General features: G+C 47.0%; 48 protein-coding genes, 1 other RNA gene and 4 pseudogenes (2 of these 53 running past the window's edge). 20 read left to right on the top strand and 33 right to left on the bottom strand.

Going from position 1 to position 57,671, the window contains the following annotated elements:
* Together obgE and NDI48_11810 are read right to left on the bottom strand one after the other, a co-directional pair.
* Positions 1 to 965 carry the 5' portion of a GTPase ObgE gene (obgE, locus tag NDI48_11815; GenBank protein MEP0831891.1) on the bottom strand. Its footprint begins 55 nt before the window's first position, so 965 of the gene's 1,020 nt are visible here — the first part of the coding sequence; its start codon is at positions 963 to 965; its stop codon lies beyond the left edge, outside the window.
* 102 nt (positions 966 to 1,067) lie between these two features.
* Positions 1,068 to 1,772, bottom strand: coding sequence for a TerB family tellurite resistance protein (locus NDI48_11810; protein ID MEP0831890.1), 705 nt, complete (start codon positions 1,770 to 1,772; stop codon positions 1,068 to 1,070).
* 106 nt (positions 1,773 to 1,878) lie between these two features.
* Here NDI48_11810 and NDI48_11805 point away from each other — a divergent pair, with 106 nt between their 5' ends.
* The gene (locus tag NDI48_11805; protein ID MEP0831889.1) at positions 1,879 to 2,247 is read left to right on the top strand and encodes an EamA family transporter; all 369 of its coding nucleotides are present in this window, start codon (positions 1,879 to 1,881) and stop codon (positions 2,245 to 2,247) included.
* Positions 2,248 to 2,316: 69 nt separating this feature from the next.
* Complete coding sequence (locus tag NDI48_11800; GenBank protein ID MEP0831888.1) at positions 2,317 to 3,939, top strand: glycosyltransferase family 39 protein; 1,623 nt, start codon at positions 2,317 to 2,319, stop codon at positions 3,937 to 3,939.
* A gap of 36 nt (positions 3,940 to 3,975) precedes the next feature.
* On the opposite strand, the gene NDI48_11795 is transcribed toward NDI48_11800, so the two are convergent.
* A complete protein-coding gene (locus tag NDI48_11795) occupies positions 3,976 to 4,212 on the bottom strand; it encodes a hypothetical protein (GenBank protein MEP0831887.1) in 237 nt (78 codons plus the stop codon).
* Positions 4,203 to 5,249 carry a M28 family peptidase gene (locus tag NDI48_11790; GenBank protein MEP0831886.1) on the bottom strand — a complete coding sequence of 349 codons (1,047 nt, stop codon included), beginning with the start codon at positions 5,247 to 5,249 and terminating at the stop codon, positions 4,203 to 4,205. Before NDI48_11790 ends, NDI48_11795 begins: the two co-directional genes overlap by 10 nt.
* 168 nt (positions 5,250 to 5,417) lie before the next feature.
* Here NDI48_11790 and NDI48_11785 point away from each other — a divergent pair, with 168 nt between their 5' ends.
* The 3 genes from NDI48_11785 (at position 5,418) to NDI48_11775 (ending at position 8,256) form a co-directional block, all read left to right on the top strand.
* Positions 5,418 to 6,338, top strand: coding sequence for a CPBP family intramembrane metalloprotease (locus NDI48_11785; protein MEP0831885.1), 921 nt, complete (start codon positions 5,418 to 5,420; stop codon positions 6,336 to 6,338).
* A gap of 21 nt (positions 6,339 to 6,359) precedes the next feature.
* A complete protein-coding gene (locus tag NDI48_11780; protein ID MEP0831884.1) occupies positions 6,360 to 6,818 on the top strand; it encodes a hypothetical protein in 459 nt (152 codons plus the stop codon).
* Positions 6,819 to 7,026: 208 nt separating this feature from the next.
* A complete protein-coding gene (locus tag NDI48_11775; GenBank protein MEP0831883.1) occupies positions 7,027 to 8,256 on the top strand; it encodes a DUF4336 domain-containing protein in 1,230 nt (409 codons plus the stop codon).
* 135 nt (positions 8,257 to 8,391) lie between these two features.
* Here the strand turns inward: NDI48_11775 and NDI48_11770 are convergent, their stop codons facing one another.
* From NDI48_11770 to NDI48_11760, 3 genes are all read right to left on the bottom strand, one after another.
* A complete protein-coding gene (locus tag NDI48_11770) occupies positions 8,392 to 10,029 on the bottom strand; it encodes a tetratricopeptide repeat protein (GenBank protein ID MEP0831882.1) in 1,638 nt (545 codons plus the stop codon).
* Between the two features lie 303 nt (positions 10,030 to 10,332).
* Positions 10,333 to 11,022 carry a ComF family protein gene (locus NDI48_11765; GenBank protein MEP0831881.1) on the bottom strand — a complete coding sequence of 230 codons (690 nt, stop codon included), beginning with the start codon at positions 11,020 to 11,022 and terminating at the stop codon, positions 10,333 to 10,335.
* Between the two features lie 280 nt (positions 11,023 to 11,302).
* A complete protein-coding gene (locus NDI48_11760) occupies positions 11,303 to 12,319 on the bottom strand; it encodes a helix-turn-helix domain-containing protein (protein ID MEP0831880.1) in 1,017 nt (338 codons plus the stop codon).
* A 592-nt stretch (positions 12,320 to 12,911) separates the two neighbouring features.
* Between NDI48_11760 and NDI48_11755 the strand changes: the two genes are divergently transcribed.
* Complete coding sequence (locus tag NDI48_11755; GenBank protein MEP0831879.1) at positions 12,912 to 13,073, top strand: DUF3105 domain-containing protein; 162 nt, start codon at positions 12,912 to 12,914, stop codon at positions 13,071 to 13,073.
* A 205-nt stretch (positions 13,074 to 13,278) separates the two neighbouring features.
* Here the strand turns inward: NDI48_11755 and ssrA are convergent.
* Together ssrA and NDI48_11745 are read right to left on the bottom strand one after the other, a co-directional pair.
* Positions 13,279 to 13,665: a transfer-messenger RNA gene (gene ssrA / locus NDI48_11750) on the bottom strand.
* 331 nt (positions 13,666 to 13,996) lie between these two features.
* Positions 13,997 to 14,230, bottom strand: a pseudogene (locus tag NDI48_11745) (hypothetical protein).
* Between the two features lie 90 nt (positions 14,231 to 14,320).
* On the opposite strand from NDI48_11745, the pseudogene NDI48_11740 reads away from it, so the two are divergent.
* A pseudogene (locus NDI48_11740) lies at positions 14,321 to 14,605 on the top strand (ISAzo13 family transposase).
* A 543-nt stretch (positions 14,606 to 15,148) separates the two neighbouring features.
* On the opposite strand, the gene NDI48_11735 reads toward NDI48_11740, so the two are convergent.
* Positions 15,149 to 16,387: a CHAT domain-containing protein gene (locus NDI48_11735; protein MEP0831878.1), complete on the bottom strand. Its 1,239-nt coding sequence runs from the start codon at positions 16,385 to 16,387 to the stop codon at positions 15,149 to 15,151.
* A 418-nt stretch (positions 16,388 to 16,805) separates the two neighbouring features.
* On the opposite strand from NDI48_11735, the gene NDI48_11730 reads away from it, so the two are divergent.
* On the top strand, positions 16,806 to 17,168 hold the full coding sequence (locus NDI48_11730; GenBank protein ID MEP0831877.1) for a cupin domain-containing protein: 363 nt from the start codon (positions 16,806 to 16,808) through the stop codon (positions 17,166 to 17,168).
* A 32-nt stretch (positions 17,169 to 17,200) separates the two neighbouring features.
* On the opposite strand, the gene NDI48_11725 is transcribed toward NDI48_11730, so the two are convergent.
* The 6 genes from NDI48_11725 to NDI48_11700 form a co-directional block, all read right to left on the bottom strand.
* Positions 17,201 to 20,080: an MASE1 domain-containing protein gene (locus tag NDI48_11725; protein MEP0831876.1), complete on the bottom strand. Its 2,880-nt coding sequence runs from the start codon at positions 20,078 to 20,080 to the stop codon at positions 17,201 to 17,203.
* A 734-nt stretch (positions 20,081 to 20,814) separates the two neighbouring features.
* Positions 20,815 to 21,498 carry a response regulator transcription factor gene (locus tag NDI48_11720; protein MEP0831875.1) on the bottom strand — a complete coding sequence of 228 codons (684 nt, stop codon included), beginning with the start codon at positions 21,496 to 21,498 and terminating at the stop codon, positions 20,815 to 20,817.
* Positions 21,499 to 21,829: 331 nt separating this feature from the next.
* Complete coding sequence (locus NDI48_11715) at positions 21,830 to 23,416, bottom strand: glucose-6-phosphate isomerase (protein ID MEP0831874.1); 1,587 nt, start codon at positions 23,414 to 23,416, stop codon at positions 21,830 to 21,832.
* Positions 23,417 to 23,468: 52 nt separating this feature from the next.
* Complete coding sequence (locus tag NDI48_11710; GenBank protein MEP0831873.1) at positions 23,469 to 23,726, bottom strand: cytotoxic translational repressor of toxin-antitoxin stability system; 258 nt, start codon at positions 23,724 to 23,726, stop codon at positions 23,469 to 23,471.
* A 57-nt stretch (positions 23,727 to 23,783) separates the two neighbouring features.
* Positions 23,784 to 24,068, bottom strand: a complete 285-nt coding sequence (locus NDI48_11705) for a hypothetical protein (GenBank protein ID MEP0831872.1) — start codon at positions 24,066 to 24,068, stop codon at positions 23,784 to 23,786.
* A 66-nt stretch (positions 24,069 to 24,134) separates the two neighbouring features.
* A complete protein-coding gene (locus NDI48_11700) occupies positions 24,135 to 24,608 on the bottom strand; it encodes a TspO/MBR family protein (GenBank protein ID MEP0831871.1) in 474 nt (157 codons plus the stop codon).
* Between the two features lie 156 nt (positions 24,609 to 24,764).
* On the opposite strand from NDI48_11700, the gene NDI48_11695 reads away from it, so the two are divergent.
* The gene (locus tag NDI48_11695) at positions 24,765 to 27,014 is read left to right on the top strand and encodes a hypothetical protein (GenBank protein MEP0831870.1); all 2,250 of its coding nucleotides are present in this window, start codon (positions 24,765 to 24,767) and stop codon (positions 27,012 to 27,014) included.
* A gap of 58 nt (positions 27,015 to 27,072) precedes the next feature.
* Here NDI48_11695 and NDI48_11690 read toward each other — a convergent pair whose 3' ends face one another.
* The 3 genes from NDI48_11690 to NDI48_11680 all read right to left on the bottom strand — a co-directional run bounded on the left by NDI48_11690 (position 27,073) and on the right by NDI48_11680 (position 31,519).
* Positions 27,073 to 27,999: a tetratricopeptide repeat protein gene (locus NDI48_11690; GenBank protein MEP0831869.1), complete on the bottom strand. Its 927-nt coding sequence runs from the start codon at positions 27,997 to 27,999 to the stop codon at positions 27,073 to 27,075.
* A gap of 180 nt (positions 28,000 to 28,179) precedes the next feature.
* Positions 28,180 to 29,922, bottom strand: coding sequence for a pentapeptide repeat-containing protein (locus tag NDI48_11685; GenBank protein ID MEP0831868.1), 1,743 nt, complete (start codon positions 29,920 to 29,922; stop codon positions 28,180 to 28,182).
* Between the two features lie 88 nt (positions 29,923 to 30,010).
* Entirely contained in the window at positions 30,011 to 31,519 is a 1,509-nt protein-coding gene (locus NDI48_11680; GenBank protein ID MEP0831867.1) for an Ig-like domain-containing protein, read from the bottom strand.
* A gap of 462 nt (positions 31,520 to 31,981) precedes the next feature.
* Between NDI48_11680 and NDI48_11675 the strand changes: the two genes are divergently transcribed.
* Positions 31,982 to 34,762 carry a PAS domain S-box protein gene (locus NDI48_11675; GenBank protein ID MEP0831866.1) on the top strand — a complete coding sequence of 927 codons (2,781 nt, stop codon included), beginning with the start codon at positions 31,982 to 31,984 and terminating at the stop codon, positions 34,760 to 34,762.
* 8 nt (positions 34,763 to 34,770) lie between these two features.
* On the opposite strand, the pseudogene NDI48_11670 reads toward NDI48_11675, so the two are convergent.
* Positions 34,771 to 35,034 (bottom strand): annotated as a pseudogene (locus NDI48_11670) (ThiF family adenylyltransferase).
* Between the two features lie 93 nt (positions 35,035 to 35,127).
* Positions 35,128 to 35,823: a globin domain-containing protein gene (locus NDI48_11665; protein MEP0831865.1), complete on the bottom strand. Its 696-nt coding sequence runs from the start codon at positions 35,821 to 35,823 to the stop codon at positions 35,128 to 35,130.
* Between NDI48_11665 and NDI48_11660 the strand changes: the two genes are divergently transcribed.
* Together NDI48_11660 and NDI48_11655 are read left to right on the top strand one after the other, a co-directional pair.
* Complete coding sequence (locus NDI48_11660; GenBank protein ID MEP0831864.1) at positions 35,822 to 36,022, top strand: hypothetical protein; 201 nt, start codon at positions 35,822 to 35,824, stop codon at positions 36,020 to 36,022. The two genes, NDI48_11665 and NDI48_11660, sit on opposite strands and share 2 nt — an antisense overlap.
* Positions 36,023 to 36,860: 838 nt before the next feature.
* Positions 36,861 to 37,757, top strand: a complete 897-nt coding sequence (locus NDI48_11655) for a DUF3050 domain-containing protein (protein ID MEP0831863.1) — start codon at positions 36,861 to 36,863, stop codon at positions 37,755 to 37,757.
* A gap of 39 nt (positions 37,758 to 37,796) precedes the next feature.
* Here NDI48_11655 and NDI48_11650 read toward each other — a convergent pair.
* From NDI48_11650 to NDI48_11640, 3 genes and pseudogenes are all read right to left on the bottom strand, one after another.
* Positions 37,797 to 38,003: pseudogene (locus NDI48_11650) on the bottom strand (transposase).
* Between the two features lie 123 nt (positions 38,004 to 38,126).
* The gene (locus tag NDI48_11645; GenBank protein ID MEP0831862.1) at positions 38,127 to 38,288 is read right to left on the bottom strand and encodes a hypothetical protein; all 162 of its coding nucleotides are present in this window, start codon (positions 38,286 to 38,288) and stop codon (positions 38,127 to 38,129) included.
* Positions 38,275 to 38,568 carry a hypothetical protein gene (locus NDI48_11640; GenBank protein MEP0831861.1) on the bottom strand — a complete coding sequence of 98 codons (294 nt, stop codon included), beginning with the start codon at positions 38,566 to 38,568 and terminating at the stop codon, positions 38,275 to 38,277. Before NDI48_11640 ends, NDI48_11645 begins: the two co-directional genes overlap by 14 nt.
* Before the next feature lie 368 nt (positions 38,569 to 38,936).
* Between NDI48_11640 and NDI48_11635 the strand changes: the two genes are divergently transcribed.
* From NDI48_11635 to NDI48_11625, 3 genes are read left to right on the top strand one after another with little or no spacing between them, the layout of a single operon-like run.
* Positions 38,937 to 39,974 (top strand): NACHT domain-containing protein, encoded by a 1,038-nt coding sequence (locus NDI48_11635; GenBank protein ID MEP0831860.1) that lies wholly within the window; start codon positions 38,937 to 38,939, stop codon positions 39,972 to 39,974.
* Positions 39,961 to 40,680, top strand: coding sequence for a hypothetical protein (locus NDI48_11630; protein ID MEP0831859.1), 720 nt, complete (start codon positions 39,961 to 39,963; stop codon positions 40,678 to 40,680). Before NDI48_11635 ends, NDI48_11630 begins: the two co-directional genes overlap by 14 nt.
* A complete protein-coding gene (locus NDI48_11625; protein ID MEP0831858.1) occupies positions 40,667 to 41,398 on the top strand; it encodes a hypothetical protein in 732 nt (243 codons plus the stop codon). Before NDI48_11630 ends, NDI48_11625 begins: the two co-directional genes overlap by 14 nt.
* 170 nt (positions 41,399 to 41,568) lie before the next feature.
* Here NDI48_11625 and NDI48_11620 read toward each other — a convergent pair whose 3' ends face one another.
* The 3 genes from NDI48_11620 to NDI48_11610 all read right to left on the bottom strand — a co-directional run bounded on the left by NDI48_11620 (position 41,569) and on the right by NDI48_11610 (position 43,865).
* A complete protein-coding gene (locus NDI48_11620) occupies positions 41,569 to 42,774 on the bottom strand; it encodes an ATP-binding protein (protein MEP0831857.1) in 1,206 nt (401 codons plus the stop codon).
* A gap of 76 nt (positions 42,775 to 42,850) precedes the next feature.
* Positions 42,851 to 43,288 carry an NUDIX domain-containing protein gene (locus NDI48_11615; GenBank protein ID MEP0831856.1) on the bottom strand — a complete coding sequence of 146 codons (438 nt, stop codon included), beginning with the start codon at positions 43,286 to 43,288 and terminating at the stop codon, positions 42,851 to 42,853.
* A gap of 31 nt (positions 43,289 to 43,319) precedes the next feature.
* A complete protein-coding gene (locus NDI48_11610) occupies positions 43,320 to 43,865 on the bottom strand; it encodes an RNA 2'-phosphotransferase (GenBank protein MEP0831855.1) in 546 nt (181 codons plus the stop codon).
* A gap of 99 nt (positions 43,866 to 43,964) precedes the next feature.
* Here NDI48_11610 and NDI48_11605 point away from each other — a divergent pair, with 99 nt between their 5' ends.
* The 4 genes from NDI48_11605 (at position 43,965) to NDI48_11590 (ending at position 50,745) form a co-directional block, all read left to right on the top strand.
* Entirely contained in the window at positions 43,965 to 44,132 is a 168-nt protein-coding gene (locus NDI48_11605) for a hypothetical protein (protein MEP0831854.1), read from the top strand.
* A gap of 388 nt (positions 44,133 to 44,520) precedes the next feature.
* The gene (locus NDI48_11600) at positions 44,521 to 46,581 is read left to right on the top strand and encodes an iron uptake porin (GenBank protein MEP0831853.1); all 2,061 of its coding nucleotides are present in this window, start codon (positions 44,521 to 44,523) and stop codon (positions 46,579 to 46,581) included.
* Between the two features lie 336 nt (positions 46,582 to 46,917).
* Positions 46,918 to 50,028 carry a hypothetical protein gene (locus NDI48_11595; GenBank protein ID MEP0831852.1) on the top strand — a complete coding sequence of 1,037 codons (3,111 nt, stop codon included), beginning with the start codon at positions 46,918 to 46,920 and terminating at the stop codon, positions 50,026 to 50,028.
* 144 nt (positions 50,029 to 50,172) lie between these two features.
* Positions 50,173 to 50,745 carry a hypothetical protein gene (locus tag NDI48_11590; GenBank protein ID MEP0831851.1) on the top strand — a complete coding sequence of 191 codons (573 nt, stop codon included), beginning with the start codon at positions 50,173 to 50,175 and terminating at the stop codon, positions 50,743 to 50,745.
* Positions 50,746 to 50,760: 15 nt separating this feature from the next.
* Here the strand turns inward: NDI48_11590 and NDI48_11585 are convergent, their stop codons facing one another.
* The 3 genes from NDI48_11585 to NDI48_11575 form a co-directional block, all read right to left on the bottom strand.
* On the bottom strand, positions 50,761 to 51,984 hold the full coding sequence (locus NDI48_11585; protein ID MEP0831850.1) for an extracellular solute-binding protein: 1,224 nt from the start codon (positions 51,982 to 51,984) through the stop codon (positions 50,761 to 50,763).
* Positions 51,985 to 52,042: 58 nt separating this feature from the next.
* Entirely contained in the window at positions 52,043 to 53,245 is a 1,203-nt protein-coding gene (locus NDI48_11580; protein ID MEP0831849.1) for a transposase, read from the bottom strand.
* A 144-nt stretch (positions 53,246 to 53,389) separates the two neighbouring features.
* On the bottom strand, positions 53,390 to 54,034 hold the full coding sequence (locus tag NDI48_11575; GenBank protein ID MEP0831848.1) for a phycobiliprotein lyase: 645 nt from the start codon (positions 54,032 to 54,034) through the stop codon (positions 53,390 to 53,392).
* 676 nt (positions 54,035 to 54,710) lie between these two features.
* Here NDI48_11575 and NDI48_11570 point away from each other — a divergent pair.
* Positions 54,711 to 54,890, top strand: a complete 180-nt coding sequence (locus NDI48_11570) for a hypothetical protein (protein MEP0831847.1) — start codon at positions 54,711 to 54,713, stop codon at positions 54,888 to 54,890.
* A 286-nt stretch (positions 54,891 to 55,176) separates the two neighbouring features.
* Here the strand turns inward: NDI48_11570 and NDI48_11565 are convergent, their stop codons facing one another.
* The 3 genes from NDI48_11565 to NDI48_11555 all read right to left on the bottom strand — a co-directional run.
* Complete coding sequence (locus NDI48_11565; GenBank protein ID MEP0831846.1) at positions 55,177 to 56,565, bottom strand: TIGR00303 family protein; 1,389 nt, start codon at positions 56,563 to 56,565, stop codon at positions 55,177 to 55,179.
* Positions 56,566 to 56,668: 103 nt separating this feature from the next.
* Complete coding sequence (locus NDI48_11560) at positions 56,669 to 57,571, bottom strand: DUF2232 domain-containing protein (protein ID MEP0831845.1); 903 nt, start codon at positions 57,569 to 57,571, stop codon at positions 56,669 to 56,671.
* Positions 57,572 to 57,586: 15 nt separating this feature from the next.
* Positions 57,587 to 57,671 carry the end of a universal stress protein gene (locus tag NDI48_11555; GenBank protein MEP0831844.1) on the bottom strand. The gene runs 464 nt beyond the window's last position, so 85 of the gene's 549 nt are visible here — the last part of the coding sequence; the start codon falls outside the window, past its right edge; it ends in the stop codon at positions 57,587 to 57,589.

The following is a 57,671-nucleotide window of genomic DNA, read 5'->3' as shown; positions in this document are numbered from 1 at the left end:
TTAGGCAACAGAGCATCTAAACCCATTTGAGCCACCGCTGAAATCTGAAAAACAGGCACCTGAGTCAACTGATTCAACTGAATCGCCAAAGCCTCAGCCGTCTCTGCATCAACCGCATCAACCTTATTGAGAGCCAGAATTTGAGGACGGTCTGCTAACCCTCTACCATAAGCATGTAACTCCTGCTGAATCGTGTGATAATTGCCAATTGGGTCCTCCGCCGTCGCATCAATTAAATGCAGCAACAAACGAGTACGCTCAATGTGACGCAAGAAATCGTGCCCCAATCCCGTCCCCAGATGTGCCCCCTCAATTAACCCAGGAATATCCGCAAAAACAGTGCCATCCCCATTCGGTTTACGCACAACACCCAAATTCGGTACCAGGGTAGTAAAAGGGTAATCCGCAATCTTCGGTCGTGCGGCGGAAAGTGACGCAATCAAGGTAGACTTTCCGGCATTAGGCAGGCCAATAATACCCACCTCCGCCAACAGCTTCAACTCCATACGCAAGCGGCGATGTTCTCCCGGAAGCCCAGGTAAAGCATACTCCGGTGCTCGGTTGCGATTGCTTAAGAAATGCTGGTTCCCCAAGCCTCCCTTACCGCCTTTTGCCACACAAAACGTTTGTCCCGGTTCCACCAAATCTACCAGGACTTCATCCGTATCGGCATCATAGACCATCGTGCCGCAGGGAACTTGAATTGTGCGATCATTGCCATCTGCGCCAGTGCGATTATTGGGGCCTCCACGTCCGCCATTTTCGGCTTCAAATCGATGAGCATACCGAAAATCCAGCAGCGTTTGCAGGTTCTCTACCGCCCTTAAAAGGACATCACCACCGCGCCCGCCATTGCCGCCAGACGGCCCCCCCGCAGGCACATACTTCTCCCGCCGAAACGCAACGATTCCATCGCCGCCCTTCCCGGCTTCCACTTCCACTTCGGCTTGATCAATAAATTGCATAGTTCGTTCGTTGTGAAGGGTTACAGCTTGGCAGGCTAGCCAGTTGAAAGTTAAGGTTTGAACCTTAAACGTTCCATCTTCAACTGTTTAACTCCTGACTCTTTAACAATACGGCGAAATATCTTCACCGATGTCATCCGCCAGATAGGATAACGCCCGGAAGCGCAAACCGACTAATTGCTCATAGAGGGGATTAAGCTTGCACATCGGCGGAATGTGGACAATTTTGCGACCAAATAGCTTCACATCCCGTTCAAACGGACACTGCGGCGGAATCATTTTGCAGATAAATCGTGCCACTCGTGGGTCGTGCATTTCCATGCCATCTAACCACTTCCGTACCGGTTGCAGAACATCCGAATGGGGGTGAGGTGACATTCCCGGTTGCTGAGCCTTGTCATGCGCCAAGTCAGCCGACCGACTTACCAAACGGTCGTCGAACAGTGTAATCTCTAAGGCATCTAGTACGTCTACCTTCAACTCCAACGCCTGACAAAACTCTTGAAGCACACTCGCTTCCGTAGCGGAATATACGCCATCCGCCAACGCCACCATCACAGCCGTTCTTAAAAAATTCTCTGCCGTTGCCGTATTTTTACCCAAAGCCGCTACGAGTTCCTCAGATTTAATCGGCTCATCCAACGACGGCCAATCTGTACTCGGAGCGAGTTCCGCTTGAGCGATTTGTGTCAATATCTCTTGCTCTTCGGGGTCAAAATGACCATCTGCCCAAGCAACCGTGAATAAACCTCGTAACCAAGCGGTGATTTGCTCTTGTGTGTAAGGAGAGTGAGTAATACTCGTCATAACCATCTCAATTAAGGCTACGGAGGTTATTGTATTAGCAAATCTGGGGAACGTCTCTAACCAATGTAAACTAAGAGACTGAAAAACTCCTACTCCTGCTACTTTCGTGACCTTAAAAGAATTCGGACTTTTTTTATTGGCCATTTTTACGAGCGCCGCCGGACAATTGTGCCTGAAATTCGGGGCAATGCGACTAGGGAAAGTAAATGCGACCAATTGGCTGGGTCATCTTTTGGGTGTGTTCACAACGCCAGAACTATTGCTTGGTTTATGCTTCTACGCGATCGGAGCGTTGGCTTATATTTTACTGCTCACACGGGTTAATCTCAGCGTTGCTGGGCCATCTGCGGCTTTGATTTACGTCTTTTCGGTCATGATGGGCTACTTTATCTTTCGAGAAGCGATTCCCTTGAGTCGGTCTATCGGCTTAGGTTTGATTATCTGTGGCGTCCTGTTGGTGATTTGGCAGAAATGATCACAATGTTCAGCCTAAAGACGGAGTTTTTTGGGATGTCATTTCTGATAATGGCAAGGACAAGACGCCATGGAGAATAAACCGAATCATGTGATTGAAAGTCGCCCACGATACATTCCTGGGTTTCGGTATTTCATCGTGGTCTTATTGCTGCTGGGAATATGTTTTCGATTTTACAATTTAGACCGAAAAAACTACTGGAATGACGAGGTTTACACCTCATTACGGATTTCTGGCTACACCAAAGCGGAGTTGCTAAAGCAAGTTACAAATCGTGCGATTGCCAGTCCAGAGTGGCAGAAGTATCAGCAATTCACGCCGGAAAAAAACTGGGGTAATGTACTCGATTCGCTGATTGAAGACGTTCATCCGCCGCTTTATATCCCGCTTGTCCGCCTTTGGGCGATGACGTTTGGTAGTTCCGTCTGGGTCATCCGCAGCTTATCAGCCGTCTTTAGTATTTTGGCATTTCCTTGTCTGTATTGGCTGTGTTTGGAACTGTTTGAGTCGCCACAAGTGGGATGGGTTGCGATCGCTCTCATGGCTATCTCCCCGTTTCACCTCCTGTATGCACAAGAAGCACGCCAATATAGCATGTGGACTTTCACTATTCTACTTTCTAGTGCCTCACTGTTGTGGGCGATGCGACACAAAAGCAAGTTAGGTTGGGTAATTTATGGAGCAACAGTAGCGCTAGGATTCTACACCCATTATTTCGCTCTATTCGTGCAGATTGCCCACGGCATTTATATCGCCGCCATTGAAGGCATTCGTCGCGGGAAAACCTTCATGGCTTACTTACTAGCCTGCTTTGGCGGTATACTGATCGGCCTGCCGTGGTTGCTCGTTGCCGAGAAGTTTGGGGGGGCAGAGTACACGGCTAGAAAAGTGCCTTTTTTTACGATTCCCCAACGCTGGGCACTCAATATTAGCTCCCTGTTTTTCGATGCTCAAATTGATTACCGCCAGCAACTTTTTGATGTTTGTTTTAATGATGGATTTCAGCTGCGTTGCAATGATGTGCAGCCTCAGTGGACAAGTTTATCCACCTACCTTGTTTTGCTGATTGTAATTTTAGTGGGATATTCTCTTTACTTTTTGTATCGCAAAGCCCCAAAGCGAGTCTGGATATTTGTCTTTTCTTTGATGGGTTCAGAAGTCCTATTTTTATTACTGCCCGACTTATTTTTTCGGGGGCAACGTTCGACTGTTGGTCGATACTTAATTCCGTGCTATATAGGAATTCAGATTGCTGTGGCTTACTTTTTTACAGTTAAAATCGCCTACCAATCTATTCAAGAATGGCAACAAAAATTATGGCGATTTATTTTAATTTTCTTAATTTCATTGGGAATTTTATCTTGTGCCATAAGTTCTCAAGCCGAGACATGGTGGATTAAATATAGTAGCTACTATGAACCTCAAGTCGGTAAAATTATCAATCGCTCAGTTGCTCCAGTTGTCGTTGTTGAAGACCCAATTCGTTTAATGGGTTTAAGCTATTTAGTCGCGCCTCAAGTCAAGTTTCAGCGAATAGATGCGAATAGCCCTGAAATTCCTAGCGGTTTCAGCGATACGTTTTTGTATCGACCGTCTCAACAATTACGACAAGAACTTGAGCAGAAGCAGCACTACAAACTACAACCGATTTACGAACAGGGGCATCTCTGGCGCATAGAAAATAGCCCATAGTCATTGCAGTTGATTGCATTTGAAAACCGTGATTAACTAACTGCGATCGCTCTCTATTGTTTGATTATCCGGCGGTAGCGCTCGCTTAAAAAACGCGACGAGTTCGCTTGAATCATTCACCACTGAAATTAATTCCCAACCCAAGTCACCCAGGTGATTCATGTTTCGCCAAATACCAGCGGATGTTTGATACTCCCCCTTGGGGTTAGCATAGACGGTTAGATACTCAAAGCGCTGCATCGTTTGTAGGTTCACGGCTGGGGTTAACTCCATCCTGATAAATCTGCGATCGCACGTTCCAATCCTGCAACCACCCGTGCCAAGCAATCATAGACCACTTTATCAGGGGTATCATCTAAAGTGTGATAATAGGGATAACGAAACGGAGCTGTATCCGTAATCATCAAACCTGGATAGCCCTGCTGCCAAAACGACCACTGGTCTGACCACCCCACGCCTGTAACAAAGCCCGGAAGCGCAGCACCCTCTGAGGGAAATTGGGTATGGCGGCGGAAAGAAGCAATCACCTCTCTCACCAATCTCCCAGAAGCCATATTGCCAATAAAGGCGATAAAGTTTCCCTGTAGTGGATAAAACGCCGAGAGGGGAGCAGGATAATTCTGGCTACCAATCTTGTCAGAGTAGTAACCCATTGTTTCCAGACTGAGCATGGCAACCACTTTTTCTTTGCGCTGTTTGCAGCGTTTGGCATAAACTAAACTACCCATATTTTCTGTCCAGAAAAAGGGAGGTTCTTCATTGACAAACTCGACAAACCGTAAGGTACGGGAAGGTTTTTTACCCGCAAACAGACGCGCCCACTCCAATGTCGCGACAGCACCCGTACCATTATCGTTTGCCCCAGGACTACCAAACACCGAGTCATAGTGACCACCCACAATCACAATTTCATTGGCTCGGTCAGTACCCGGAATTTCGACTTCAAGATTGTAGTAAGTTTGGTTGTCAACAGTATATCCCTGCTGTTGCACTGGATATCCCGTCGTAGCCAAGGAGGATTTGAGGAAATCCGCCGCCGCTGTCAAACTTTTGTAGGTTAGGTAATTCCGTTGTCCAATTTCACCAGCCAGCTTCTCCAAATCTTGTCTCAAGGCGTTTCGTAGCGCCACTTCCTTTGGAGTCAACGACGGCAACGAGTCCCGAAAGCTTTCTCCTGGCATCTGAATCATGGCAAACCATCCCCAGCTAATGAGAATACTCAAAATAATAGCGAGAATCGTTAACCGAAGCAGTGCAGCTCGACTCACCCATTGCAGGCGCACCAGCAGATTTTTAGGTGTCTCACGCATCTTTTTTGGGAATGGACTTGGTCAGCAGCATTCTCATCCATACTGGCAGATTGATGATAGCGCCAGCAGCAACTCCACATACAGCAAAACTGCCTTATGTCATGCTGATTTAAAAGAGTTCGGGTGCATAGCGGGTTGATTAAAAAACTTATTTTTGAGGCATAAATTATGAGTCAAAGTTACTTAGATGTCGCACGACAAGGCAGGAATGGTTGGTGGCGTTATCTGTTAGGAATATTCTTTATTCTCTTCCTCTGGCTGGTTGTCGGAAGTATTGTTTTATTAATTGTTGGCAGTATCCTCTTAACTATCCATCTTAATCAAAGTGGATTGAATTCTGAAGCCTTGCAGCAGCCGTCTCAGCAGCAATTACTATCGTTTTTAAAAACTCCTTCTGTCGGAGCTTATGTCACTGTCAATATTCCTTTTATCTTTTTCGGGTTAGCTATATTTTTAGTGGTTATCGGGTTGCACCGACGCCCATTCCGTACCCTCATTAGTGCCGATAGCTCTGTTAATTTCCAACGCTTGTTCAGAGGATTTTTGGTTTGGTTTTTGATATCGACCATTCTCATCCCAGTGGACTATTTGCTAAATTCTCAAAACTATGTATTTTCTTTTAATCCAGGCCAGTGGTTTCTGCTCCTTCCCCTAGCTCTAGTACTTACCCCTCTCCAAACTTCAGCAGAAGAATTCTTTTTTCGGGGATATTTGCTTCAGGGATTAGGTCTACTTACCAGGCAACGGTTTGTACTGATTATTGTGAGTTCCCTTCTATTTGCAGTTCCACATTTTGCGAACCCAGAAATGCAACGAGGAGCCGTGTGGCTAGCCCTGCTCTATTTTGCATTTGGTGTGTTTTTGACTGTCATCACGTTAAAAGACAATAGACTAGAGTTAGCCTTAGGTGTCCACGCGGCTAATAATCTCCGTGTTTTGTTTATCAGTACCAAAGATTCTGCGCTTCCTGCTCCTGCAATATGGATCTTGAATGATCCAGGTGATCCAAGGCTAGATTTAGTTTTCTTTCTGATACAGAGTGCAATATTTTATTATGTGTTCTTTGGTAGACAAAAAAGCCATATCTAATAATTATTAGAGGCCAATAAAATGATTAGATTGAATCATTGGTTAGCTACACTAGGATTAACCGCACTAGGATTTTTTCTCCTAACATCTCCTCGTCTAGGTTTCTCTCAAACTGACCTTAATGCTCAGCTACGGCAAGCGTTATGCAGCCAAAATTGGGGACAAGCGATCGAAATTCTCGATCAGATGAAGAGTGCGGCAGACCCTCAATATAGATCGCAAATCAATCTGTACCGTGCGCGAGTACAAGTTTTAGCTAGGGAAAACGTTAAGCTTTCTAAATCCATAGATAATTGTTCCGCTCCATCTCCACCAAGTTCCGCTCCATCTCCACCAAGCTCAGCTCCAACTAATCCCTCTATTCCTCCTACACCGAGCCGTGATATTCCCCCAGCGCCCAGCACGAATACACCTCTGGCACCGAGCAGTGATTTTGCCCCGTCAGTGCTCCCTAACCTTCCCCCTCCACCTCCTCTGTAAGGGGCAATATGAGGAAAACAGTGCTGTATCATAGGCCAGGAGGCTACTCCGTTCATGATTGGGGTAGTCTGTGAGTCAATGGCACCAAAACCCGCGATCGCCTCTGTATCAAGTTGCCGAGCATTTAGAGTTGAGCCAACAATTTGCTAAACTTCAGCTTCTAGAGCTTAGATCAAAACAGGTTGAACTTTGGAATTAAGTAGGGACGATGGCAGCGCAGGAAATGCAGGGTCAACAGAGCATCCATCCGAGAGACTGGTCATGGCCATTCTGGCCTACTGTGCCACTCTATCCCTACGGCAGGCGGCGAACACTCCGCACAGAAGTGGTGAAGGACACCGTTTGGACGTTCGACCAGTTACAGGGCATCCTCTATGTTGTGGTGCCGATTCGCATGAGTGTCGTGAAGCTCGAAGCTGGGGGGCTTCTCGTTTATGCACCGATCGCACCTACAAGGGAGTGTATCCGGCTCGTCCAAGAGTTGGCCGATCAGCATGGCGATATTAAATACGTTATCTTACCCACCGTCTCTGGTATTGAACACAAGGTCTTTGTCGGCCCCTTTGCTAGGCGATTTCCGAACGCACAAGTCTTTGTCGCCCCCAACCAATGGAGTTTTCCGCTGAATCTTCCCTTGAGTTGGCTCGGCTTACCTCACAAACGCACTCATCGACTGCCAGATGAGTGCAGCAAAACCCCCTTTGCCTCCGAGTTTGAGTACGCCATACTCGGCCCCATCGAACTAGGGCCGGGGCGGTTTGAGGAAGTGGCATTTTTCCATAAGCGATCGCGCACGTTGCTCGTCACCGATTCTGTACTTTCCGTGCCGGAAGAACCACCTGCGATCATCCAACTTGACCCGTACCCCTTGCTGTTCCATGCCAAAGACCATGTGTTCGACATCGTTGAGGACACTCAGGCAAACCGCCGTAAGGGATGGCAGCGTATCTCACTGTTTGCCTTTTACTTCCGACCCAGTGCGTTGAATGTGGTCAAAATGGGCCAATCCATTCGCGATGCCCTCAAAGCGCCAGAGCGGTCAAAGAAGGCATATTTCGGTTGGTTTCCGTTCCAATGGAAGGATGGCTGGGATCGCTCATTCGATGCCCTGCGAGGGGGTGGGCGTTTGTTTGTGGCACCAATTTTGCAGACTCTTATTCTCAACCGGGCACCCAAGGAAACCCTCGACTGGGCCAATCAAGTCGCGAGTTGGAATTTCCAACGGATTATTCCCTGTCACTTTGACTCGCCGATTGAGATTAACCCCTATCAGTTCCGTCAGGCGTTCGCTTTCCTGGAGAAAAAAACCTCCGTAGGTGAGGGCTTAACAGGGAGTGGAACTCACCCCTTACCAGAGGAAGACTTTGAACTCCTGAGAGAACTTGATGAGAAACTGAACCGATTTCGTATTACGCCGCCCCCCCAGGAAAAGGTATGATATCTAATCCTTGGGTATCCTAAATAGTAGGTTGTTTTAACGCAGAGTTACCCAGAGGGTCGCAGAGTTTTTGCGGTTAAGATGTTAGCCTCTAACGGAACTTCGGCTTAGTAGAAAAGTAGCTCGATGAATTCTTCAGAATCGCGAGGCGGTGAGCTTCACATCGGCATATTTCCAAGCTTTCTCAAAGCGCTGTTGTACTTCTTGGGCTTCCTTGGTCTTTCCCTGTACCTGTAGGCTTTGTGCTAGTCCGTACAGTGACCAGCCATTATTAGGATAAATCTTTAAGTCTTCTCGATACATTTGCTCTGCCTCAGCTTTTCGGCCCACTTCTAGCAATATGGCTCCTAAAGACTGTCGCACTGGAGAATACCACAGGGGAGGATCGCCTTTGAGGTCATCATCGAGTTGAATGGCTGTTTTTAAGTGAGCGATCGCTTGTTCATAATTCCCTTGCTTAGTTGCTAACTCCCCTGCCAACACTTGGGATGCATTCTGGAGAATCTTCAGGTTAACCTCCCAGAGTTTAGTTTTGTCTGGAGCCTTTTCGGCGGCGATCGCATTCAATTGTTCGAGTTCCCTGGCGGCTTTCTCCAGTTGACCTTTTGCCGTAAATGCCATACCCCGTGCATAGTGCCACACCCCTGTGGGATAGATAAGATCTACAGGGGGAGCTGGTTGTGCCAAAATTTTATCCCACATGCCAAACTTGGCGAAGGCATAAAGTGGAAGTGAGTAATAGTGTTGCATGGTGCCACCCCAAGGCTCCCGCATTGACTTGGTGTCTGTCATCATTGCCGTGTATCGAGCCGCCTGAATCGCTACTTTACTCTCTCCTGCCATCATAGCGGCGTACCAGAGGAAGTAGTGATTGTGTACCATATAGGCCATGCGATAGAAACCGGAGACGGAGCGCTGGGTGGCGTACTCTTCGTCAGTTGCAATGGCGCGTTGGTTAGCAACCACTGCGTCGTGATAGCGCCCAACCTGGATATAGATATGGGATGGCATGTGAAGCAGATGTGCACTGCCAGGGACTAGATGGGCGAGGCGATCGGCGGCGGCAACTCCCAGTTCATGTCGCTTGGCTTCTACAGCATGAATGTAGAAATGGTTAGCCCCTACATGGTTAGGATTGCGTTTTAAAACCGACTCCAGGGTGGCAAGGAGTTCGGGAGTTCCCAGGTTGGGTTTACCATCCTCTGTCCAGTAATTCCAAGGCATGGTATCCATGAGGCTTTCTGCAAACAGAGTTGCAGCATCCAGATCCTTTGGATAGCGCTGTTTCACCTCTCGCATGGCGTTGACATACGCAACGTCGAGCGCAGAACGATCTTCAACGGGCTTCGAGGAGTAGCGTTGTGCCAATGCCTGGATGTAAGCTTTTTCTTTGTCGCTAGTATTTTGGCTCAGCTTACTTGCTGTGTGAATCGCATTCCAAGCTTCGGGCACGGCCTCAGCATCCATACTCGCGTTGATATTGGGTCCCAGGACAAGGGCAACCCCCCAGTAACACATGGCGCAGTTGGGATCGAGCCTTGCGGCCTCAAGGAAGGAGCGTTTTGCCTCTGCGTGATTGAACCCGTAGGCGAGGATAAGTCCTTGGTCAAAGTAGCGCTGGGCAAGTGGGATATTTGTCGAAATGGGATGATGGTAGTTGCCAAGATTAGCAAACAGCCGTGCTGTGGGTTCGGTGGACTCGATAGGACTACCACCAGACTCGGTAGCGATTAGCTTGGTTGGTGCCCCTTGGGCAATTGCTGACTCTAACACTTGATGGGAGCTCGCTGATAGTCCAATTGTTACTATTAGAGCCAAAATGAATAAGATTCGGTACACTTATACTCCTTTTATGTCCCTTTCAAGTTAATTTTTATCGCCTTACCTCCTGTGGTTTTTTGTGGAAATAATGGCGAGGCGAAGCACTCTTTTATCCCTTCCTTCGCATCCAACCGAAGTATATCCCTAGTCACCCAGATTTCTCACCAACAGGCATAGAAGATGAGGGGGATGGAGGAGATAAACGTCTTCTCATCGCGTTTGCCACCCACCGCAATCCCCGTAATCTTCGAGTCTTTAAGGGCGATGATTGAAGGATGAAGTGGCGATCGCCGCAATCCCATACACCTGTATTCCTTGTTTTCGTAAGATTTGGGCAGCCGCACGAACTGTAGCCCCCGTGGTGTAAATATCATCAATTAATAGCACGGGTGAGTTTGGCAGATGTTTGTGAAAGCCCTTGCCCATCCTAAAAGCATCGGTAAGGTTTTGTTCTCGTGCTTGCGCCGATAGACCAAATTGAGCGTCAGTTTCACGGATTCGTTCTAAACCCAGGGGTTGATGTTTGTAACCCGTGAAATCGCCAAAATTTTGAGCAATTAATTCTGCCTGATTGTAACCGCGTTTTTTCAGCTTGAGGGGGTGTAAGGGAATAGGTACCACGGTCAGTTTTTGCACCCGACTAGCAACGGGTGATTTTAGCCAAGCTTGAGCTAACCAATGACCCAAGGGACGAGCCAATTGGGGTTGATTGTCGTATTTTAGGGCTGCGATCGCACGTTTCAAAACACCACCATAATTTCCCCAGACAAATACAGGTAATTCTCCTTTCCAGCACTCACCCGGTGTGGTAGTTTGACAGCGTTGCAATTGTCGCCGACAGGACGTACAAAACTCGCCTTCCGCAGGGCGATCGCACAAGGGACACTTAGGCTGGAGAAAGAGCGCCAATAGCCCATCTTTTAGCCTTTCAATTGGCGTAGACATCGTGAATTCGTCCTAAGTCATAAGTGAGTTATTCGTTGACTACACCTACAAGCCCAAACTCTCCTGTGAGGAAGTGGAGTGACTCCAGCCCACTGTTTTCCTACAGTCATGTTCATGCGGGTTCAATAGAGGTTTTTGTGGGGGCACGATATTATTGTGCCCGTAGGATGTAGTGTATCTAACTCAAAACAACAATAGGACTTGTCTATAAAGTCCAAAATGTTTTAGCGTCTAATCTGAGCAAGGCTGCTCAAAAAACGAATGGCGAATTACCCATTGACTAGAATGACATGGCTTCCGGAGGAGCAATACCCGCTCCAGCTTTTACACCAGTTTGGCCCGATTGTAACCCCGGTTTATTGGTCTTTCCTGTACGCTCCGTTTTAGGAGAGGGTGCTGCCTGAGAAGAACCGGCGGGTTCAGGTGTAACCGATATCCCCGGAGAGGCTTGCTTGGACATTAAGCTGAGTCCACCTACAGCTCCCGCAATCAAAGCTGTGTAGCCGAGATACAGATGCATTGAATTGACTTGAAATTCGGGTACAGCGATGGAATTATGCCAGGAGGGAACAACCGCTTTTGACAAATCGGGTTCTGGGATAGAAGCGATTAGCGCCGCACCATTCAAACCCAAAGCATGAGCCATTCGACGAATAAAGCCGCGAACATACACATCCTCTGGCAACTCCTCAATGTGACCTGATTCTAGGGCCACAATGTGATGGGGTGGTACAAGGGTTTGGTTATGAAGTTGTTCAAGACTGAGCGATCGCGCTAAACGCGCCTCTAACAATTGTTGGCCCACTTTACGTAGCATCTCTCCCCGTTCTTGTGCTACTTTTCGGGCAGTCATTTCTGCCTTTGTGAATTTTTTGGGCAGCTTAGGCTCACCTGCCGGTTTATTGTTGAAGTTGAAGGGTTGGGTTGCTTCTTCTAAGGTTGCTTCTTCCTGCAAGTTTTCCCCCCAAGAATTATCCTCTACTCTCTGAGCAGCATCAGACTGCTCAGAGCCGGCTTGATGGATGTCTTGGGTAGACACGGGTATAACATTATACTGTTTGATCACCTGCTGGAAGGTCAACCGCACAGCCTCTCGCCCCACTGCCTTAACTAAAATTTGAGCGGTGCTAGACGCCTCGCCTAACATCGTTTGTAACCCAGCCATTGTGCGGCGGTAAACTTCGCTATTGATCAGTTCAGCTTCTATTTGATTGAGAATCAACCGCAATCCTTCCTGAGAAATTTCAATGGTCTGGTTGTCGATAACACCGTTACCATACGTAGGTTGCATTACCATAACTTTCTCTTGTTCCGTGCTTGAGTAAAACTACTTTTTCTTGAGCAACACAAGGGTGAGATAGGGGTGTAATCATGCCACCCACAGCAGTTGCCGATGAATAGACGAGGGGTTAGGCTATCTGAGTATTCTTTTCGGCAAGCTAGGTACGAATCCGGATATTTATATCAAAAATGAGCCTATGGGATAAGCCTTTCGACGATTGCCTAGATTGGGGCAGCGCCTATGCTCTGAAACGTAGCTCCTGCGATTGGGGACAGCTCATCGCTCAACTTGCATCTGTACCATCTATATAAGAGACATCTTCGATAATTAACCTCAAAGCCTTGTATTAAGGTGGCTGAATCTGAAGTTCCGGAGATGTCTAAGATGTAGGAAATCAGTGTAAAAATTTATGGTTGGATAGGAATTTATATACATCAAGATAGATGCCAAGTTTGTCAACCTTTCGATTCGGAAGGGAGAATAAGAAACTGCGCTCAAGAATAAGTGCAATCAGAGCAATGGTTTATGATGAGCAAACCCTACTCCTTAAATTCTCAAATATTGAGAGTTTTCTGTGCAATAGTTCTTACTCCTGTATTTCGTAGAAATGAAGTATGGTAGTTCACTACACAACCTAGAGCATGGCACAGTTATTATTAGTTACAAGTCAGAGCGGATTAAATGTCAGGATTTGCAGGAAATTCGGGCACAGGCACGGGAGTTCAGTCTTACCAATGCACGCCTGATTTTAACCCTCGACCACAACTGAATGCAGCCATTGTAATCACTTTTTGGGGTTATTTTAAAAAGCTTGAGCGCTACGAACCCCTAGCCCTAAAAGCTTTCTAGGAATCTAATATTGCTCGTGAGCCTGAATGCAACAATGGGCGGTGTCCTAATGGGTAGCCTGTCATTGCCTAAAAATCAAAAACCACCTCATACATTGAAGTGTGAGGTGGTCTTGAGAGAATTACCAGTGGAGCCTACGGGAATTGAACCCGTGTCCGCCCTGGGTATTGACCTCCCGTTCATTCACAGGCTTAGCCCATCTGACCCTCTGGGCGGGAACCATCCATTATCCCGGATGACAGGATGCTTTGGTGAAGTCTTTGCCAATAAACCGACCAAAGGCAGTTTACTAGCGCATCCGTTGGGGTTTGTCCATAGTCCTTAACGGAGTCAAACTATAGACGAGCGTACCTTTGTTAGAGGATTTTAAGCAGCGACAGCTACACGCTCAAACTTAACGATGTTATTCGCAGTTACTTTTTTGTTTGAGCCCGGTATTAACGAGAGAAGACTCACTCTCGACCTGTATCACGGGGCAGCTTTCGCCAACACGTCGAAACCTTTAAGGCCCCATGTCTTATATTCCTCCATTATAGTCCTTGATTGTAGTCAGCGTCACTAGAGTTTAGCTGAGAGAAGTCGTAATGACCCTACTTTGGTGGGAGTAATTAGGTGCAGGTACATAAAGTGAAAATGACTTAATTACCCAAAAGCCATTTTGCTGACTAAGGATTCATGTAAAAATAACTAGGACAACTTATCCCTCTTTTGTCACTCTGGTCAGAGTAAAATATTTTTGCTCCTGTGATTCTATCCATCCGGAACATAAGCTAGGATAATTTCTCGCTCTTTTAAAGCCAGCTTTATTAACTCAATTCGTTGTTGTCTCACCGTTTCTATATCCCAAGGCGAGTTGGCGAGATGCAGGATGTAACGATTGTGAGCTTTCTAGTCCTACGGCTCTCGCAATTGCAGGCAAAGATTTTCTTTTGATTTCTGAAATCATCCCTAAATGCAGGAACTTGAAACATTGTCATCGCTCCTCACTTCTGGAAACAGATTCTGGTAGACAGCACAGTACTGATCCACAAAGGAAACGGTAGCGTGAAGCGGAGCTAGCGCGTTAGCGCCTCGCATCTCTGGGTAAGTTCATGGCAAACTCCCATCTGGCAGGCGTTCTATTGGTCTTCTCTAATTTTAGTCTGACCAGAGTGACAAAAGAGGGTTAGCAATAGTTATCGTTCTCGACTCTGGAAGTTAAAACTCCAAGAATTTGCCGACGAGATTCAGAAAACGATTCATGTCTGCCATTTTCCTCCCGGAACAAGTAAATGGAATAAAATCGAGCATCGCTTGTTTTGCCACATTACTCAAAATTGGCGTGGTAGACCTTTAACTAGTTTGCAAGTCATGATTAATCTAATTCGCCATACTACCACCCAACAAGGATTACAAGTGGAAGCTAGGTTAGATGAAAATCGCTACGTTCCAGGTATCAAAGTTACAGACCAATAATTTAAGGCTATTGCCATTGAGCGCAACTCTTTTCGTGGTGAATGGAACTAGTTTTTCCATCTTAGTCATGGGTTGTATATACGGTAATCTATTACCCAAAACTTTCCAGTTTTAGGGTTGACATATATACAGCTTATTAACCCACTTTCCGCACCCTCTACTGTCACAATCGGCTTTCACGGAATTGTGGAAACTCAATTAGTCACTTTTTATACACAGAAGTCAGAAATTGGGCTTGCGATCGCAAGCCCAATTTCGCCAAACTCCCAAAATTCGTAGTGTGACACTTCAGGGTGCGGAAGGTGGGTATTAATCCTATACCGTCGTGCGAGTACGCGCGCCCGCTGCGCTATCGGATAACACCATGTTCATTACCGCTATATTGCCAGCGAGTTAATTCTATTTTTTCAGAATATCTTTTATAGATTCCTTGACAATCACGCTCGGTAGCCAAAACTGCATAAGTGGCTCTTTTAAAACCTTGCAGTTATTCTGCTTTTCACGAGCCTTCTGCCAAACCTCCTCCTAATCCACGCAGGATTACAACCAACTGCCCACCAAAACATAAGGTGCCCAAAAGCGGGGATGCTGATATTTATTCTGGTCTTTGAGAAACGCCACCTGGGTTCGACGCAGAGCTGAAGCTCTGCTGATTCCCGGTTCGCCCAAATATTTATAGAGTTCTTGGGAAAATAGCACACTGGAGTCATCAGCCAGACTCCACAAACCCGCGATCACGCTGCGTGCACCGACCTGTACGGCTGTTCCGGCAATCCCCAGAACGGCGCGATCGTTTCCGTTGGCTGTCTTACAAGCACTGAGAACCAATAATTCCACGGCGTCTTCCCGACGTTGTCCGCGTGTGCGGAATAATTCACTCAACTGGTCTACGTAAATCGCGCCATCTGCAACCAGTAAATAAGTCCTCTCCCGCGTCGCCCCAAACTGACCATGAGTTGCTAGGTGAACAACCTGGTAATTGTTGGAAGTCATCGCTTGCTGGAAATTTTCCCCAGTAAATGCCTGGTCGAGGATAAACTTAACGGGGACTTTGGCTTCATTAATTGCATCCAGTTCCCGTTTGACATTTTGCAGTTTGCTATAGGTGTTCTCAAACTGTTTCGGCGGATCAGTCAGACCGGCTGCCAGTACCTTCATGTTTTGACGCAGGAGGGGTTCAGGGTCGCGCACCTCTAGACCTAAAGCCAAGGAAACGGCATATTTCTCTACGAGATAGCGTTCTCCATCGTAAAGAGCCGCCATGGGAATCGTTCGTAGGGAACCATCCAAGACGAAGATCAGGGTTTTGATGCCGCCCGCTTCCAGGCGATCGCTAAACGGTGCAATCAGCCAGTCATAAACGATTTTACCAGCCTTTTTCACCGGCTGATCAAAGGGACTCTCGGTTTCCAGAATGGTTCTGAATTGTTTTATTGTCTTGGCAACGCTATCCCTAGAGATTTCAGTGGAGGAGCGATATAGCTGGTCTTCCTTGGGTAGTTTAACCATGACTTCCAATCGGTTGTCTAGGATGATTGGGTAAATCACGGCAGTTTGTGAGTCTTTTTGATCAATAATGCGATCAATTTCTAGTCTTTTCTCCTCACAGGCTTGTTGTAAGAAGTTTTGCAGTTGTGTGACTTGTAGCGCTTCTAACACCTCACGAGCTTTTTGCAGATTTTGCTGAGGGGGTTCAACCTCACGAGATGGAGGAGTCAACAGCAAGTCTACAAATTGGCGATAAACGGGTTCTACACTATCTCGGAAGGAAAACTGCACATCTGGATTGGTGGCGACTAAATCAGCACGGAGCGATCGCGACCTTCCAAAGGCTTCATCATAAGCCGAATCTGGTTAATGATGAGGAAGGCGAGGAGGCTCAGAATATCTCCTACTCTCGCCCACACAGATGATGAAATGCTTTACCGCTCTCCAGAACACCCTGAGGCAGAGAACCCAGACGGATGGGGGTAGCCGCTGCAACCCCGGCACTGAGTTCCATCGGGAAACTGAAAACTATTGGCTGTGGTTGCTAGAAATCGAACCCTTGATATCAAGTCTGGCATTCGAGCCAAAGATTATGCCATTAGGGACGCCATTTGCTAAATATCTGTCCCCTACTGAATTTGACTGAGAACAGTTTACGATTATCTTTTAGTATGCTCGGCGATTAACTCTTAGCCATTCACCCTTAGCGATGCCCCAACTCATTGAACAACCCAACCGCATTGAAGCAGCAGGCAACAAGCCCAAACTAATCGACGAATACATCGGTCGCGTATCCACCCAAACTTCAGCCGTCAGTATTGCCCATATGCGCTCTCCGAGTGGGTGGATGGAACCGGGACAACAGCCTGAATTTGACGAATTCACCGTTGTGATCAAAGGAATGCTGCACGTTGAATATGAGGGGGGCCAGATGGATGTTCAGGCAGGACAGGCTGTGATGACTCGAAAAGGTGAGTGGGTTCGTTACAGCACTCCTTCTCCAGAGGGCGCGGAGTATATTGCCGTTTGTTTACCAGCTTTTTCTCCTGACATCGTGCATCGCGATAGTTGAGTGATGAGTCACTCCATCTCTATCCTATTCTCCTACTCAGCTAATGGGAGGGTAAACCAGAAGGTTGACCCAACATTAGGACTACTGATAATACCAATCTCTCCACCGTGAGCGTTGATAATTTGGCGACATTGATACAAACCCAAACCAATGCCGGTTAAGTGCTTTGTATGCAGACCTCGAATGTAGAGTTTGAAGAGGCTGTTCTGTTGCTCTTGGCTCATACCTAACCCATTATCTTGCAGAGTACAGCAAATTTTTTTGTCTTCGATCCGGACTTGCAATCTTAGGTTCAGTCCCGGTGGATTGTGTTTTAAGGCATTGGTGAGCAAGTTTTCCAACACCCGTCGTACCTGAGTTGGATCAGCCTTGATCAAGGGGCAATTTGGCGGTAATTTTTGAGTCAGAGTGGCTTGGTTTTGAGCCAGCAGGGGCGAATAGTTGGTTATTAAATCCTGGCACAATTGAGTGAGCTGTATCGGTTGACGATGCAGTTCTAATTGACGCTCTTCATTGAAATGATCTTCTAAGAGGGAGTTGATTAAATTTAGCTGACGTTCGTTGCTTGTTATCATTCGTTCCAACAAAGGCCGAGAAAGGGTTACTGCATCTCCTGCTGATTTAGACAAATTGTTTAACACCATTGACATTCCCAGCAAAGAAGTGCGGAGGTCGTGAGAAACGGCTTGCAGGAATACATCTTTGAGTTGGTTGAGTTCCTGAAGTTCGGTCATTTTAGCTGTGAGTTCTTGGGTTCGCTCCTCTACCTGGGATTCCAAATGAGCCGCGAGGTCTGTAATCTGTCGATAGAGTTCTGCTTGCTGGATGGCAATTGCTACTTGTGTGGCGAGGGAAGTAAGCCACTCAATTTCCCACGATTGCCAATGACGTGGCTGGCTACATTGGTTAACGACTAACGCCCCATAGAGGTTATCTCCCACCCAAATGGGCACAGCGAGGATCGCTCCCACTTTATACTCGGCGTGGTAGGCGGCAATATTACAAGAACAAGGGATGGCTTTTGTATCCTCAATGGCAATAACGCGACCTTGGTTAAACCGCGATCGCCATTCTTGTAATGTTGCCTCATCCTCAACCACCATGCTGCGAAGCGAGGGGTAGCAGGGGTCTACCGATTCAGCAATCACGAGACCTTTTAACAGGGTTGAAGGTTTGAAGGTTTGAAGGTTTGAAGGTTGTTCGCCCAAGGCGTTTCCGAAGGGAAGGTTTTCCTCGGAACTTTCAACTTGGGCTACATCCTGGGATGAACTCCGGCGCGGTGCTAACAACTGACGCACGTTCAATTGTTGAGAAATCCCATCAATTTGACCAATGAAGACACGGTCAGCATTTAAAAATTCTCGCACTTCCGCGACAGTTGTGTTCAAAATTTGATCGAGATGGAGAGAACGCCGAATCCGTAGCGCCATCTCTCCTAACAAGCGCTGTCGTTCAGCGGCTTCGCTAACATGCTCGGCGGCGGCGCGGAGTTGATCTTCAACCCGTTGGCGCTCAGTAATATCCTGCACCGTCCCCCTAATACCGCCCCCGTAAATCTCCGATTGTTCGCAAACAATGCGTTCTGAACCATCCGGGCGTACAATTCGATAGTCAAGGCAGTAGGGCTTATTTTCTCGCAGAGCACCTCGAATCGCCTGTCCTACGCGATCGCGGTCTGCGGGATGAACCACTTGAAACAACGTTTCCCAAGTCGGCTCGAAGGCTTTGGGACTAAAACCAAAAAGGCGATAAAGTTCATCCGACCACTGCAATTTCTGCTGAGGTAAACAGGAGTTGTTGCACGTCTGGTAAAAATCCCAGTTTCCCAATTGTGCAAGGCGTTGAGCATTGGCTAGACTCGCTTCCCTCTCTTTAAGTAAATCCACGGCGCGGGCGCGTTCGGACTCAGCCGCCGCTAGGACTAAGGCTGTAATCGAGACGACGCCTATAAAGCCCTGTAAAAATAAAACCGCTTGTTTGATGTTCGTCTTTGCCACAAACGGACCAACTCCTTGCATGGCTCCCCAAATGGCAATCACACAAACAATTAAGGTTGCCATCACTGCACCTCGCTGAGTGAAGCGAATCGCGGCCCAGACAACGAAAGGAAAGGGAAGATATTCTAGGGGATATCGAGTCAAATCAACGGCTGATTTTAACGCGAACACCAACCAGCAAAGAGTAAACAATAGGGTAAAGCAAATAACAGCTTCAGCGAGAGTGGAGTTTTTTTTGCCCTCAGAAGGCGTGCCCCAAGCTAGGGCATGGGGAAGAACTGTAAAAGTTTTGTGGTTCCACAAATTCTTGCCCAATCCCAAAGGTTTCCCTTGTAAAATTTGGGCGATAGTCCATCTAACGTTCCCCAGCCAATGGCGACCCATCAACAGCAGGGGAGTGACCACTAAAATGCCCATGCCGTCTCCTACCCACAACGTCCACCAGTTTTCCTGCCACTGCTGAAGCCCAACGGTACCGCCCAAGCAACCAATCAGCGTACTGAGGCTCGCATTGATTAGGGTCGAACCCCAGGCTCCCCAAACCACTAGCTGTAGGACATCTTGCCGCCGTTTCAGGGAGGGGCGAAACTTCAGCCAACGCAAGACTTCGGCTCCAACTAAGGCTTGTAAGGTGATGCCGAATGCTAAGGCGAAAGCCATGGTTAAGGATACTTGTGGCTGGCACCAGAAGAATGACCCCAGTGCCACCCCCGGCCAGACACGCTGTCCTGCCAAGAGTAAACCGGCTAAGGCAATCCCTGCGGAAGGCCATAAGGGAGAAGCCTCTAAACCCAGCCCTAGAGAGGAGACGGTGAGGTACGCCGCACCATAGTAAGCAACCGCGAGCGCGCCGACTACGGCAACATATCGCCAGATGCGTCTTTGACTCAAGGGCATCAGGTTTGGTCCATTCATTTTGCTAAGACCCTAAAAATTCTGGTTCTCACTTGTGCTTTCCTTTGATAAATCACCTCTAAAAATAGCTTCGATCATTGCACAGTTCTCGACTTCCCCCAGGTGGATGAGACGTAGGACTTGTTAAATAAAGCTTTGACAAAGTTCTCCTTGAGAGTTCTACCTTGGGTTAAGTTTAATCACCCGATCGGGTGATTAAAGCGCCTTCAATTCAAGACAATTTATCTTTTTTCTGTCCGGATTTCTTGGAGTTTTGAGTTCGGCGTTACTCTCCTGTGCAAAAAGATGATTTTAGCTGCAATTTTTCCTGACCCTTCTGCCTTCTCTGAGAATTTACTATATAACTGCCTTGAATATAGAGTTTATAGATACGCTAATTTACGCTCCTAGGTAGGGTAAACCGCCCTTGGATGATCAATTCCGAACGGTTGGAGCTTCGTTGAGTATTTCTGGTTTTGAGAAAACAGCATTGCCTTTGAGCAAAAAGTTGAATAGTCAAACTTGCCCTTCTCAAGTTCGAGTATTTTCAATCATTCCGCCAGGTACCCTTACTATCGGGTTTTATAATAACTGAAGCACAAATTTTAGCCCCAAAAACCAAGAGCGGCCCCATCCGAGTGAGCGGCTCTTAGAAAAAAGAATTATAAATTTTTGGCGTTATTTTCTCATAAAACCCTGTAGCTTAGCCAGATGTCTTCATCCGCCACTCTCCTGCTTTGGAAAAATCAGTGAATTTAATTAACCAAATGATTTTTTAAGGCAAATCGTATCAGTTCAGCTCTGTTACTCGTTTCTGTTTTTCGTAAAAGACTGCTGACGTGCTTTTCCACTGTCCGAGGACTGCGGTACAGCTTCTTGCCAATTTCAACGTTGGATAAACCTATGGCCAGCAAAACTAACACTTCCTTTTCTCGCTCAGTCAACTCAATGGCGGTAGAATTGGGAGCGATCGCCTCCCCTGGCATCTTCTCTTGTGTCGATGGCGAGTCCCAATCAGATGGACGATCTGAGGCTTTCCGCGAGTCGGGGAAGGAAACTTTCCGATCCAGTTGGCGCTCCACAAGATTGCGGATAACCGCGCCCAATTCATCCATCTCAAAAGGCTTTGGCAGGTAAACATCACACCCTGATTCATAGCCCTCAATGCGTTCCTTCGTAGTCGCGCGTTCGGTTAAAAGCACAATCGGCAACAAGCGAAACGATGGTTGCTGACGAAGCCTTTTCACCAGCTCATAGCCGTCCATGCGGGGCATGTTGATATCCGTCACCAGTAGGTGAGGATGGTACTTTTCGATTTTCGAGAGAGCTTCCTGGCCATCTTCAGCTACGATGACTGAGTAGCCAGACATCTCTAGATAATCACTGACGGAAAGACGGGTTCCCAGGTTGTCATCTGCAACCAGGATAATCAATGGCATGGGGTACTGAATCTAAGAGCGAGTCTACTCTTACGCTAGGTCATATCTGGTTAACTCAGCAGAAACCTAAAAACTATTGTGTCTAGGTTCTCAATGCTAAAACTGTGCCCTAACTCAGTGTACAGCTACTACCTCCCAGATCTCATGATCCTGTGGGCAAAGTCGTATTACCTCAATTCTTCCTGAAGGTGGACAGTCCCCACTCTACGTAAAAAGGGGCTGAGCAAAGCGGATTTGGTATTATCCCACCTCTGAGAGCTAGGCGAAGGGTTTGTAGCGAGCGCTTTAGCGCTAAAGCGCTCACTACGAAGGGATATCAGTACCCCTCAAATCAACTGGCTGATACCTTTAAGCTGCTCGGTTGCCCCGGATTGCCTTCTAAGACAACACCTCGCTGGTTAGCTTGGAGATGACGCAACAGAATATAAATTGATTCAACCCGCTCCGGTGTTCCGATTTTTTGAGCCAACTCAGAAAGAGACAGGGGAGCATCTTCTGCCTGAAGTACCTGCATCACCTGTTTCTGCAAATCCAGAACAGCCGCCGCCGCTTTCTTGCCTGCTTCGACTCCAGGCTGATGGTAAGCGTTGATATTCACGAGGAAACCATAAAGACCCACTGCACGCTCGTACAAGGCAATCAGAGCGCCCACAGTGCGGGGATTGACTTGAGGAATCGTTACCGTGATCGAGTCCCGCAGATTCTCATACAGGGCTTGTCGAGTCCCCTGCAATAAACCCGATAGATAATCGCCTGAGGTTACTCCTGGTTCGACTTCCGGAGAGATTCCTTGTCGGTCTTCTAAAACTTCAATGAATGTGACAAAGAAATTAGCGACTCCCTCGCGCAACTGCTGCACGTAGGCGTGTTGGTCAGTTGAACCTTTGTTACCATAGACGGCAATTCCCTGATAGACAACATTGCCCTCCAAGTCTTTCTCCTTGCCCAGAGATTCCATCACCAACTGCTGTAAGTAGCGTGAGAAGAGGAGCAAGCTGTCCTTATAAGGTAAAACCACCATATCTTTCTCACCCTTGCCATTCCCGGCAAAGTACCAACAGAGAGCTAGCATGGCGGCTGGGTTGCCTTCGAGCTTGGGTATTCGGGTAACAGCATCCATCTCCTTGGCACCGTCAAGCATTTCACGGATGTCAATGCCTTGCAGCGCGGCGGGGAGGAGTCCCACGGCTGACAGTTCTGAGGTGCGCCCTCCCACCCAGTCGTACATAGGAAAGCTGGCTAGCCAACCTTCAGATTTAGCGAGTTGATCCAAGTTGCTGTCTGTGCCAGTGATTGCCACGGCATGGGACGCAAAGTTCAAATTCTTGGACTCGTAGACTTTTTTCACCTCAATCATGCCGTTACGGGTTTCCGGCGTGCCTCCAGACTTGGAGATAACGAGGACTAAGGTGCTATCGAGTTTGTCTTGCAGTTGAGCCATGACTTTATCAATACCAGCGGGATCGGTATTGTCAATAAAGTGAATGGCGAGTGCTGGAGAGACGGGGGCTAAGGCTTCAGCCACAAACTCAGGCCCTAAGGCAGAACCCCCAATGCCGATGGACAGGACATCGGTGAATTGGGACTTTCCAGAGGGATGGATGGCACCCGTCTGGATTTTTTCGGTGAAGTCTTCGATTTGTTTGAGGGTGTTGAGGATTTCGTCCCGCAGTTCTGGAGTTGGGGCTAAATCGGCGTCTCGTAGCCAGTAGTGACCGACCATGCGGTTTTCATCTGGGTTGGCGATGTCACCTTTCTCCAAAGCGTCCATATTTTGAAACGCCTTCTCAAATTTCGGTCGCAATGCCTCGACAAAAGCTTCATCAAAGCGCATACGACTGATATCGAGATAGAATTCCAACTCTTTATGGTAGAATAACCAGTCTTGGTAGCGTTGCCAAAGAGTAGCGGCGTCCATAAATTAATTGCTCTCAAACTTCGTGTCTTGCCAATCACAAGTTTAAGAGGACTCAAATATAGGGTTTGGGTAGAACGCGCAAAAATTTCACAATCTGACCGGTAACTTCAATCCCGACTAAGTAGTTGTCGATGGTAAATCTGTAAAAAATTGCATCAGAGCTGATTCGGTGCAGCTCTGGCAGGTCTTGAATTTGTTTGAGTCCGATGAACTGATCGAAGACGACGTGGCAAACCTGTTGGTAAGCCGCTGACTCTAAATTTTTGAGATCTTCTAAAAAGGATCGGGCATAGCGCACTTCTATGCTCACAAGGTGGGTGCTGGCTCCAAACTACAAATCTTGGTTGACAATCATCATCCGGTAATCTTAGGGAAACTGTAAGAATCGCAACGCCTGTTCACGGGTGAGCATATCCCCCGGTCTTACCGTTCGCATCGACTCTTGCATGGCGATGAGCATATACAGGTTATAGTAAAGCGGCTGAAGGACGAGCCAAGCCTCTTGCAAATTCTCATCAGAAAGTTGTTCGATTAGGTTAGGGAGCTGTTCAGTCAAAAGCAGTAATCTACCTCGAAGTAAATTCATCACACCCCCTAAGACGCCAACGCCTACCAAAGTCTTATCCCTAAAGAAAGACAGACAGTTGTTCATTATCGGGTTTTTTTGACAACTTTGGCGGCAATATTCGCATGATTTTAGCTTTTCCAGGCCATAGACTTAGGCATCTTCAGGATTGAGTTGCATCATCTCCCAGGTGGTATAAGTCCCAATGGGACTCCAAATCACGTAGGGCAGTAGTAACAAAGAAGCCCACCTTGAAATAGGCCAGACAAGTACTGCCAAGATAATGCCTATCACAGCACCAGCACCACCAATAATCGTACCTACCTTGAGGCTACGGAGTCTGAACATCACGGGTGTATAGGCGGTGGTAACTATTTCTAACAGAAAATATAAGCCCATCAACCACCAAGTGTTAGTCCTACCTGGGGCATTTTCCCAAACAATATAAGCTGACCAAGCCGCGCAAATATAAATAACAGTCCAGATAAAGGGAATGGCTGCTTCAAACGTTAGCCATCTCGGACGCTGTAGGCGGTTGAACCATCTAGCACCGTCGGGTGTAATTAATCCACCACCCAAAACTACTGTTAGAGCCACAGCCCCGATCACCATCCAAGATTTAATCATTCCCTTACCTTGTGCTCGTCGCTCATTGACTTTCCTGGTGAAGTCCGAACAAGCCTATAGGTTGATTGTCCCAAGTTCAAAGATTGAGGGAATCAGCCGTTGGTGTGAACAAGGATTTGTTAGGCTTTTGCGATCGCGCTTCACCAACAGCTTCAGATGTCTCGGCTATACTTGCCTAAAACGGGTATGACCCGAAAGATTACACGACCCGTCCACAGTGCGCTGAGATACTCGCCTAGCTTTCGTCAGCCGATGGAGAGTTTTCAAAAATGCCTAGATTTGACGAATCCTCCTGTTTTTGATTGTGGTCAAAATCTTGCTCCGACAACAAATCCTAATCAATTAGGACGAGAGCTGCTTATTAGTGTGATTAACAAGCGATTGGCACGATTAGGAGATAAGTACAAAAGTTTGTTTAATCCCGATGCGCTGGAGCTAATTTGTGAAAAGAGTGGAGGTGTAATGCGGGATTTGGTGCGGCTTGCTCGTACTGCCTGTGAGGTGGCTTTGAGGAGAAAATTAATTTATGTGGATTTGGATGCGGCTCAGGAAGCTGTACAAGAAGTTCGTTTAGGGAGAGATTCGCTGTTTAAGCGGGAATTGGTGCTGATTTTTTGGCTGAATAAGGTTGAGTTTTTAGATGAGTTTCGCAACCGTGCGCCAGATTTTTGGGATTGGCGGGGGAAGGTGGTGCAGTTTGAGGCGCGTCCCGTTTTCAATCCTTTGTTTTATCCTTATTTGGAGTGGCTGATTGCGGAGAATTCGTATCTCAAAATCAGTGGTGTGATGCAGGTGCAGCGCCAGGTGGATATTTTTCTGGATCAGATTTATGTGTCGTTACAAGCGGTACGGCGACAGCAGGTGACGGAAACCTCGGAGCGAGGGTATCGGGAATGGGAGGTGATGACTTCGCGGCATGTGGGTAAAGGGAGGCGTGGGGGTTCGGCGCTGGATGAGTTTGAGTTGCTGGATGAGTTTGAGCCGTTGGTGCCGGATTTTGTGCCCGATGCTGTTAGTACTAAGACGGTGACGCAAAAGGTTGATTTGTCGCAGGCGGTGCGGGAGAACCAGTACTGTGTGATTTTGGGTGCGCCAGGTGCGGGGAAGACGACGCTGTTGCGGTATCTGGCGCTGCATTTTGGCATGGCTAAGCGGGATGGGATGGAGTTCGTTGCAGGTGGTGAAGGGCAGGAGGAGTTGGGGAAATCTCTGTTGCCGATTTTCTTTCGCATTGCTGACTATGCGGAGCGGTTGGCTCAGGAACCGGATTTGAGTTTGTTGGACTATTTGCGGCAGTTTTATCGGCAGTGGGAAGCTTACTTTAAGACTGGGGCTGAGGCGATAACCTCTCCCCCAGATTTAGATCCCCCCCTGCCCTCCTCACTAAAGCTTCGGTTAAAAAGGGGGGAGCCAGAGAGGAATGCTCACCCCGATTTAGCTCCCTCCTTGCACTCTGAGGGGATATCCCCCCAACCCCCCTTATTAAGGGGGGAGCTGGAGTTAGAGGAGGGTATGCCGTTTAATTCACAAGGGGGGGAAGAGGCGGATATTCATCAATTGCTGTGTGAACAGATGCGCCAAGGGCAGTGCTTGATGCTGCTGGATGGGTTGGATGAGGTGTTTGAGCAAGAAAGCCGCAGGCTGATGCAGTTGGGTCAAGAGCAGGATGTGGCTAAGTTATGGAGTCTGCTAGCTGCTTGCTATGGCGACTGGGGTAAATATGAGCAGGCAATAGAGTATTGCCAACAGAGCCTTACCCTTTGTCAAAAGCTAGGCTTGGAGCAAGGCTCAGCTTGGAATTTTCGAGCAATTGCTAACAGCCAACGCTTACTAGCAAAAAATACCCCAGACACAGCAGAAGCCTCCAACTTACTCACCCAAGCCGAACAAAACATCCGTCCAGCCATCCAACTCAATACCGCAGGCGACTACAAAGAAAACCTCGCCTACGACTACACCGCCCTTGGCTTACTCTACTCAGAACGCCTACGCCTGTTAGCTCCCGACGACTCATCCCTACCCGAACAAATTGCCCAATTTGAAGCCTATTACAACACAGGCTTAACCTACCTCACCGAACTCGGAGAAACCGTAGATCGAGCCGATGAAACTCTCGACATGGCACGCGCCTATCTAGAAGTCAGTGCCCTAGAAAACCTCAATCAAGCAGAAGCACTCGCCCAAGAATCCCTGCAAATCTTCCAAGACTACAACCGTCGCAAACTAGAAGCAGCCGCCCGCAAACTCTTAGGCGAAATCTACCTAAAACGCGCCCAACGCAACCAAGCCAATGCTGAAGCGATCGCTCACCAATTCTTATCCGAGAGTCTGCAACTCTACCGCGAACTTGACCTAACCGAAAAAGCGGCTGAAGTCGAGCAGCTAATGCTGTTTTCAGGTGAATGAGCAACATTTGAGGGGACGACAATGTTCCCTACAGTTTAGCTAGCCTGCACGATCGCCCCTACCCGATCGCATCATCCCACGAGCGCAACAGCAACTGCAATCTCTCTATCAACGCCAGCGTTTGTTGATAAGCCACGCGATTCCCCTGTTCATGAAAATGTTTTGATGCCGCTTTCAGGTCAGACAAGGCAGCTTGTTGAAACCCTAATTCATGGTGAATGATACCCCGATTCACATAAGCTTCAGCACGGTTCGGATCGAGTTTTAGCGCTACCGTAAAGTCTCGAATGGCACTTGATAAATCACCCATTCGGTGACAGGCACAGGCTCGGTTGTAGAAAGCTCTGTGATTATTTGTATCTTGATTGATGGCTAAGGAAAAATCGGCGATCGCTCCGTCAAAGTTCCCCATCATTAGCCGTGCTAAACCGCGATCATTGTATATTTCCACCCGTTGTAGATTAGAAGTGCGATCGCTCTTATTTAAGGCTTGATTGTAATCTGCGATCGCTCCCTCAAAATCTTGCAGTTCAAAACGTGCCAATCCTCGATTATAGTAAGCCCGTAAATCATCCGGTTCTCGTTCTATAACCTGATTGTATTCAGAAATTGCACCTGCATAATTACTCAGGCGATGGTAAGCTAATCCTCGATTTAGATAGGCTTCTGTATTGTTATGATTGAGTGTTAGTGCTGCCGAACAATCTTCTGTTGCTTGGGCGTAATTTTCTAAGTGAATAAAAACTAAGCACCGATTACTGTAAGCATCAGCCAAGTCTGAATCTAACTCAATCGCTTGGGTAAAATCGTCTAAAGCTGGTTCGTATTGGTCGTTTTGAATTTGTTCTACTCCCAAGTTGAACCATTCCATAGCACTTCTAGGCACAATCGCTAAAGATTCGGCTTTCGTTTGTGCCGTTAAGGGTAAGATAAGCAGTACTGCTGCAATACCGAGGCTGAGAAAGATTCGGAAGAAGTGACTCATACTATTTAGCTATATAACAGTTAAAAATTGGGGACAATGCCAGTTATCTTCTCATTATCCAACCTCAGAATAAGTTGTCCTAGTTATTTTTACATGAATCCTATTAGTGAATATCTGCAAAGAATAGTTATATATAAGTTCGATTTTGCCCAGATTACCGGGAGTGTTCTGTCTCTAGAGCTATAAAAGAGCGTTATTTGATACAATCATGGCGATCGCTAAACGTACAGCTTGCCCCACAACCGAAAAACGCGCTGCCTCCGAAGCCGTTTCTTCCCACCGTAACAGGTGTTTCTGGAAGATTCCATCCGCTTCAGCTCGCTTCATAATCACTTTACCAATGACTTGCTTTTGAATTTCTTCTGTCGAAATGTTCTGTTGTTGCAAAAACTCGATGAGTCGCTCTACACTCTCCACACACTGCTCTGGTGCTTGGGACAAGATAATCCGTTGAATCTGAGTAACCACCTCTTGATATAACTGGCGTTTGCGATGGGTGGGTGATAAGGACGGAGGAGGTGGTGCTGGCAATGGGGGTAGCCGTTCGATCTGTAAATTTTGAGCCTCTTTGATTTCGAGTAAGTCTAGGAGGAGTTGGCGTCGAGTCAGAAAACGCTGCAACATTTCTGGATAGACTTGCACAATCCGCTGACTGATGAGCTTGGTATTAACCAATCGATTGGCAGACAAGCGCAGTACGTATTTCCCCGACTTGACCTCATAGGATTGGAGGGTGAGTTGAAGATTAGGGGACTCTAATTCTACCTGAGTTAGAGTAAAAACTAGCGCCTCCCAGTTAGGAGCCTCAAGAAACGACACGGGTATCGTTAAGCGGTTTTCGGTGTTTTTGCGCTCCAATCCGGCGGGTGGTAAATCGCCTGTAGCTGGATAGCGCTCGCTTGGGCTTTTGGTTGAGTAGTCAAATCCGGTAAACACATATCGACACTCAACATGGGATAAATCCATCTCCTCCAGACGCCATTGATGAATGCAGCAACCCGTCAGGTCTGCCCGGTCGAGCTTAGTCCGAATTAAATAACTCTCCACCAGATAAGCCCCACTCAAATTGGCCTCACTTAAGAGGGTATCCTTCAGGTAAGCACCACTTAAGTCAGCTCTTCGCAAATCAGCCCCCCGTAAATTCGCTTCACTCAGGTCGGTGCGTAATAAATAGACCTCTTGGAGAACCGCACGTAACAAATCGGCTTTTCGTAAACTGGCTCGGAGCAAGTAAGCCCCAGTGAGATTCGCTCGACTCAAGTCTGCACACTCACAATTAGCCTCACTCATATCCGCACCCGTGAGAATGGCTCGATGCAAGTCTGCCTGTCTGAGATTTGCGCCTCGCAGGTAAACGTTATTGAGATTCGCTTCTGTCAAATTAGCGCCGACTAAAATCGCTTCTTGTAAATTTGCCTGTCCTAAATTGGCTTCCCGTAGATTGGCATCGGTGAGATTCGTGCCGATGAGGTTGGTGCGGCGGAGATTGGCTTCCATCAACTGTGCACCCATCAGCAGAGCATGGTTGAGATTAGCGTGTTCGAGATTAATCTGATCGAGCTGAGTGTTCTGTAAATCTGCTCCACTCAAATCAGAAACGCTTAAATCTGCCCAATTTAAGTCAGCCTCTCGCAGATTGGCCAAGCGCAGATCCACTTTACTCAGCTTGGCTCGACTCAACATCGCCTGAGTAAAATTGGCATTGTCCAGGATGGCGCTATGTAGATTGGCCTGATGCAAGTTGGCTCCAGTGAAATTGGCGTGGCTGAAACAACACCAACGCAGATTTGCACCACTGAGGTTAGCACCCGTCAAATTAATTTGGCGGAGATTCGCTCCCGTCAGGTTTGCCCCACTCAGGTCAATATGGGCAAAGTCACGTTCTCCTTGTCGGTATCGGTCGAGAAAGTTCTGTACTTGCATGGAGGCCGTTCGGACAGGGAGAGTGGGGCCGGAGCTAAGGGTGAGGATGGAGCCGGCGCTAAGCGTGAGGCTGGGGGAGCGGGGCTTTTTAAGGCAACCAGCGAGGATGGAATCCTGGTAACAACTGTTCGGGCTTGATCTGAGGTTGGGGGGTTGAGGATGTATCCTCGACTAAGGGCAACATCCATAGCCAACCCGTAGCGATCGCTTGCCCATCATTGGATCTTAAGGTATCAGTCGCGGCGGGAGGACGAGTCCCGATTTGATCGAACAGCAAAGCTAAGCCATCGGGAGACAAACTCATTTGAATATCCCGTTGATTGGGTAAGATGACTAATGGCCTGACGGAAATCGGTTTACTATTCGGCTCTGGTTTCAAGTCAATGGCAGCAAAGAACGGTTCTTCCTGGTATTGTTCCCCTTTAATCAATTGAGTCAACAAGCAATAAAGAGTGTTGCGCCCCAGCGCGAATTCACAGCTTTGGATCGAGCCGGTGGTACGTAGCAGTTCTTTCTGAGTGCCTTGGTTGGTGACCAAATAGAGCGATCGCGTGTAATCGGTATTAAATTTAACCATTGCTGCCGCCGAACCATCCTTGGCAAAGCTCAGCAATATTCCAAACTTGGGCAGAAAGTCCAAGGGTTTGGTCTCTGGTTTCAAGGGTAAAATTGCCACGCCCTGCCCCTGTGCTACAGCCACAGAACCACTATCTGGAGCGATGATAAATTCCCCTCCGGGCTGGTTTCCCAAGGAGCGGGGTTTGGCCTTAGGCTGGATTATCCACAGACCAAAATCGCCGGGATTACGCCGATTCAATCGTTGGACAACAATGGTCTTGCCATCACCCGACAAGTCAAATTTCAGGTTTTGATAGTCTTTGCTATCTAACACTAAATTCAGTCGGCCTTCTGGTGGTGGTTCAGCCGATGACCCATCCTCCGATTGAAACGATAGTCCTGTTGTCACCGTGTACAATTGCTGGTTGAGTAAACCTTTTTCTTGATGCTTGCGATCGCTAGCCGAGAACAATATTTTTTCACCGTCTGGGTAGGGCTTAAAATCCATCACGACTAAGTCAGCCGGCGACAGAATACTTTTTTTCTGAGTCGTGAGGTTATAAAGAATTAACCGTCCCTGCTCTTTTCCTTCAATACCGATATAAGCAAAAGCGCGATCGCGAGTGCGAAAGGCAGCCGAAAATGGCTCCATTTGCTTCCCTTCATTTTTCCTGACAGAAATTTGGTCTCTCGCCCCTTTGAGTTCGACTTGATATTGGCTACCATAGGGCACGGGAAACTTGGGGGTATAAGCCATGCGACGTCCCGCCCAGCTAATTTTTCCGGGCACAGGCGGTTCGATTTTTAGGTTAGCCTCTACACTATCGTGGTTCATGGGGCGGCTAAAGGTCAGGATAAAAGCCGTATCTTCTGCACTAACTTGTTGATCCTGCCAACTAAAATCGCGCACTCTAGGGGCTGTGCGATCGCCACTCAACAGCAAGATGGAGATCAAAACACTCAGTACGACCATTACACCCAAAGCGGCACGATCAATGGGTTGGAGGAATTTTTTGGGGATTACAGTTTGAGCGGACATAATGGAAGACCAGATTCTCAGGACGCGCACAAGTTCTTAGGCTGACGCCAAATTTACTATCCGACAGGTTGTTTAATTCCTAGAGTGGCAGGTTTGTCGTCAACTTCACAAACTCTTTGCACAAAAGAGCTATCAGGTTATGTACAATAACACAATACTTAATAAAGCATCGAGACATCACTTACAGGCTCAACCTTTAACGTGTAAGTCCCAATATCTAAAGAAGAGCGAGGAAAACAGCAGCTACCTTTCCGACGCGTGAGGGATAGACCCGACCTTAAACCTCAACACATAGCGTGAAAGACGGCTTGGGCAAACACTTAGTTGCCTTGTATACTGAATTCCTGCGGTTTCTTTCTTTGGATATATTAATCTATTTTTATATTTGTTTAAGGTTAGGACAAGCGTAGGGATAACTAGCGAAAGTCCTCTCTTGTTAATGGGTTTATTGATATGAAAGTCATGGTCGGCAAGAAAGCTAGTTATAGGGCCTTAGACGCCAATCAATCAGAACAAGTGGATATAGGCAACAAGAGGCTGTATGACCGGGCGCTAGCTGCCACCAGTTGTGGCATTGTGATTAGCGATGCTCGCTGTTTCGATAATCCTATAATATATTGCAATCCGGCTTTCCTGGAAATCACAGGCTATTCCCAAGAAGAAGTGATTGGACGGAATTGTCGGTTTTTACAAGGCCATGATACTGATCCAATTGCTGTTGAGCAAATCCGCCAATCGATCCGGACAGGGCAAGAAGTCAGAGTGGTATTAAAGAATTATCGCAAAGATGGCACAGTTTTCTGGAATGATCTCAGGATTTCGCCAGTAAGAGACAGCTCAGGAAAGGTAACGCACTTTATTGGCATTCAAACCGATATCACGGAGCGCAAACAGGCCGAAGAAACCCAACAATTAATGCAGTTTTCGATTGATCGCGCTGCCGATGCTGTCTTCTATATTCGACCGGATGGGACATTATTTTACGTTAACGAAGCAGCCAGCAAAGCGCTGAAATATTCCCGTGAAGAACTGCTGAGGTTAAGTATCCAGGACATTGACCCCAATTTTTCGTTCCCCGTCTGGCAATCCCATTGGCAACAGGTAAGGGAAGGTGGCTCTTTCTCGATTGAAACTCAGCACCGAGCTAAAGATGGTCGAGTCTTTCCCGTAGAAGTCACATTCAACTATTTAAAATTTAACGATCAGGAGTATAATTGTGCGTTTGCTCGTGACATTAGCGATGCCTATCGGCAAGCTCAAGCAAGCTCGCAGGCTCAAAAGGCTCTGCAACGCAGTAATGCCTTATTGAAGGCGCAACAAGAATCCGATCCTAACGGCGTTCTGGTAACGGATGAAACGGGAGCGACATTAAGCTACAATCAGCGGTTTTGTGAAATGTGGCAAATCCCTGAGGGGATGCGAAAATTGGGAGATCATAAAATAATCTTCAACTGGGTACTGCCCTTAATCCAAGAGCCACAAAGGGTTTTTAGCCAGATGGAATATTTGGAAGAGAATCCCTCCCTGATCAGCCGTGAGGAAATTCACCTGAGAAACGGGCGAGTTTTCGATTGTTATTCGGCTCCGGTTCGAGCGCCCGAAGGCGACTCCTACGGTAGAATTTGGTCGTTTCAGGACATTACCGAGCAGAAGCAAACCGAAAGGAGACTACGACAGCAAGCCCAAAGAGAGCGGATAGTCAGCGGAATTAATCAGCGCATCCGTCAGTCGTTGAATCTGGATGAAGTTCTGAAAACCGCAGTCGAAGAAGTTCGACAATTTCTAGCTTGCGATCGCACCCTGATTTGCCGCTTTAACCCAGATTGGAGTGGCACGATCGTTGTAGAGTCCGTGGGTGAGGAATGGACGCCAGCTTCAGCCATTAATATTCAGGATACCTGTTTTCACGAAAGCAAAGCGGATCTCTACCAAAAAGGACGCATTCGAGCGATTAACGATATCTACAATACAGACTTGAGTCCATGTCATATTCAATTATTAGAGCGATTTCAGGTACGTGCCAACCTCGTGGTTCCTATTCTGCAAGGGGATAAACTTTGGGGATTATTGATTGCTCATCAATGCTCTAGAACACGCGATTGGCAGGACTCGACAATCGAATTACTCAGACAGATCAGTGTGCAGTTGAGCGTAGCCATTCAGCAAGCCGCACTCTTCAAGCAGTTAGCTGAAGAATTAGCAGAGCGAAAAGCAGCCGAAGCCGCATTACGACGCTCAAAACAGGCGCTCAAAACGCAAGCAACTGAACTCAAAAAAGCGCTCAACGACCTCAAACAAGCCCAACTCCAACTGATTCAAACCGAAAAAATGTCGGGATTGGGACAGTTAGTGGCGGGTGTTGCCCATGAGATTAATAACCCAGTGACGTTTATTTCTGGCAATATCACCCATGCAGAAATGTATGCTCAGGATTTACTGGAATTGGTGGAACTCTATACCGAACACTATCCTCAACCTGTAGGAACTATTGAAAAGCAGTTAGAGCTAATTGATTTCGAGTTCCTCAAAAAAGATTTTCCCAAATTGCTGAAATCAATGGAAATTGGGGCAAATCGCATTCGTCAGATTGTCTTGAGTTTAAAAAATTTCTCCCGCGTGGATGAAGCGGAGCGTAAACTCGTAGATATTCATGAGGGAATTGAGAACACGCTGTTAATTTTGCAACACCGCTTAAAGCCTGACGCGGATAATATTCAGCTAATTAAGGAGTACGGTGATCTACCCTTTATAGAGTGTTACCCAGGGCAGCTCAATCAAGTTTTCATGAATCTTTTGAATAATGCGATCGATGCTTTAGAAAAATCAGTTCCAGAACTAACCTTGGAACACCACACAACCCAAGCAACGACACCTAGCAAGCCCAAACCCAAAACCATTAAAATTTCTACTGAGGTTGTAGACTGTTCCCCATCCAAAACCTCCAATTCGGATGAAAGTGAGCAGGAAAAGAATGTCGTTATTCGGATTGCCGACAATGCTTCTGGCATTCCTAAAGACGTTAAAAAACGGATTTTTGACCCATTCTTCACCACTAAACCTGTTGGAGAGGGCACGGGTTTGGGTTTATCAATTAGTTATCAAATTATTGTCGAAAAACATGGGGGACAACTGGAATGCTTTTCAGTGCCTGGAGAAGGGACAGAGTTTATTGTCACAATTCCACTCGCTCCCTCTAATAGAAAAGCCGTGCCAACAACGACATCGCCTTCTGTTGAAGGATGAAGGTTTTAAAGTTGAGGAGCATTGGTGGTTGTGAGTTCTTTAGAACGCCCATCTACCGTAACTCCTAACGCACGATAAAGCGTATTTGTCAATATTTTGGCTTTGTAAGCACCGACATCGGATTTATAATAAGGCTGAGTGGAGAGGTTGCGTTCTTCGATGCGATCGCGATCGTTCACGACTAGCAAACCCGCACCAGAACCTGCCAAATGTTCGGTAATGTTTGCCCCCAATGCCCCAGCACCGTACACCGTCAAAGGGAAGTCTTTCAGCTATGCCATCAGGGTGGGGGTTCTGTAGAGTTGTTCGTGAAAAAATAGAGGCATATATTCCCTTTAATCACTTCGTTTAGAGCCTGTCTCTCTCTAGTGTCCTTCTAGCATCAGGTTAGCGATCGCTTCATATCCATTCTTCCATACCCGCTTAACCTCTGGTGTCCATTCCTTTCCTAAAAAAGATTCAAGAGTTTTAAGGAGCGTTGTACCCACCATCGGATAATGTTCCCGAATAGTGCCATACCTTACATGTCTTGCTCCCAAGTCTTTTAGTAGGTTCTTCAAGTAAGTCAGTTTACGTAGATTATTGATCACCAACACCAAAGCCGTGATTAATTTCTTCTCTTGAACCTCTATTTGAGTGTAAGCAAACAAGGGCTGAAGCTGGGGATAGTCAGTAAACAGGTTCTTATAGAACTTCGAGGCAAACTCTGTCGCCTGAGGTTGGATTAGACCAAAACTGACTTCTAAAACTTTTATATCTGATAACGGGATAAGGTCTTCTAGCGATTTGTGAAAGTTCCTTCGTTCTCGTTGGTCTGGTAGGTACTCCAGTTCTCGTTGGTCTGGTAGGTACTCTAAATTCTCTGGAAAACCGTTGAATTGCCAATAAGCTACGGTGCGGAAGGAACAACCAAGTAAGTCAGTAATTTCTCTAGCCGTCTTGCCATAATTTATCAACAGCAGAATCAAGCATCCTTCTCTTAAATGCGGCTGCTCACTTTCTCGTAGAGTTTGCTGTAACTGCTTTTTTTGCACTGAATTGAGGAAGTCTTTGGTGGACATGACTAGTACAATCTGCTCTTCAGCGAATTTGGGTTTATACAGTTGTCGTGCATGGCAACTTAATAGTGTGCAGCAACTCTGGGAGCAGCTACTTAATTTCCCACTCAGACCGTTTCGAGTCGATGTCGCGTGTATGGCTTGTAAAAATGAGGCCGAAACAGAGCAGAGTGTCGGTAATTCTTCCTTCCCAGCGCTTTAAGCTCAATAACATTAACTTGTTTGAGTTCATCTTCAGCAGGTACATTTCTCTTTTGCAGCACTACAGCAATTTACACACTGGCCTTAGCCTGTCCGGATCTAAGGCTTCGTTCATTTCATACCCAGTTCAGTCATAAACGTAACATCATGCAGGCGTCTCGCCCATGCAGGCTTTCCAGCCTACACTAAGCTTTTACGGTAAGAAGCACAACTTGGTATCACACAGAGACTCATAGTCTTTGTGTCCTTCAATAAGGTGACATGCTCTCCCCTCAGTGAGTGGGAAGTAGCTACGAGCTGTGTGCAGATCTGTAGCTGCACTAAGCGATTTAAAAAACTTCGATAAAATAAAAAAATTTGCTAAAAAACTATTGACTGTTCAAACTTTTCTCAGGTTCCTTAAAGATACAAAACTTTTATTAAAATCCTTAATTTTGAAGTCTTGATAAAGTTTGTTTAAATTTGTGGCTAATTTCAGTAAATTTCAATAGGATGCGAGTAGGAAAATGTACCATCCGCAAATATATACAGCTTGAGATGTAGCACAAAGTTAAAATCCTGAATTCGTGCTTATAGTTTTCTGACTGTATTGGTCATACCAGTGGAATAAGTCTGTGTTGTCTACCTCTACATCTTCACTTGCTCTCTTACAGTTTCTATACACGGAGTTTCTAAGCCTACCTCTCTAGCTTCAGTTTTAAACCTGGACACTGCGGGACATGTAAAGTATGACAACAACTTGGCATGGTTCTACGTTTGCACGAACGTGGCTTGAATGCGACTTCTAATTTTCACCCAATTGTTGGATTTTCCCTTTTAAGTAATATAAGGAAAAATAAATGGTAGACCAGTACGCACAGTTGATAGAGGGTATTTCTCCTCTTCGCAATTCCCTTGTCAACCATCCCGTTTATAGCCAACTATGCGATCTGGAATCTCTGCAAATTTTCATGGAATCTCATTGCTTTGCTGTGTGGGATTTTATGTGCTTGGTGAAAACGCTTCAAGCTAGGCTGACCTGTGTAACTACACCTTGGCTACCACCTTCAGACATTTTTTCAGCTCGACTCATTAACGATATCGTTTTAGCTGAAGAAACGGATGAAGTTGCCCCTGGTTATTTTATTAGTCACTTTGACCTTTATGTCGCTGGAATGAAGGAGGTTAATGCTAACGTCCTTCCGATTCAGAACTTTATTCACCAGCTTCGCCAAGGAAAATCTGTACAAGTTGCCCTGAACAACGTTGCAACTCTAACTACAACTAAAGCATTTGTTCTCAATACAATAAAAGCGACTCATAAGACAACTCATGAAGTAGCAGCTACCTTTTTGTTAGGTAGAGAGGATGTTATTCCATCCATGTTTCGACGAATTCTTCAGAGTTTAGATGATTCCAGCATAGATTGTCAGCAGTTATCCCTGTATCTAGAACGCCATACTCATTTGGACGAGGATGTTCATGGACCCATGGGTGAGCAGCTTCTCAGAAATCTCTGTGGGGATGACGATGAAAAATGGAAACAAAGCACCTTTGCTGCACAACAAGCTTTGTTAGCTCGCATTTCTCTCTGGGATGGATTGGTTTTGCAATTGAGGCATGGCAGGCGCTCCACGCCAACTCTAGAGAGAAAACCTATGGCCTTCGTGCGTAATCTCCCAGAGGCGAAAAACTGGTGGCAAGGAACCAGCGAACAGGGGTCTATCAACATTCCAGACTCCATTCATACCTGGTAATAGGAAATAGGGTTATAGCGGTCGAGAGTTAAATAGACCTGTCAAGAAATGATGTAATCTGTGGTACGTCACTCCTACGGCGTTATTTGTCATTTGAGACAGGTTTTTTCGTTCACTTTCCCCTAATAATCCGCCTATATAGTTCCTAAACTCCCGTTTTTGGGCTTGATGCGTCCAGATATCATCAAAGCGTTTGCACCATCTTTCAAAGCAAGGAGGCATGGCGGCGGGAGTTGTCTCTTTCATCGCTCAATTTTTAACGTGAAATATCTGCCCTACATGGATTATATCTTTATTGGCTCTCGATTTTTGTTTAAGTCCCGCTAACAGAAAATGCCTGACGAAATGCTAGCGTCAGGCTTATCGCGCTTACGTCAAGTTAAGCGCACGGTAGGTGCCTTTGACTGCAACTGTTACTTTTTGGCGATCGATGCGCTCGGTAGAAAGGGCGATCGCTTTCCACTTTTCACGAATTACTGGAAGTAAAGCTTCCTGTTCGGGAGTAAGAATATCAATCTTAGTCTGCGACATATCTCCACCCCTCTGGCTCATATTCACGTTGAATTCGCACCATCCAGTTACCTTGAGGAATAGAAATTGCTTGATGCTCTTCATGGGTGAGCAAAGCTATTTTGGAAAGAACTTGTAGATAGAGTGTGTCATTTTTCTGGTAGAGTAAAGCCTCTCCCTGACTGATACGGTGAGAGTGTCCGGTTACTTCACCTTCTGCCAAAATTAGATGAGGTAGTTTTTCTCCCTCAACCTGCTGTATTGGTAATAAGATTACGTCGCGTTGTCGAATTGGTTGCATAGGTACTCTCAAATGATGTTTTGGTCTCTTCATGTCGGCATCACTCCGCAGGTGAGCATTTCACATTACGTTAATGTTGTGCTTTGACAAGAGTTCTAAATAGGCAATTGGAACAACAACCGGCCACAAGATTGTTGCTGTTAAAAGAATTACCCATGATAGACGCTTTTCTCGGTAAGATAAGCTTTAGTCTCGCTGAAAAAAGTTGAGCCAGATGCTAAAAAACAAGGGAGTCATGATTAGGTAAAAAATTCCTAAAAAATCAATGAAAAGGTTTTTCGACATAATCAACCCTGATAAATTGCCTAATTTCTGAGGAAATGCAACCCTGATATGCATTCAGTTGGTCAGATGAGATATGAAGATTAATGCAGCAAAGCAACCGAATACCAATTTTTATCCCCTTGAAAATCTTTGCCGAGGATGCCAAGAGTGCTGATGATTTCTGCTTATTGCAATACATCCACAAAGAATTTACCAGTTGTAGCATTGCAGATCAGTCGGTGACAGAGAAAGTATTACGTCAGGGCAGAGGGCTGATTTTGCTAGATGGATTAGATGAAGTGCCAGAAAAATATAGCCATAAAGTTGTTCAACAGATTAGTTCATTTGCCCGGAACTATTTCAACAATCAGTTTATTATTACCTGTCGGATTGCTGCCCATAAGTACAGATTTCAGAATGATGGATTCACTTATGTTGAGGTTGCGGATTTTAACGAAAAGCAAATTGAAGGCTTCGCTAACAATTGGTTTGTGGCATTTTCTAAAAATAACCAAGAGTCGGGTTTAGCCTTGGTTTCTCAGTTTATTGAGAAGCTGAAGCGTCGAGAAAATCAGCAAATTCGAGAACTGGCTGTAACACCCATTTTGCTGAATCTGACTTGCTTAGTGTTCCAAGCGAAAGGCGATTTTCCCTCAAAACGCTCCAAATTGTATGAACGAGGATTGGGCATTCTGCTCAGAAGATGGGATGAAGCCAAGGGCATTGAACGGGATGAAGTTTATCGAAATTTAAATGTCATACACAAGAAAAAGCTTTTAAGTCAGGTAGCTGCCATCACGTTTGAGCGGGGCGATTACTTCTTTGAACAAGACAAAATCCAGCGATATATTGCTGACTATCTACGCACTTTACCTAATGCCATAACTGACCCAGAAACATTGCAACAAGATAGTGAGGTGGTGCTGAAATCGATTGAGGCGCAACATGGATTATTAGTGGAACGGGCACGAGGGATTTACTCGTTCTCGCATCTAACTTTTCAAGAGTATTTCACTGCTAAATACTTTGTTGAAAGTTCTGATTCACAGGCTTTGGAAAATCTGTCTAGCCACATCACCGAGACACGTTGGCGGGAAGTCTTTTTGTTGACCACTGAGATGTTGCCAAATGCAGAAGGCTGATTATTTGCTGCGATTAATGAAACAACGAACTGATGCGCTGCTGGCAACAGATGAGAAGTTGCAGCAGTTCCTGATGTGGGTAAATGAGAAATCTTGTTCAGTTGAAGTACCCTATAGGCCATCTGCAGTTCGGGCTTTTTACTTTGCTGTTGCCGTTGCCCGTGACATGGCTGGTACCCGAAACCGTGCCTTATCTGGTAGTCGCGATCTTGCCCGCTCCCTTAATCTTAACATTGACCATACTCCTAGTTTTGACATTATCGTTGACCTAAAACTTGGTCGTATTGTTGCCCGTGCCCATGCTTTAACCCATACTTTTGACGATACCTCTGTCAGTAATTTTTATCGTCCCTTTGGTTATATCCTTAATATTCGTAAGCTTGACCTTGAATTTAAGCAAGCACTGGAACAAATTGAGACTCAAATACCTGATCCAGATGATGAGGAGAGATTTAATAAATGGTGGCAAACTAATAGGCCGGCTTGGACTGATAAATTAAGAGCCGTGATGATTAAACATCGCAATATTGGTCACGATTGGCAGTTTAGCTATCAGCAGATACAAGTGTTGAAACAGTATTACGATGCAAATAAGCTCGTGGTGGATTGCCTCAATAGCGATTGTAATGTAACTACAGAAGTGCGAAACGAAATTGAGGAAACATTATTGTTACCGACTGAGATGTTGCCAAATGCAGAAGGCTGATTATTTGCTGCGGTTAATGAAACAACGAACTGATGCACTTATCGCATCGGATGGGAAGTTGCAGGAGTTCTTGATGTGGGTAAACGAGAAATCTCTTTCTGTTGAGGTTCCCTACAAGCCTGCGGCAGTGAGAGCCTTTTACTTTGCCCTTGACCCTGCGCGTCAACCTGTCCGTCAAAGTCCCTTTGACCGTAAAATTGAACGCGCCTTTGAGCGCATTCTTGATCCTGCTTTTGAACCTCCCTTTGTCCGTCCCCTTATCCGTGCCTTGATCCATACCCTTGACCCTGCCCTTAGGCGTGTCCTTGAAGCTGACCGTGAGCAGGCTTTTGAACCTCGCCTTGTTCGTACCCTTGACCCTGCCTTTAACGGTGCCCTTGTACCCCCCGCCCTTGACCTTGAAATAGGGCGAGCATTGCAAGAACTTAAGGAGCAACTACCCGACCGAGATCATGATCAGGAGATATATAACCAATGGTGGAAAGCTAACGGTCATGCATGGACTAAGCAATTAAGAGAAATAACGATTTCGCATCGCAATAATAGTCACAATTGGCAGTTCAGCGAGCAGCAGAAGAAAGAGCTTCAGCAGTATTACGATGCCAATCAGTTGCTGGTAGATTGCCTCAATAGAAGTTGTAATGTGACTCCAGAAGTGCGATCGCACATTGAGGAGACATTGTTATTACCCATTGCCGAGATTGAGAAGCATAGGTAGCTGCCAGGATAAATGATTTTAGATGTTGCCAAATGCAGAAGGTTGTTCGCGTTGCCTCTCCCGTTGTTCCCTCACCTGGGGTTGGTCTGGCATAATTTGGCCTGAGTGAATCTGTTGAGCGCTTAACAGTTTCTACAAAGCAATTAGGATAAATTTCGCAGAGCGGTTCATTATACATATCGGTGAGTGAATTCACTCATCAGATCAATCCTGCCCTTACGTAAAATCGCTGGATCAAGTCTTTCCGTCGTATTGCAAGTCATCAAAACGACTAATTTCTGCCGATTTTGAATTCCCGATTCGTCAACCACACTCTGATACAAAGTCCCATCCAACAAACTCAGAATATGTTCCGTCTTACTACTCGATTGTGCCGCTGTACTCGCTCGATTTTGCGCCAAATTATCGGCCTCATTAATAATAATACAAATCCGCTCCAAATAATTGGGTGGAACAAAGTTTTCAACAGCATCATGGTCTAGGATAAAAATAACAAACCCTAACGGCATGAGAATTTCTTTAGCCACGGCTTGTGTCCATGCCGTTTTACCGGTACCCGGTTCCCCACTTACTAAAACAGCCAGTTGGTTTTGGTCAAGAATGGCCTGTTGCACGGTATCCGTAAAGCTTTGAATATCAGCCGGAAATGTCCGAATCGGAAACTGACTATGGATTTGTCCTACACGGCTTTGATACCCACTGAGCATCACGGCTAAATTGTAGGTTGCCTTATTAATCAGTGGTGTTATATCCTTCGCAATGATAGTATACCGTCGTCGTCCTCTACCAAGATGATCAATTTGTAACCAAACCTGTTGTTGTGACCAATAGGCAAAAGCAGTTCCAATAATTTCCAGTCGTTCCCAGTTGACAAAACGATTAACCGGAAAATAAAAAATTCGCTCCATATAGTACTGAGTAATGAGTTCGGGATTACCCAGTAAATCTAGAACTTTAAAGACCGTAATTTCCTGTAATCGAGTCAGAACATAATCAATGGGAATACTTTCACGGCTTACGAGTTGGGTAACCGGCGTCTCGACACTCAAAACCTCTCCATAGCGATGATCGGGGACTGGCGGTGTAGGCGTGATATAATCCCAAAATTCATCAAGTTCATACCGCATATTCTCCGAAAAAATATTCAAAATATTGGCCCACCAGGCATACTGATTGCGACCGAGAGTATCAGCAATATCACTGGCAAAATCTAACGTTTTTTGAGTCAGTTCCCAAGGGTCTTTAGAGGCAAGGTGTAATAAAAAATCTAAATCAAACTGTCGAGATAAAGGCCGCCAACCAGCTCCGAGTAAACCTCGACTTTCCTGGTTATGGCGTGTGGGATTTTCTTCGTTACTAAAATAGCCTGAATTCATGATTTTAAATTATTAATGCTTTAAAAATGTTCTAAAAATCAAAGATTGAGAAAAACACTGATGACTTGAATCCTTTCTATAAGGTGATTTCATTTCTGTAAAAATATTGCTCCAATTCTGCCAACAAAGGGTCAACCGTTTTTTTCTGAATAGCATGAGGTGGGTTCCATTCCACCCACATATAAGCGTCATGCTCACTGAGCTGTAACTTGACGTCTTGTTTCAACCATCCCCAAAAAATTACCAATGTTTTCTCCACAATTTCTTGCCCAAACCGCTGCTCATAAGTTTGATAAATAGTCGTGAAACGAAAAGTTTGATCTAAATGTAAAGTACTCGCTGCAATTCCCGTCTCCTCATAGAGTTCACGAAAGGCACAGCTTAAATCATTTTCACCGACTTCAATATGACCTTTGGGTAAGTCGTAGCGAGAGGAATGCTTCATCAGCAATAAGAAACTTAATTTGGGTTGAGTCCGCATCACGATGAAGCCGCAAGATTTGACCTTTCGCATAGTGAGATGTTGTCATTCGTTGCTAAATAAATCAGACTGTATGTAGATACTGGGATGGAACACTATCAACTAACCAAACTCTATTTTCAGAACAGTAGAACGTATAACCATCCTCATACATGGCGGCAGCATTTACTTGAAAGACAACTGGACGACCGTGCCGTGTTCCTACCTTTTGAGCTGTCGTGATATCAGTCGATAAATGGACATGGTGCCGTGACATTTTGCAAAGACCATCCTGAAGAATTGCCTCAACAGCACCGTGCCCTGTCCCATGGTACAAAATATCAGGCGGAATCGCTGGTTCTAATTGCAAATCCACCTCTACACTATGGCCTTGATTAGCACGAATTAAGGTGCCTGTGGAATCGAAGGAAAATCGTTTTTTGTCGTTGTTGGCGACGACTTCATCCAATTCACTCCGGTTGATGAGAAAGGAGCGCTTGTTACAGGCAGCCAGAAGTTCATCGACAGCCACCCAGCCGCCGGGAGAAAGTTCGATGCCAATTTGTGCAGGTGTGTGTCGAAGATGTTTACTCAGATATTTGCTGATTTTGATTAGGCGAGAATTGTTCATTCAGTTCCTCTTATGCCAATAGGACTTGGGAGTCAGACTATTTTGGATGCAAGAAACTCAGACTATTTTGGATGCAAGAAACTTAACCCGTTATTCCTCGTGTCATCGGCTCCACAAAATTGGGTAACCTATTTTTTAGAAATCCCTTACCTATGCACAGTAGCGCGTCACACAAACATTGGCATGACGCTAGCGCAGGATACTAAAGGAATTTGGGCCGTATCCTGGAGCATCTTGGCTTTGGTGGATGGGATGTTTGTATTATAAGGTACTACATCAGGATTGGACAGATTCTTGACGTTTAGGGTGTGTGCATTCATCAAGGTTGGTGATGATTAAGCTGAGCCACGCTTAAAGGATGTGGCATGAAACGGTTAGGGGTGAGTTGTCAATTGTCCGTTGTTTCCTTAACTAAAGACTGACGACTGACTCATGACAGCCACGTTTTCGTTTTGTGAAGTTGTTTAATCAGGGCGATCGCTCTTGTCGCCTTACAGATTTATACTTTTCCCAGGCTCACTGCACCAAAGTTATACTCCTTGCTCAAACAGCGAGAAAAACTTCACTCTGAGTAAGGAATAAAAAGTCGATTAGCCGTTAGCCTTAAATCTCAGCTAAAATCAAACCCGACTGTGGTGTTTCGAGGAATAGTACTGTGAAATCCTGTCTGAGCTTTGAAAAGACAGCCTCTTCGGCATTGATATTTGCAACCTTGAGTTGCTTCACCGCCAATTTCTCACCTGCTCATGCTGCCCGCCCTACCAGCCCAGCAACAGTAAGTGAATCGATTGAATCTTCAACACAGGAATTCCCGGCTTCTACAGATTTACTAAAGCTCACACAAACAGCCGATCTCGCACCTGCCACCAACCCGCCAACAGGAATAGTACTGGCAAATCCCACCGATGAGTTAGCAATTACCACTCCGAGTGAAAATGTAGGGATTGAGGCCACACAACCAACAGTGAGCGAAATCACTGTGGCTACACCAACCCATCCTCTAATACAGCCGGACACTTCACTCCCCAACTTAGAGACGGCGCGTGGTTCAACCGAGGCATTGAGCGCAACGAACGTCAAGGATTTAACGATTAAACCCTCACTTCAGGCTCAATCCCTGCCAGCCGATGACGCAAACGAATCCCTGTCTCCAGAGATAACGCCCTTAGACCCGCTAGAGGAAGTCGAGGCTGATGTCTCAATGGATCAGGTTACCAATGTTACTCAGTTATCTGACGTGCGACCCACGGATTGGGCGTATGAAGCACTGAGAAGTTTAGTGGAGCGTTACGGCTGTATTGCGGGTTACCCCGATGGCACATTCCGAGGCAATCGGGCGATGACACGCTATGAATTTGCGGCGGGTCTGAATGCTTGTTTGCAACAGATTGAGCGGCTGGTCGGCAGTGGCGGTTCAAATTCCGCTTCCAAGCAAGATTTAGAAACTCTGCGCCGTCTCACCAATGAGTTTCAGACCGAACTCGCTGCCATCGGCACGCGAGTGGACAACTTGGAAGGTCGCACAGCGTTTTTGGAAGACAATCAATTCTCCACCACAACCAAGCTTTTTGGTCAAGCTATTTTTGGAGTTCAGGGACGCAGCGAAAATAGCTTTGATTTCTTCTTGAACCGATTAGAAGACCAGGGCACGAATATCAACGTCGTTGACAACGTGCAGTTGAGTTTGTTCACTCAGTTCAGCCCTCGCAGTTTGTTGCTGACTGGACTCGCCGCCGGCAATGGCAACAACAGTGCCGTTCGTTTAGACAAATATGTCTCACTGGGCTATGAGAGTGGTAGTAATAACAACTTAGAAATCAGTGACCTCAACTTTCGTCACCTGTTGACTAATAAATTAGCCGTCATCTTGGGTCCCGTGGGGGTGAACCCGGTTAACGTTTTCCGAGGTGTCAATCGTGTGGAAAGTGCCGGTTCTGGCCCCCTTTCTCGCTTTGCCCAGCGTAACCCCATCATCAACATTGGTGGCAATGGCGGTGGCATCGGCTTTGACTACCAAGTTGGCACACGCATCAGCTTACAAGGGGTCTACTCCGCTAACCGCTCTAATGATCCATTTAATGGCGGTATTTTTGGGGGAAATGAAGGGTCAACGACAGCCGGCGCGCAGTTAGTCGTGTCACCCATGGATAATCTTGATGTCTCTTTCCAATACCTCAACAACTACTCACCCTCAGGCGACTTACTCACGGGTGTTGGGGATGATGTTTTAGCCATACAAACCATTAATGCAGCAGGATTTTTCAGAGCACCGATGCAAACGAATGCCTTTGGTCTGGGTTTGGAATGGCGATTGTCACCACGCTTTACCATTGGGGGATGGGGAGGTTACACCACGTCCAACTTCAAAGATGGTCCAGGAAGTGTAGAAACCGTTAACTGGATGGCATTTATGAATTTCCCAGACCTACTGGGTGAAGGCAACTTGGCTGGCATCTATGTCGGTCAACCCCCCAAGATTACGAGTAGTGACCTGCCAACGGGCAGAAATCGCCCTAGCTTCGTGAATCGCGGTGACTCCTCAGCCGGTGAAGGGGGTCAGCCCGATACGACACTTCATTTAGAGGGATTCTATCGCATCCGAGTGACCGACAACATCAGTGTTACACCCGGAGTCATCGTGATTCTCAATCCCAATCACAAGGACAACAACGATAACATTACTATTGGTGCACTCCGCACGACCTTTACCTTCTAAGGGTTATCACATTAATCATGGGTTTGTCGTGAGCGCTTTAGCGCTTTAGCGCTGATGACGAACAGAAATTGTTACTGAGCCAGGAACTTCTAGACGCGCTACAGCGTCTCTTGGCTCAATCGCCAAGAATAAGCTCGGAAAGCTCGTGTCTATAGGCGCGAGCTAACGCCATGAGGGAACGCTTTTTGAGAGTCTGGGTGCCTTACACTACTTTTCCTAGTACAGCTCGATTCGATCGAGATCTGGATAGATTGATAAAAAAATTTTGTTCCCTGAAGCTTCTGAAATTGCTCTAAATCGTCTGCTGAGTTGTTCATTCACTAGTGGAGTCTTAACATGATTGCTCAATCTACTCGCTACGCTGTTTGCTTAGGTCTTGCTGGAGGCTTGGCTGTAGCATTAACTCCTGCGGTTAATGCCCAAATTCAAGTGACGGGCGGTAACTTCAATGGCCAGGCTGCTTTTTTTGTACCAACGCCAGGAACAGGAGGAACAACCTCTTCGGGAAAAGTCGAGTTATTTGACCTTACAGTTCAAACCCTTAATCTACAGACTTCTAGAGGAAACACCAGCACGGCTGTTTTTGTTCCTACTGCCGCTCTCTTCAATGCTGGCTCTGATAATCAGCCGAATGCGAATGATACGGGTACAGTAAAAGGACTCTTATCAGGATTAGCTTTTACGGGTAATGGTGGTACTCCTATCCCCTTCACGAATAGGGAGACCATCCTGAATTTTAGCGTCAATAGTTTTACTAACTCAGCCAATAACTCAGGTGTGATTGAGGGGACACTGCTGAGTCCTCAATCGGCGGGTCAGAATCCACTCATCTTCTTACCCAATGTGGAGGCAACGGTCGCCCCTGGCTCTAGCTATCAAGCAACGTCTGGAGAGTTGACACTGGGTAGCCTCGACGCCAAGTTGACGACGGGTGCGATTGATTTGCCGCAAAGCTATACGTTCCAGCAGACGGGTAGCACTACTACGACGCCACCTACAGATACGGTGTCTCGGCGCATCAAGTTTATGTTTCAAGGGGACAATGTTATTCCCGAAACTGGGACAAATTTTAACGGAACTAGCAACAATACAGGTAACAGCAATACTGGCAACAACAATACTGGCAACAACAATACAGGTAACAACAATACTGGCAACAACAATACAGGTAACAACAATACTGGCAACAACAATACAGGTAACAACAATAATCAAATAAGATTTGTTGGTCAGGCCAACAAGAAATTCACAATTGAGACTGTCGGTAATCAGTCAAACGGACAATACAAAATTGACAGTACTTTGGGTGCTGTAGATATCAAGATTGGTGGGCCTTTCACCAACGCCACCACAACGGGAACGTTGAGTAACACAGCAAGTACAACTTACAAAATTGAAGGCGAAAGTAATGGCATCCTTTCGCTGTTCGCTCTCAATTCTGTTGGCTTCAGTAGTACTGCTAATAGCACTTCCCCATCCAACACAACATTCGAATTTCAGCAGGGTGGTAACAAATTAACAGGTAGCAGCACTGGAAGCGTTGATTTCTACGCTGTTGCTGGGGTTAACAGCTTTAATTCAGACACAGCATTCACCAATTATCAACCCACTAGCTCTAATAATTCGACTCCAGGTTCTAACCCACCTTGTAATGTCTGCGGCAATACGTTGGCTAACAATAGTAGTGTATTGCTAGGTAGCACCACTATTACGATCGGTGGCCCCATTAGCGTTGGCACTGGTAGCGGTAGTGGTTCCGGCAGTGGTTCCGGTGGCACTGGTAGTAATTCCGGTGGTAGCGGCAACACTTCCGGTGGCAGTGGTTCCGGTGGTAGCGGCAACACTTCCGGTGGTAGTGGTTCCGGTGGTAGCGGCAACACTTCCGGTGGTAGTGGTTCCGGTGGTAGCGGCAACACTTCCGGTGGCAGTGGCTCCGGTGGTAGCGGTAGCGCTTCCGGTGGCAGTGGTTCCGGCAGTGGTTCCGGTGGAAGTGGTTCCGGTGGTAGCACTGATACTGATGCGAATCCAGCCAATACGGATGTCTTTGCTTCAGGCGGAACTGCCTATTCCAGCACCGCTCAGGGTCAGTATCAGATTCTGGCATCCTCCAACATTCGCCTTGTCACAGATGTTAAGTTGAGGGCTTCTAAGATTAAAGTCAAGGTAGTGCAGCGGGGTAGCGATCGCTACTATGTAGTCTACCGCGAGGGCAGTGGCTCCTCAGGTCAAGGTAGCAGTGGCTCCGGTTCAGCTTCCGGTACAGGGACTGGAACTACCACAGGTACAGGCACAGGCACTACTACTGGCACAGGCACAGGAACTACCACAGGCACTACGACTGGTACAGGTACAGGCACAGGCACTACTACTGGCACAGGCACAGGAACTACCACAGGCACTACGACTGGTACAGGTACAGGCACAGGAACTACCACTGGCACTACGACTGGTACAGGTACAGGCACAGGAACTACCACTGGCACTACCAGTGGTACAGGCACTACCACTGGCACTGGCACTGGTACAGGTACAGCTTCCGGTTCAGGCTCCGGTCAAGATAGTGGCAGCGGCACAGCTTCCGGTTCAGGCTCCGGTCAAGACAGTGGCAGCGGCACGGCTTCCGGTTCAGGCTCCGGTCAAGACAGTGGCAGCGGCACAGCTTCCGGTTCAGGCTCCGGTCAAGGTAGTGGCAGCGGCACAGCTTCCGGTTCAGGCTCCGGTCAAGGCAGTGGCAGCGGCACGGCTTCCGGTTCAGGCTCCGGTCAAGGTAGTGGCAGCGGCACAGCTTCCGGTTCAGGCTCCGGTCAAGGTAGTGGCAGCGGCACAGCTTCCGGTTCAGGCTCCGGTCAAGGCAGTGGCAGCGGCACAGCTTCCGGTTCAGGCTCCGGTCAAGGTAGTGGCAGCGGCACAGCTTCCGGTTCAGGCTCCGGTCAAGACAGTGGCACTGGCACGGCTTCCGGTTCAGGCTCCGGTCAAGGCAGTGGCAGCGGCACAGCTTCCGGTTCAGGCTCCGGTCAAGGTAGTGGCAGCGGCACAGCTTCCGGTTCAGGCTCCGGTCAAGACAGTGGCACTGGCACGGCTTCCGGTTCAGGCTCCGGTCAAGGCAGTGGCAGCGGCACAGCTTCCGGTTCAGGCTCCGGTCAAGGTAGTGGCAGCGGCACAGCTTCCGGTTCAGGCTCCGGTCAAGACAGTGGCAGTGGCACAGCTTCCAATGATGACCAAGATGATGAGCAAGAAGTTGTTTATAAAGTAGTTGGGCCATCTAGCCGATGCTTCCCAGGCTTAACAGGTCTGCGCCAACTTTCCGCTGAAGAAGCTGCTAGTGTCAGCAGCAACAATACCTCTACATCCGGCAACAACAATACCTCTACACCCAGCAACAACAATACCTCTACACCCAGCAACACGAGTGGTAATGGCACCGGTACCACGGCCTCTCCCCAGTAAGATGATGATTGAGTGATGCCGTAATGGATAGGGCAATTCCTCTGGGGTTGCCCCACCATCGATACAACCCATGACAAATAAAGGAACAATTGAGGTGTTGCTTAGTCAATACATAAAAAAGTAAAACTGTCAAGACACTAAGACATGACTGCTCCCGCTGTTCACGTCAAGGCTAGAAATTGTACGTCAAAATTGAGGCAGCAGGTTTCTGGAGTGTGCCTGCTATTCACGGCGCTCGCCCTTTTGATGCCTCAGTTAACATGGGCACAAACATCATCGGTACCAGCTCCCTCCCTGGAACCCCTAGAGACAAAACTTCTAGACGAGAAGACTCTACCCCCCTCCAGTGATTGGGTAACAGCCAATACCATCTCGCCCACAAGTGTAACTAACCCTAGCCTTTGGTGGGCAGAAGAACAGTTTAATGAATTTGATGGCAAACTGATTCAAAATTGGATTGCCTATCGCGGTAAAAAGAGAGTGGATTTGGTGGTGAATCGCCAACTCTGGAGTATTCTCGATTATTTAGGACGATATAGTTTCTTGAGCAGATTTGGCGCTGCTGCCAGAGATTATGAGTACAATGTCCGGGTATTTAACGAGCGGGCAGGGCTATTAGCTACCTATACCTGTAATTACAGTACATCTCCACCCGATTGCCAGCTTAAAGTATTCGACTCTTTTGGGAGAGATAGTTTACCCGTTCGTGGCCAATAAGTCGGTAACGGGTTGCTAACTCCGCCTTACATTGCGGATTTCTGTCCACAATTTTTCATATTCCTGAGATATTTTCTGTGGCAAAGGTTCAAGAAATTCACATTTTTTCAGAACTGTAATATCAGGCAAAAGTAAGCGGTTTTCTCGAATATCTGTCGGTAAGTTGGTCGGCTCGGCATCGGCAAACATGGGCGAGGCGGCATGGCTCAAGACTGAAATTTGCTGTGCTGGCAGGGACTTCCAGCAAAACTCAATCCATTGTTTTGTTAAAGGTGAGCTTGCGTTGGAACCTTGCTGTGCAGTTGAAGAAGCTGATGCCTTGAGCGTGTTGGAGCTAGCAGCTAGAGAGGCGGGTTGCACCCAGACATCTGTCCAAAGGGCTGTTCCCGATAAGGGCACGACACTGTCAATTTGACGATAACCCGATCGCACTGACAATACATCAGTAGACCAACCCAGTGCTAGCCAAGTATCTCCTAAAAGCAAGGGTTCTAGATATTGGTTAGAGCTGTAATATTTCACCTGTTGATGCAGCTTCAGCAGTTCTTCTTTGAGCTTAGGTACCTGACTCAAATTTTTATGGTTGTAGGACAACCCCAATTTTTTCAAGGTCAAACCAATCACTTCGCGAGGCTGATCTAAAAGAGAAATGCGATCGCGTAATTCGGGACGCCACAAATCGCTCCAATCCTTCGGTGTCCAGCCCAACTCTTCAAACTTATCGCGGCGATAAACAATAACCGTAGTACCCCAACGGTAGGGTGCGCCCCACACTTGACCCTCTTTAGCGAGTTGCCCTTGTTGATTGCGCGTGACAATCTCCTGCCAACGAGACGGGAGATTGTTCCATCCCTCTAATTCTTGTACTTCTAGGGGTTGAATCAGTCCTTGCCCAATGGCTGATTCTAGCCAATAATCCCCCAAGCTGACCAAATCCGCGATCGCTGGCGTTTTTTTGCCGACGAACGGTAAGGAAAAACCTTGCCCATCGTCCTTTTTCTCAGCTAGCTGCTTCCAGGTTTGCAGGCGCTTAAATAAATCTTTCAACTGATTGGCTGGGTCAAAATTGAGCTGAGCAGGTGGCTGCAATTCCTTACGAAATTGATTCAACATCCGAGCTGGAATTGAACCTTTCAACAACTGCACGTTCAAAGACTGGGGTTGCTCACGGGTACACCCAGACATCAGTTGACCCAGCGCTAGAGCACTGGCACTCACTAAAAAAGAGCGTCGCTTCATCATTAAGGAATTAGGGTTGACATCCTCACCGCCGTAGAACGACGGTGATTCCCAAACCTCACGACTTGGGTTTCTGTTTCTTTCCACTTCGACTACGCTCAGTGGTTTTTCGCAACTGCCCTTTAGACTTATGTCCATCAGGTCTTATGTTCGCTCCGCAGACTTTCACCGCAAGCCCTGCGGCGAGAATATTTTGTGCGGCATTGATATCTCGATCGTGGTGCGTCCCACATTCTGGACAATCCCATTCCCGAACATCAAGCGGCAATTTATCAACAACGTGACCGCAGTTTCCACAACGTTTAGAGCTGGGAAACCATCGGTCAATCTTCACCAGTGTCCGACCGTACCACTGGCATTTGTATTCCAACTGACGAACCAACTCAGACCAAGAAGCATCAGCAATCGCTTGCGCCAGTTTGTGGTTTTTCAGCATATTCTTCACCGCCAAGTCTTCGACAGCAATCGTTTGGTTTTCACGTACCATTCGAGTCGTCAGCTTATGAAGGAAATCTGTTCGAGCATCGGCAACTTTTGCGTGAATACGAGCAACTTCGTGCCGTGCCTTTTCTCTATTGTTAGAGCCTTTAACCTTACGAGACAGGGCTTTTTGAGCCTGTCTCAATTTATGTCGAAGGTGTTTGAAATGTTTGGGGTTAGCAATTTTCTCCCCGTCGCTGGTAGCAATCAAGGATGTGATACCTGCATCAATCCCTACAGCTTTATCAACTTGGGACAGAGGTGTAACGGTAAGGTCGTCAACCAGCAACGAGACGAACCAGCGTCCCGACGCATCCAGTTTGACGGTAACAGTGGACGGGACGCCGCCATCGGGCAAAACCCGACTCCAGCGAATTGACAGAGCGTCATTACACTTCGCCAACCACAGTTGTCCGTCCTTCCACCTGAAAGCTGCGCGGGTAAACTCAGCGCTGCCACCACTCCGCTTCTTTTTGAAGTTGGGGTATTTAGCACGACCCGCCCAGAAGTTGGTAAACGCTTTTTGCAAATTTCTCAAACCTTGCTGCAATGGCACCGAGCTTACCTCGTTGAGAAATTGCAAGTCTTCCTGCTGTTTCCAGTTGGTCAGATCTTTGGATGTCTGTTTATAGTCAATCCGTTCTTGTCTTTTGTACCAGCCTTCTGTGCGAATGTGCAACGCTTTGTTGTAGACCAACCTCACACAACCCAGTGTCCGGAGCAAGAGTTCTTCTTGCTCCGGAGTTGGGTAAAAGCGATATCGGTAGGCTTTTTCTGTCATGTCTTACATTCTACCAGAATCCGTGTAAAGCCGTCCTGGAAGGACCCGGAGCTTTAGTGAGGAGTTTTAAACCCAAAATTTTCGATAACACACTAGGAGAAGCGAGAGAGGATGGTTCCTCGCTCATCATCACCTTCCTCCACTCTACAAATCCTGTCGCCGTTCAACACCAAAGCCCACAAGGTCAATAACCGTGGGTGCCTCGCTTGTTTCCGGACGCTTGTAGGTGATAATCGTGCGTAATCGTAAATCGGGTGCGACCAGCCGCATTTGATCAATGGCAACTGAACGCCGATAGTAGGTGGTCATCTCCAAAGTTTGACGACTGGGCAGATAGGTAAAACGACTCTTGACGGCACCGGGTTCGGAGTAACCCTCATCTCGCAGATAATAGCCCTTAATCACCTCTGGGGTTGCGGGAACGTGAGCCGTTAGCGGTAGTGGTGGAATAGCCGCCGACGTTTCCTCTGGGACTCCATCAAGATAAGTATCTGGGATAAACAGAGCCTTGAGACTCATCGATACCTGTTCACCGGTTTCCGAGAGGGTATCAAAAGCGATCGCAAACCCTGGACAGACGATCTCACCGGACTGAACTTGCGCCAAGTCAAATTGGATACCTTCGAGGGAAGATAATGACAAAATCTGCTGTTTTTGGTCACCTGTTAAGGATTCCACCCGAAATTCTGTGAAAGAACGTTCAACTTGGCCTTGCAGGAGAGAATGATAAATTCTTTCTGTTTTCCATAAACCCGTGCAGGCGGTAAAAAATTCCTGAAAATCCAGCATATTTTTGGAAATGACCTAAATCTGTACTAAAAAGAGGGGGATTAGCTTATTTAAGCAAATTATCAGAGTTTTTGTTATCTCTTAGACAGACACGAGAACTCCGCAGAGTAACAATCTCTTTAGCCTAAAAATTGACATTACACAGCCGAGGAAATTCTACGCTTCGACATCAATGGAAAATCACTCTGCTTTCGGTATCAATTTTGCTATTTCTAAGGCTCGAAATTTTCTGAGGTTGGGGTTGTTACATTATGATTACAATAAATTTGGCAGGCGTCAGCGATCACAAATAGAATTAAGTATATTTGCTGGTTCTATGAATCGTCAATTTTTATTAAAATTCCCTAGCCCAAATGAGTCCACGGTTTAAGCCGCTCATTTCCTACAATAGTTAAATCAATCAGCAATCAAGGTCATTTTCCCCATAAACTGAATAGCATAAAAGTGAACCCAGTTTTGGACACTAGGAGATCGCATGGATGCCGTTCAAAAGCAAATCGTCGCGCTAAGTCATAAAATCGACGCACTCTACCAAATGATTGACCAGCTTAGTTGCAGAGTTTCAGACTCTCTGACTGAAATCAAACAGATGCCACGTCAGGAAACAAACCCTTTTTCCTCAACTGGACATCTCAGGTCTCATAGTTATCAAAGTCCAAGTCTTCTTGACTCCGTAATGGAACATAAAGACGTTTTGATTGATGGCAAAAGCGAGTTCACCAATTCTCATCAAAACAGTGAGAATGGTCTGTCTGCCGACATTCAAGTCCAACGCCTGACCGCTCAACTGACAGCCGCCTATAATCGCATTGCAGCTTTAGAAGAACAGCTACTCGCTCGCAGAATCCATTCTTAGCTTCCCCATCGAGGAGCTTTTAACAAAAATCCTCAGACGACCTGAAAAGGTACAGCGTTACTTGTCTATAAACGAAGATTAATCTCAAGTCAGTATAGTATCTGTACACTAATATAGCCAAATCGTCTTTGGTGGTATTGATGACAAGTGCAGATGTAACTGTATAGCTAGAACTAAAGTGAAGCGTACTTGAAGGGGAACAAAAACCCGGCGTTGTACTTGTGCAGCAGGTCTTCCTGGATGAGGCTCTGGTCAAACTACTCTCACTCACTTCGACACAATGGTATTAACTTCGGCAGTATCGCTCTACTAAGGCTTCAATGGATTGAAGTAATTGCACGGTATTCCAGCCTTGGTAAAGATGAGTTGCGATCGCACATCCCCCAGCTCCGACCCCTTCTTTGACATATCCCTGTTCATAAGCTTGTAGCTGAGGATAGCGAGACAGAGCAAAACTTAGCTGTGTTGCCAAAAGCGGTACGCCACCAATGTTTCGAGCTAATCCTACTGTGTCGCCTGTCGGATCTTCGGCTACCCAACGAGTTGTCCCCACGACGATTCGTTCGGGTTGCCAGACCAATGGGGCGATTGGCAGATTGGAGGAAGGAAGAAAGCTTTCTTTCCCCGTGTCCTCTTCCCCCATGCCTGTTGCGGACAGGGAAGATGGAGCCGTAATGTCTGAAGCTGGCTGTGGAACGGATATGGAGTTGGATTCAAAGAGTCTTGTTAAATCATTCTCCTCTGCTTGTAGCCGGAGCGACCGCCGCAGATCATACGAGGACTTTAGTGAGGATGAGGAAGGGGTTGGGGGTGAAGTTGTTTTGAGCTGTTTGAACGCAGCTTGGTATGAGGCATCAAACTGGCTCAACGCCTGCGCTAGAGCATAAACGGCTAGCATTTGTGTCCCACCCGCAAGCAACACACCACAGCTACGGGTTGCCGCCAGCACCATCCCGGCTGCGGCAATTTGCATGGGGTCTCCTACTGCTGCTACTAATTGGAATGGGTCAATGGATTTTGGATTGTCCTGCTCTAGGTTATTTTCCAGCCCGGCGCGTCGCAACCCCTGGTGTACAATTTGCCACTTTTGGGCATGATTGCAAGTGGGGTGGCTGCTGTTGACCTTGCCAGCCGCCCTAATCCCTAAGCCAGTGAGAATACTCAGAGCTGTTGTGGTTCCTCCCACCACACACTCGCTGAGTATGACATACCCTCCATCCGTCACATCGGCCAGCTTTTGCCCCCACTTTAAGCCTTGCTCAAACAGATGCTTCACCGTGTCTAGGGGCAAAGCGTCCCCAGTACTAAGACATTTAGCCGGGACTCCCCCTAAGTCAATGGCAGGTACGGCGGGAGGTTGGGGTAAACCCGCATTGAACAGATAGACAGGAAGCTCCAATGCCTCAACTACGGCACGGGAAATTAAGACGGGGGAGGCTCCAGCCGTTAGGGGGGGCAGAGGATATTGAGGCTGGGGTGTGACACCGTTGACCAAAAATTCTGCATCTGCGATCGCAGTATATTGGCGATCTTCTGGTGTTGCACCGGCGGCTGAAATACCGGGGATCAAAGCTGTAGCAGTAAAGCCTAAAATACAAGCGAGTATGGGTCGGCGTCCCTGATACTGCTGTAACCATTGATGTCCCTGAGGAATTTGGGTATAAATTCGGATCATGGTTTGGATGTAGGAAGCTTAGAAGAAAGTTCCAGCTAGTCTTTTAACCTGCAACCTACAACTTACAACCTGAAACCTGCAACCTTTTAACCTTCAACTCTTCTCAACCCTCGTAATCCAACAAAACTTGAACCCAGTTTGGAGGTCGGGGAATTGGGTTACCTAAGCGATCGAGCAGGAGTAAAGCCACAAGATGGACAACGAATAAATAAACAAAATTACTGATGATAATCATCACCACAGCCAGTGCTTGAATCAGCGTTAGACTGGGCTGAGCGAGCAAGCCTAATCTTGTAAATCCCCACTCCGTCAACTGAGTAATTTGTGTCATCACGTAAACCCACAAGTCTTCTCCTAAGAGCAGGGAGAGCAACCAAAACCGGAAAAAGATGCCTAATGTCCCCAGTAGCGCTCCCGTCAGGATGGAAAACAGCCAGTGAGATTGGCGTCTCCACATCGCTCCCAACTGCACTCCCATCAAGCCATAGGGGATGACAAACAGAATGCTACGGGTTGGCCCCATCAGGACGGACAGCAATAACCCCGAAACGATTGCCGCCATCCAAGAGGCTCGGTTTCCCCACCTGAGATAAACTAAGGCGATCGGTATGGGGAAAAACATCCGCAGTACTGGCCCTAGGGGAAAGTAATAATTAATCAGCCAAATTAAGCTAGCGGCACTGGCTAGAAACGCTGTTTCCACCATCGCCAGGGGCGCTCTTGGTACAACCTGGGAACGCTCTTGCTTGGCATATTTTGCAGGAAAACTGGCTTCTTCTGGAGAGTCGATCAAAGAATCTTCGTCCATCGACATCTCACTCGTCTGTGACGGGGAAAACTCATCAGTTTCCGTCGGTACCGTAGTCGGTAAGGTGCTTTGCTCAGGTTCATCGCCTGAGTCAGAATTGCCGCTTAAGGGTTCCGCTTCCGATTTCAAAGGCTTGTTCTTCGTTTCCTCCCAAGGATCGGGGCGGGACTCTGGGGCATTATCAAAAGGATCGCTCATGCCAATTTAGTGCCATTAGTTTGGGGTCGGAGGAGGTTCCACTGACGAAAGCTGGGACACAACCTCTCCACCGGTCTGAGACTCTACTTCTTGAATCACC

It is taken from the genome of Microcoleus sp. AS-A8 (assembly GCA_039962225.1).
Lineage (GTDB): Bacteria > Cyanobacteriota > Cyanobacteriia > Cyanobacteriales > Coleofasciculaceae > Allocoleopsis.
Note: the sequence above shows the minus strand (reverse complement) of the source record. Positions and strands in the feature narration are given on the sequence as shown.

What these genes read in the sequence shown, in the direction of transcription:
- NDI48_11655 (MEP0831863.1), top strand. Translation starts at nt 36,861, where the DNA reads ATGGTAGACCAGTACGCACAGTTGATAGAGGGTATTTCTCCTCTTCGC.
- NDI48_11715 (MEP0831874.1), bottom strand. Translation starts at nt 23,416, where the DNA reads ATGGACGCCGCTACTCTTTGGCAACGCTACCAAGACTGGTTATTCTAC.
- NDI48_11625 (MEP0831858.1), top strand. Translation starts at nt 40,667, where the DNA reads ATGCAGAAGGCTGATTATTTGCTGCGGTTAATGAAACAACGAACTGAT.
- NDI48_11795 (MEP0831887.1), bottom strand. Translation starts at nt 4,212, where the DNA reads ATGGAGTTAACCCCAGCCGTGAACCTACAAACGATGCAGCGCTTTGAG.
- NDI48_11755 (MEP0831879.1), top strand. Translation starts at nt 12,912, where the DNA reads ATGAAGTATGGTAGTTCACTACACAACCTAGAGCATGGCACAGTTATT.
- NDI48_11730 (MEP0831877.1), top strand. Translation starts at nt 16,806, where the DNA reads ATGCCCCAACTCATTGAACAACCCAACCGCATTGAAGCAGCAGGCAAC.
- NDI48_11660 (MEP0831864.1), top strand. Translation starts at nt 35,822, where the DNA reads ATGACTAGTACAATCTGCTCTTCAGCGAATTTGGGTTTATACAGTTGT.
- NDI48_11595 (MEP0831852.1), top strand. Translation starts at nt 46,918, where the DNA reads ATGATTGCTCAATCTACTCGCTACGCTGTTTGCTTAGGTCTTGCTGGA.
- NDI48_11665 (MEP0831865.1), bottom strand. Translation starts at nt 35,823, where the DNA reads ATGTCCACCAAAGACTTCCTCAATTCAGTGCAAAAAAAGCAGTTACAG.
- NDI48_11685 (MEP0831868.1), bottom strand. Translation starts at nt 29,922, where the DNA reads ATGCAAGTACAGAACTTTCTCGACCGATACCGACAAGGAGAACGTGAC.
- NDI48_11700 (MEP0831871.1), bottom strand. Translation starts at nt 24,608, where the DNA reads ATGATTAAATCTTGGATGGTGATCGGGGCTGTGGCTCTAACAGTAGTT.
- NDI48_11640 (MEP0831861.1), bottom strand. Translation starts at nt 38,568, where the DNA reads ATGCAACCAATTCGACAACGCGACGTAATCTTATTACCAATACAGCAG.
- NDI48_11585 (MEP0831850.1), bottom strand. Translation starts at nt 51,984, where the DNA reads ATGAAGCGACGCTCTTTTTTAGTGAGTGCCAGTGCTCTAGCGCTGGGT.
- NDI48_11680 (MEP0831867.1), bottom strand. Translation starts at nt 31,519, where the DNA reads ATGTCCGCTCAAACTGTAATCCCCAAAAAATTCCTCCAACCCATTGAT.
- NDI48_11570 (MEP0831847.1), top strand. Translation starts at nt 54,711, where the DNA reads ATGGAACATAAAGACGTTTTGATTGATGGCAAAAGCGAGTTCACCAAT.
- NDI48_11780 (MEP0831884.1), top strand. Translation starts at nt 6,360, where the DNA reads ATGATTAGATTGAATCATTGGTTAGCTACACTAGGATTAACCGCACTA.
- NDI48_11775 (MEP0831883.1), top strand. Translation starts at nt 7,027, where the DNA reads ATGGCAGCGCAGGAAATGCAGGGTCAACAGAGCATCCATCCGAGAGAC.
- NDI48_11580 (MEP0831849.1), bottom strand. Translation starts at nt 53,245, where the DNA reads ATGACAGAAAAAGCCTACCGATATCGCTTTTACCCAACTCCGGAGCAA.
- NDI48_11575 (MEP0831848.1), bottom strand. Translation starts at nt 54,034, where the DNA reads ATGCTGGATTTTCAGGAATTTTTTACCGCCTGCACGGGTTTATGGAAA.
- NDI48_11800 (MEP0831888.1), top strand. Translation starts at nt 2,317, where the DNA reads ATGGAGAATAAACCGAATCATGTGATTGAAAGTCGCCCACGATACATT.
- NDI48_11765 (MEP0831881.1), bottom strand. Translation starts at nt 11,022, where the DNA reads ATGTCTACGCCAATTGAAAGGCTAAAAGATGGGCTATTGGCGCTCTTT.
- NDI48_11565 (MEP0831846.1), bottom strand. Translation starts at nt 56,565, where the DNA reads ATGATCCGAATTTATACCCAAATTCCTCAGGGACATCAATGGTTACAG.
- NDI48_11690 (MEP0831869.1), bottom strand. Translation starts at nt 27,999, where the DNA reads ATGAGTCACTTCTTCCGAATCTTTCTCAGCCTCGGTATTGCAGCAGTA.
- NDI48_11785 (MEP0831885.1), top strand. Translation starts at nt 5,418, where the DNA reads ATGAGTCAAAGTTACTTAGATGTCGCACGACAAGGCAGGAATGGTTGG.
- NDI48_11590 (MEP0831851.1), top strand. Translation starts at nt 50,173, where the DNA reads ATGACTGCTCCCGCTGTTCACGTCAAGGCTAGAAATTGTACGTCAAAA.
- NDI48_11615 (MEP0831856.1), bottom strand. Translation starts at nt 43,288, where the DNA reads ATGCGAAAGGTCAAATCTTGCGGCTTCATCGTGATGCGGACTCAACCC.
- NDI48_11695 (MEP0831870.1), top strand. Translation starts at nt 24,765, where the DNA reads ATGTCTCGGCTATACTTGCCTAAAACGGGTATGACCCGAAAGATTACA.
- NDI48_11760 (MEP0831880.1), bottom strand. Translation starts at nt 12,319, where the DNA reads ATGGTAATGCAACCTACGTATGGTAACGGTGTTATCGACAACCAGACC.
- NDI48_11610 (MEP0831855.1), bottom strand. Translation starts at nt 43,865, where the DNA reads ATGAACAATTCTCGCCTAATCAAAATCAGCAAATATCTGAGTAAACAT.
- NDI48_11790 (MEP0831886.1), bottom strand. Translation starts at nt 5,249, where the DNA reads ATGCGTGAGACACCTAAAAATCTGCTGGTGCGCCTGCAATGGGTGAGT.
- NDI48_11635 (MEP0831860.1), top strand. Translation starts at nt 38,937, where the DNA reads ATGCAGCAAAGCAACCGAATACCAATTTTTATCCCCTTGAAAATCTTT.
- NDI48_11675 (MEP0831866.1), top strand. Translation starts at nt 31,982, where the DNA reads ATGGTCGGCAAGAAAGCTAGTTATAGGGCCTTAGACGCCAATCAATCA.
- NDI48_11560 (MEP0831845.1), bottom strand. Translation starts at nt 57,571, where the DNA reads ATGAGCGATCCTTTTGATAATGCCCCAGAGTCCCGCCCCGATCCTTGG.
- NDI48_11645 (MEP0831862.1), bottom strand. Translation starts at nt 38,288, where the DNA reads ATGTCGCAGACTAAGATTGATATTCTTACTCCCGAACAGGAAGCTTTA.
- NDI48_11705 (MEP0831872.1), bottom strand. Translation starts at nt 24,068, where the DNA reads ATGAACAACTGTCTGTCTTTCTTTAGGGATAAGACTTTGGTAGGCGTT.
- NDI48_11620 (MEP0831857.1), bottom strand. Translation starts at nt 42,774, where the DNA reads ATGAATTCAGGCTATTTTAGTAACGAAGAAAATCCCACACGCCATAAC.
- NDI48_11630 (MEP0831859.1), top strand. Translation starts at nt 39,961, where the DNA reads ATGCAGAAGGCTGATTATTTGCTGCGATTAATGAAACAACGAACTGAT.
- NDI48_11810 (MEP0831890.1), bottom strand. Translation starts at nt 1,772, where the DNA reads ATGACGAGTATTACTCACTCTCCTTACACACAAGAGCAAATCACCGCT.
- NDI48_11725 (MEP0831876.1), bottom strand. Translation starts at nt 20,080, where the DNA reads ATGAATGGACCAAACCTGATGCCCTTGAGTCAAAGACGCATCTGGCGA.
- NDI48_11720 (MEP0831875.1), bottom strand. Translation starts at nt 21,498, where the DNA reads ATGCCATTGATTATCCTGGTTGCAGATGACAACCTGGGAACCCGTCTT.